The 57671-nt window shown below is 41.3% G+C and carries 47 protein-coding genes and 1 pseudogene (1 of these 48 running past the window's edge); 34 read left to right on the top strand and 14 right to left on the bottom strand.

Going from position 1 to position 57671, the window contains the following annotated elements; all coding sequences use genetic code 11:
• Positions 1–87, top strand: partial view of a general secretion pathway protein GspB gene (locus CSC79_RS06485; protein WP_099295017.1) — the 3' portion only. 966 nt of this gene lie to the left of the window's left edge; only the last 87 of its 1053 coding nucleotides appear in the window; the start codon falls outside the window, past its left edge; the stop codon is at positions 85–87.
• Positions 88–120: 33 nt separating this feature from the next.
• On the opposite strand, the gene CSC79_RS06480 is transcribed toward CSC79_RS06485, so the two are convergent.
• Together CSC79_RS06480 and putA are read right to left on the bottom strand one after the other, a co-directional pair.
• A complete protein-coding gene (locus CSC79_RS06480; protein WP_099295016.1) occupies positions 121–1320 on the bottom strand; it encodes an HD-GYP domain-containing protein in 1200 nt (399 codons plus the stop codon).
• Positions 1321–1424: 104 nt separating this feature from the next.
• A complete protein-coding gene (gene putA / locus CSC79_RS06475; protein ID WP_099295015.1) occupies positions 1425–5228 on the bottom strand; it encodes a bifunctional proline dehydrogenase/L-glutamate gamma-semialdehyde dehydrogenase PutA in 3804 nt (1267 codons plus the stop codon).
• A gap of 170 nt (positions 5229–5398) precedes the next feature.
• Between putA and CSC79_RS06470 the strand changes: the two genes are divergently transcribed.
• Positions 5399–5878 carry a winged helix-turn-helix transcriptional regulator gene (locus tag CSC79_RS06470; protein WP_099295014.1) on the top strand — a complete coding sequence of 160 codons (480 nt, stop codon included), beginning with the start codon at positions 5399–5401 and terminating at the stop codon, positions 5876–5878.
• 38 nt (positions 5879–5916) lie between these two features.
• Here the strand turns inward: CSC79_RS06470 and CSC79_RS06465 are convergent, their stop codons facing one another.
• The gene (locus CSC79_RS06465; RefSeq protein ID WP_099295013.1) at positions 5917–6516 is read right to left on the bottom strand and encodes a TIGR04211 family SH3 domain-containing protein; all 600 of its coding nucleotides are present in this window, start codon (positions 6514–6516) and stop codon (positions 5917–5919) included.
• A gap of 208 nt (positions 6517–6724) precedes the next feature.
• Here CSC79_RS06465 and CSC79_RS06460 point away from each other — a divergent pair, with 208 nt between their 5' ends.
• The 4 genes from CSC79_RS06460 (at position 6725) to CSC79_RS06445 (ending at position 11523) form a co-directional block, all read left to right on the top strand.
• A complete protein-coding gene (locus CSC79_RS06460) occupies positions 6725–8245 on the top strand; it encodes a CYTH domain-containing protein (RefSeq protein WP_099295012.1) in 1521 nt (506 codons plus the stop codon).
• Positions 8246–8277: 32 nt separating this feature from the next.
• Positions 8278–8940 carry an START domain-containing protein gene (locus CSC79_RS06455; RefSeq protein ID WP_099295011.1) on the top strand — a complete coding sequence of 221 codons (663 nt, stop codon included), beginning with the start codon at positions 8278–8280 and terminating at the stop codon, positions 8938–8940.
• 139 nt (positions 8941–9079) lie between these two features.
• A complete protein-coding gene (locus tag CSC79_RS06450) occupies positions 9080–11068 on the top strand; it encodes an alkaline phosphatase family protein (RefSeq protein ID WP_237113973.1) in 1989 nt (662 codons plus the stop codon).
• Positions 11069–11136: 68 nt separating this feature from the next.
• The gene (locus tag CSC79_RS06445; RefSeq protein WP_099295075.1) at positions 11137–11523 is read left to right on the top strand and encodes a diacylglycerol kinase; all 387 of its coding nucleotides are present in this window, start codon (positions 11137–11139) and stop codon (positions 11521–11523) included.
• A 258-nt stretch (positions 11524–11781) separates the two neighbouring features.
• On the opposite strand, the gene metK is transcribed toward CSC79_RS06445, so the two are convergent.
• A complete protein-coding gene (metK, locus tag CSC79_RS06440; RefSeq protein WP_099295010.1) occupies positions 11782–12933 on the bottom strand; it encodes a methionine adenosyltransferase in 1152 nt (383 codons plus the stop codon).
• A gap of 278 nt (positions 12934–13211) precedes the next feature.
• Between metK and tkt the strand changes: the two genes are divergently transcribed.
• Positions 13212–15203, top strand: a complete 1992-nt coding sequence (gene tkt / locus CSC79_RS06435; protein ID WP_099295009.1) for a transketolase — start codon at positions 13212–13214, stop codon at positions 15201–15203.
• 139 nt (positions 15204–15342) lie between these two features.
• Here tkt and CSC79_RS06430 read toward each other — a convergent pair whose 3' ends face one another.
• Both CSC79_RS06430 and CSC79_RS06425 read right to left on the bottom strand, forming a co-directional pair.
• On the bottom strand, positions 15343–16671 hold the full coding sequence (locus tag CSC79_RS06430) for a DUF1501 domain-containing protein (RefSeq protein WP_099295008.1): 1329 nt from the start codon (positions 16669–16671) through the stop codon (positions 15343–15345).
• A 9-nt stretch (positions 16672–16680) separates the two neighbouring features.
• Positions 16681–18645: a DUF1800 family protein gene (locus tag CSC79_RS06425; RefSeq protein WP_099295007.1), complete on the bottom strand. Its 1965-nt coding sequence runs from the start codon at positions 18643–18645 to the stop codon at positions 16681–16683.
• 434 nt (positions 18646–19079) lie between these two features.
• Between CSC79_RS06425 and CSC79_RS06420 the strand changes: the two genes are divergently transcribed.
• The 6 genes and pseudogenes from CSC79_RS06420 (at position 19080) to CSC79_RS06395 (ending at position 23944) form a co-directional block, all read left to right on the top strand.
• Complete coding sequence (locus tag CSC79_RS06420) at positions 19080–19391, top strand: pyrimidine/purine nucleoside phosphorylase (protein WP_099295006.1); 312 nt, start codon at positions 19080–19082, stop codon at positions 19389–19391.
• A gap of 448 nt (positions 19392–19839) precedes the next feature.
• The gene (gene raiA / locus CSC79_RS06415) at positions 19840–20196 is read left to right on the top strand and encodes a ribosome-associated translation inhibitor RaiA (protein WP_099295005.1); all 357 of its coding nucleotides are present in this window, start codon (positions 19840–19842) and stop codon (positions 20194–20196) included.
• Positions 20197–20327: 131 nt separating this feature from the next.
• Entirely contained in the window at positions 20328–21578 is a 1251-nt protein-coding gene (locus CSC79_RS06410; RefSeq protein WP_099295004.1) for a divalent metal cation transporter, read from the top strand.
• A gap of 44 nt (positions 21579–21622) precedes the next feature.
• Positions 21623–22078, top strand: a pseudogene (locus tag CSC79_RS06405) (GNAT family N-acetyltransferase).
• A 414-nt stretch (positions 22079–22492) separates the two neighbouring features.
• Complete coding sequence (locus CSC79_RS06400; protein ID WP_099295003.1) at positions 22493–23359, top strand: alpha/beta hydrolase; 867 nt, start codon at positions 22493–22495, stop codon at positions 23357–23359.
• Positions 23360–23479: 120 nt separating this feature from the next.
• Positions 23480–23944 carry a hypothetical protein gene (locus CSC79_RS06395; RefSeq protein WP_099295002.1) on the top strand — a complete coding sequence of 155 codons (465 nt, stop codon included), beginning with the start codon at positions 23480–23482 and terminating at the stop codon, positions 23942–23944.
• Positions 23945–24026: 82 nt separating this feature from the next.
• Here CSC79_RS06395 and CSC79_RS06390 read toward each other — a convergent pair whose 3' ends face one another.
• The 3 genes from CSC79_RS06390 to CSC79_RS06380 are packed head-to-tail and all read right to left on the bottom strand — an operon-like array spanning position 24027 to position 26356.
• A complete protein-coding gene (locus CSC79_RS06390) occupies positions 24027–25214 on the bottom strand; it encodes a VWA domain-containing protein (protein ID WP_099295001.1) in 1188 nt (395 codons plus the stop codon).
• A 1-nt stretch (position 25215) separates the two neighbouring features.
• Positions 25216–26064, bottom strand: a complete 849-nt coding sequence (locus tag CSC79_RS06385; RefSeq protein ID WP_099295000.1) for a MoxR family ATPase — start codon at positions 26062–26064, stop codon at positions 25216–25218.
• Positions 26065–26116: 52 nt separating this feature from the next.
• On the bottom strand, positions 26117–26356 hold the full coding sequence (locus tag CSC79_RS06380) for a DUF1653 domain-containing protein (RefSeq protein ID WP_099294999.1): 240 nt from the start codon (positions 26354–26356) through the stop codon (positions 26117–26119).
• A gap of 60 nt (positions 26357–26416) precedes the next feature.
• Between CSC79_RS06380 and CSC79_RS06375 the strand changes: the two genes are divergently transcribed.
• From CSC79_RS06375 to rpoS, 11 genes are all read left to right on the top strand, one after another.
• On the top strand, positions 26417–26893 hold the full coding sequence (locus CSC79_RS06375) for a DUF2947 domain-containing protein (protein WP_099294998.1): 477 nt from the start codon (positions 26417–26419) through the stop codon (positions 26891–26893).
• A gap of 63 nt (positions 26894–26956) precedes the next feature.
• The gene (locus CSC79_RS06370; protein ID WP_099294997.1) at positions 26957–27580 is read left to right on the top strand and encodes a hypothetical protein; all 624 of its coding nucleotides are present in this window, start codon (positions 26957–26959) and stop codon (positions 27578–27580) included.
• A gap of 63 nt (positions 27581–27643) precedes the next feature.
• The gene (gene ftsB, locus CSC79_RS06365) at positions 27644–27934 is read left to right on the top strand and encodes a cell division protein FtsB (RefSeq protein WP_099294996.1); all 291 of its coding nucleotides are present in this window, start codon (positions 27644–27646) and stop codon (positions 27932–27934) included.
• Positions 27924–28625, top strand: coding sequence for a 2-C-methyl-D-erythritol 4-phosphate cytidylyltransferase (ispD, locus tag CSC79_RS06360; protein WP_099294995.1), 702 nt, complete (start codon positions 27924–27926; stop codon positions 28623–28625). The genes ftsB and ispD overlap by 11 nt, the downstream gene beginning before the upstream one ends.
• Positions 28622–29104, top strand: a complete 483-nt coding sequence (gene ispF, locus CSC79_RS06355; protein WP_099294994.1) for a 2-C-methyl-D-erythritol 2,4-cyclodiphosphate synthase — start codon at positions 28622–28624, stop codon at positions 29102–29104. The genes ispD and ispF overlap by 4 nt, the downstream gene beginning before the upstream one ends.
• On the top strand, positions 29101–30129 hold the full coding sequence (locus CSC79_RS06350; protein ID WP_099294993.1) for a tRNA pseudouridine(13) synthase TruD: 1029 nt from the start codon (positions 29101–29103) through the stop codon (positions 30127–30129). Before ispF ends, CSC79_RS06350 begins: the two co-directional genes overlap by 4 nt.
• On the top strand, positions 30130–30894 hold the full coding sequence (gene surE, locus CSC79_RS06345) for a 5'/3'-nucleotidase SurE (RefSeq protein ID WP_099294992.1): 765 nt from the start codon (positions 30130–30132) through the stop codon (positions 30892–30894).
• Positions 30884–31522, top strand: coding sequence for a protein-L-isoaspartate(D-aspartate) O-methyltransferase (locus tag CSC79_RS06340; RefSeq protein ID WP_099295074.1), 639 nt, complete (start codon positions 30884–30886; stop codon positions 31520–31522). Before surE ends, CSC79_RS06340 begins: the two co-directional genes overlap by 11 nt.
• Before the next feature lie 9 nt (positions 31523–31531).
• Positions 31532–32110 carry a YqaA family protein gene (locus CSC79_RS06335; RefSeq protein WP_099294991.1) on the top strand — a complete coding sequence of 193 codons (579 nt, stop codon included), beginning with the start codon at positions 31532–31534 and terminating at the stop codon, positions 32108–32110.
• A gap of 41 nt (positions 32111–32151) precedes the next feature.
• Positions 32152–32976 (top strand): peptidoglycan DD-metalloendopeptidase family protein, encoded by an 825-nt coding sequence (locus CSC79_RS06330; protein WP_099294990.1) that lies wholly within the window; start codon positions 32152–32154, stop codon positions 32974–32976.
• A 57-nt stretch (positions 32977–33033) separates the two neighbouring features.
• Positions 33034–34017: an RNA polymerase sigma factor RpoS gene (rpoS, locus tag CSC79_RS06325; protein ID WP_099294989.1), complete on the top strand. Its 984-nt coding sequence runs from the start codon at positions 33034–33036 to the stop codon at positions 34015–34017.
• Between the two features lie 73 nt (positions 34018–34090).
• Here the strand turns inward: rpoS and mutS are convergent, their stop codons facing one another.
• Complete coding sequence (mutS, locus tag CSC79_RS06320) at positions 34091–36661, bottom strand: DNA mismatch repair protein MutS (RefSeq protein ID WP_099294988.1); 2571 nt, start codon at positions 36659–36661, stop codon at positions 34091–34093.
• Between the two features lie 21 nt (positions 36662–36682).
• Between mutS and CSC79_RS06315 the strand changes: the two genes are divergently transcribed.
• Together CSC79_RS06315 and recA are read left to right on the top strand one after the other, a co-directional pair.
• Positions 36683–37171, top strand: coding sequence for a nicotinamide-nucleotide amidohydrolase family protein (locus tag CSC79_RS06315; RefSeq protein ID WP_099294987.1), 489 nt, complete (start codon positions 36683–36685; stop codon positions 37169–37171).
• 68 nt (positions 37172–37239) lie between these two features.
• Positions 37240–38286, top strand: a complete 1047-nt coding sequence (gene recA, locus CSC79_RS06310) for a recombinase RecA (protein WP_099294986.1) — start codon at positions 37240–37242, stop codon at positions 38284–38286.
• 92 nt (positions 38287–38378) lie between these two features.
• Here the strand turns inward: recA and CSC79_RS06305 are convergent, their stop codons facing one another.
• Positions 38379–40508: a TonB-dependent siderophore receptor gene (locus CSC79_RS06305; protein WP_099294985.1), complete on the bottom strand. Its 2130-nt coding sequence runs from the start codon at positions 40506–40508 to the stop codon at positions 38379–38381.
• Between the two features lie 146 nt (positions 40509–40654).
• Complete coding sequence (locus CSC79_RS06300) at positions 40655–41824, bottom strand: DcaP family trimeric outer membrane transporter (RefSeq protein WP_099294984.1); 1170 nt, start codon at positions 41822–41824, stop codon at positions 40655–40657.
• A 290-nt stretch (positions 41825–42114) separates the two neighbouring features.
• Here CSC79_RS06300 and acs point away from each other — a divergent pair, with 290 nt between their 5' ends.
• Together acs and CSC79_RS06290 are read left to right on the top strand one after the other, a co-directional pair.
• The gene (acs, locus tag CSC79_RS06295) at positions 42115–44055 is read left to right on the top strand and encodes an acetate--CoA ligase (protein WP_099294983.1); all 1941 of its coding nucleotides are present in this window, start codon (positions 42115–42117) and stop codon (positions 44053–44055) included.
• A gap of 93 nt (positions 44056–44148) precedes the next feature.
• Complete coding sequence (locus CSC79_RS06290) at positions 44149–44802, top strand: response regulator transcription factor (protein WP_099294982.1); 654 nt, start codon at positions 44149–44151, stop codon at positions 44800–44802.
• 46 nt (positions 44803–44848) lie between these two features.
• Here the strand turns inward: CSC79_RS06290 and purU are convergent, their stop codons facing one another.
• Complete coding sequence (gene purU / locus CSC79_RS06285; protein ID WP_099294981.1) at positions 44849–45679, bottom strand: formyltetrahydrofolate deformylase; 831 nt, start codon at positions 45677–45679, stop codon at positions 44849–44851.
• Between the two features lie 371 nt (positions 45680–46050).
• On the opposite strand from purU, the gene CSC79_RS06280 reads away from it, so the two are divergent.
• Positions 46051–48705: a DUF2339 domain-containing protein gene (locus CSC79_RS06280; RefSeq protein ID WP_099294980.1), complete on the top strand. Its 2655-nt coding sequence runs from the start codon at positions 46051–46053 to the stop codon at positions 48703–48705.
• Positions 48706–48796: 91 nt separating this feature from the next.
• On the opposite strand, the gene CSC79_RS06275 is transcribed toward CSC79_RS06280, so the two are convergent.
• Positions 48797–52237 (bottom strand): PAS-domain containing protein, encoded by a 3441-nt coding sequence (locus CSC79_RS06275; RefSeq protein ID WP_099294979.1) that lies wholly within the window; start codon positions 52235–52237, stop codon positions 48797–48799.
• 384 nt (positions 52238–52621) lie between these two features.
• Here CSC79_RS06275 and CSC79_RS06270 point away from each other — a divergent pair, with 384 nt between their 5' ends.
• The 5 genes from CSC79_RS06270 (at position 52622) to CSC79_RS06250 (ending at position 57551) form a co-directional block, all read left to right on the top strand.
• Positions 52622–52885, top strand: coding sequence for a DUF4212 domain-containing protein (locus CSC79_RS06270; protein WP_004586074.1), 264 nt, complete (start codon positions 52622–52624; stop codon positions 52883–52885).
• Positions 52886–52896: 11 nt separating this feature from the next.
• On the top strand, positions 52897–54621 hold the full coding sequence (locus CSC79_RS06265) for a sodium:solute symporter family protein (protein ID WP_099294978.1): 1725 nt from the start codon (positions 52897–52899) through the stop codon (positions 54619–54621).
• Between the two features lie 103 nt (positions 54622–54724).
• A complete protein-coding gene (locus tag CSC79_RS06260; protein WP_099295073.1) occupies positions 54725–56563 on the top strand; it encodes a DUF294 nucleotidyltransferase-like domain-containing protein in 1839 nt (612 codons plus the stop codon).
• Positions 56564–56587: 24 nt separating this feature from the next.
• A complete protein-coding gene (locus tag CSC79_RS06255; protein ID WP_099294977.1) occupies positions 56588–57223 on the top strand; it encodes a 3'-5' exonuclease in 636 nt (211 codons plus the stop codon).
• Positions 57224–57287: 64 nt separating this feature from the next.
• Entirely contained in the window at positions 57288–57551 is a 264-nt protein-coding gene (locus tag CSC79_RS06250; RefSeq protein WP_143483819.1) for a hypothetical protein, read from the top strand.
• Positions 57552–57671: the final 120 nt, after the last annotated feature.

Genomic DNA, 57671 nt, shown 5'->3' with positions numbered 1-57671 from the left:
GTGTTAGAGATAACCCCAGAACAAAGTGTATTAAGTTTCGATGGCTATCAATTTAGTATTAAAGCGTTGCAAGATTGGCCAGAGTAATTGATTTTTTATAAGTATCCCCCTGCTGTAGTATTACGGCAGGATTGAATGTTTAAAAAATCTGATTAAATCAATATTAAAATCTTTAGGTTTCACGGCTGACTCCAGTGCATCATTAGTACGGCTATGAGCCAAATCAATATCTTCAACGCCTGTGTAGCGTGCATGTTTGGCATGATAAAAGGTTTTAACCTGCGGTTTTAGCGGGCTTGCTGGGTTGCTTTTTGTTACCAATCCGACTTTTTGGCTTGAAAGCTTCACTAAAGTACCAACAGGGTGGATACCAATACATTGGATAAACTTGGTCAATAGCTCGCCATCAAAGCTATCAGGACAGCCATCTTTCAGTATTTTAAAGGCTTTAATGGGCTCCATGCCATCTTTATAAACTCGCTCAGCTGTAAGCGCGTCATATACATCAACAATCGATGCCATACGCACATACTGACTGATTTCATCGGCGTGCTTACCAAACGGGTAGCCACTGCCATCTAGGCGCTCGTGGTGAAAGCCTGCAATATCAACAGCAATGCCTGTTAAACCTGACTCTTCTAGAATTTGCTTACTATAAAGCGCATGATTTTGAATTGTTTTAAATTCTTGCTCACTCAACCTTCCGGGTTTGTGAAGAATCTCATCAGGGATTTGTATTTTACCAATATCGTGTAGCAGGGCGCCTGTCGCTAGTTCTTCTATGAGCTCTTTTTCAAAATTTAAATGCTTGGCAAAAATACTAATTAAAACAGAAACATTAATTGAGTGCTCTAATAGGTAACTGTCTTTTTCTCGCATCCGTGTAATACAGGCCAGCGCATCTTGGTTACGAAAAACCGAATCAATAAAGCCACTTGCAAGCTCTTTAAATGGCGCTACTTCAATTGTTTTTCCTGCTTTAATATCACTAAATGCCTTGCTCTGTAAGTCTTTAGCTTCACAATAAAGTTTTTGAGCTTTGCCCATCTCTTGTTCAACAGAGTGAGTGGTATGCCATGGGTCACGTTGTTTTGGAGTGTCACTAACAATGGGGGCGTCGTTTAGCTCTTTTGGTTGCTCTATGATGGTTTTATCTGGGTCAATCTCGACCTCTAAAATACCCGCTTTTATTAACTTATCGATACCAGCCTGCGTTTTTACCCACCCTTGGTTTTTTATTTTGATATTACCTGACTGCTTCGTTACTTGTTGTACGAACATACCGGGTAGAAGCTGTTTTATAGGAATGGTTTTAAACATTACTTACTCAAAAAAATTTGCATACATTAAAGTTAGCAAACTTTTCATTGTATAAGTAGCAAAAAGGGCGCTAAAAAGCGCCCTTTAATACTTAGTTGTTGATTTTATTCGTCATCTTCAACCAAAGTCATGAGAGATGTGTTACCACCTGAGGCGGTAGTATCAATACTAATCGTCTTTTCTGTGATCAGACGTTTGATCAGCGTATCGTAATACTCTGAGCTTATCACAGGCAAGATTGCGCCTTTGCGTTGTGCAAGCTGCTGGCTAAAGTAGCCCAGACGTGATGAACGTGCTGCAACCACTGCGCCCGCTAAATGTGGATGCGCCAAGATTGCTTGTAGCTGGTTTGGCTTTGCAACTTGGAACACACCTTCAGCGACACCTGTTGAGATAAACTTGTCTTTAAACGCAACAGCTTCATCATAGAATAACTCTGATGCTACTGTGATTACAGTATTACCCGCTGCAAGTGCAGTGATAATAGAGATAGCCCAAAAGTTAAATGATGTACTCTTATCTGCATAACATACTACACAACCGCGTGCTTCAAGGTGTAGTGTGTTTGATTCGCCTGTTGGCCCTGGTAACGTAGTATATTTACGCATGTGCTTTTCAAGGCGGTTTAGCTGGGCACGTGCATCGGCAAGTGTTAATGCTAAATCATCTGCAAGCTCATCGATGATATCAACGGTGGCTACTTTGGCTAATAACTGTCTAACAGCAGAAACACGGTCATTTAGCGGTGTGCCACGCCAAATTTTTTCGTCGCGCATTGAGTTAGTCATTAACTTTTCAACTTGCTCATTTGCACCTGAGTAGTGGTGTAAATCAAGCTCATCGGGCGTTAAGTTGGTCATTTGCACGTTATCAGGTGACGCTTTTTCTTTAACTAAGCGTTGCAGGTAGTTTGGACCACCTGCTTTCGGGCCAGTACCAGATAAACCACGACCACCAAACGGTTGTACGCCTACAATTGCACCAATCATATTACGATTAACGTAAACGTTGCCCGCGCGTGACATTTTAGCAAGGTATTCACAGCGCTCTTCGATACGTGAATGAATCCCCATAGTTAAGCCAAAGCCAGTGTTATTGATTTGGTCAACAACATTGTCAATTTCAGTGCCCTTAAAGCGAATTACATGCACACATGGGCCAAATACTTCACGTTTAAGTACTGATAAATCTTTGATTTCATATAAGCGTGGAGCAAAGAAATAAGCGCCATTTTCAGTATTATCAGGAATTTCACACTCATAGTGCAGTGTGGCATTGCCTTTTAGATACTCAACGTGATCGGTTAGGTTCTTCAATGCTTTTTCATCGATAACAGGACCAATGTCTGTTGAAAGTAGTGCAGGGTCGCCAACATGTAACTCTTTCAGCGCCCCTTTGATCATCTCAATGATGCCATCTGCCACGTCTTCTTGTAAAAATAATACGCGCAGTGCAGAGCAGCGTTGACCGGCACTTTGAAAACCAGAACTAATCACATCATCAACCACTTGCTCAGGCAGTGCAGTTGAATCGACGATCATACAGTTTTGACCACCTGTTTCGGCAATCAACGGTACTTGAATATCATTACGCGCTGCAAGTGTTTGTGAGATGATAGTGCCAGTCTCGGTTGAACCGGTGAACATCACAGCTTGAATACGCTCATCGGGTACAATTGTCTTACCTACTTCACTACCGCGGGCAATCACAGGTTGTACAACATGCTCAGGTAAACCTACTGATAACATTAGTTCAATAGAGCGCAGTGCAATGTAACTAGTTTGTTCAGCTGGTTTTGCGATAACGGTATTACCGGTTACGATTGCAGCAGCTACTTGACCCAAAAAGATAGCAAGTGGGAAGTTCCACGGGCTGATACATAAAATAACACCGCGGGCTTCAAAACGCTCATCTTCACTAAGCTCTTCAGCACGCGCTGCGTAGTAACGACAAAAATCAACAGCTTCGCGTACTTCATCAATGCCATCTTGTGCAACTTTACCAGCTTCTTTAATACAGATTGCTACAAGCTCATCATGGTGGCGTTCTAGAATATCGGCAATACGACGAAGTAAGTTCGCACGCTCTTTTACAGGTGTTTGTGACCATGACTCAAAGGCCGTTTCCGCGTTAGCAAGTAGGCTAAGCATGTCATCACTGTTATGTAATTTAACGTGGCCAATGACTTCTTTATGATTGGCTGGATTTTTAACAGCTAATGAGCCTTCAGGTACGTCACTTTCATTAATGCGATGTTCTTCAAACCACGAATCTAGGTTTTCTTTAAAGGGTGTAATTGCATTGATGTCAGTTAAATCCATACCCTTTGAGTTAGCACGCTCTGCGCCGTATAAATCAATAGGCATCTTAATTTGCGTGTTGTACTTATTACGTAAACCTTGCAGTGTTTCTACAGGATCAGGGAGTAATGCTTCAACAGGTTGCGTGGTATCAACAATCGCATTTACAAACGATGAGTTAGCGCCGTTTTCAAGTAAGCGACGAACCAAGTATGCAAGTAAGTCTTCGTGCTGACCAACAGGTGCATACACGCGACACTGAATTTTCTCTTGCGTTACGATTTGGTCAAACAAAGACTCGCCCATACCGTGCAGGCGTTGGAATTCAAATCCATCATGATCGCCTTTTGCAACTTCTAGAATCGTTGCGGCAGTGTATGCGTTATGAGTGGCAAATTGTGGATACAGCACGTCACGCGCTTCAAGCATTTTAATAGCACAGGCTTTGTATGAAACGTCAGTCGTTGCTTTTCGGGTAAATACAGGGAAATGATCTAAACCATCTTGCTGTGTAGTTTTGATTTCTGTATCCCAGTAAGCGCCTTTAACTAAGCGTACCATTAGTTTGCGGCCAACGCGGGTAGCAAGCTCTGTGAGCCATTCGATAACAAAAATAGCGCGTTTTTGGTATGCCTGAACAGCTAGACCAAAACCATGCCAGCCAGCTAAATCGTCGTCGCTAAATACGGCCTCAATGACATCAAGAGAAATATCCAAGCGATCAGCTTCTTCAGCATCTACTGTAAAGCCAATATCGTAACTTTTAGCGACCAATGCAAGCGCCTTAAGTTTAGGCACAATTTCTTCCATCACACGTTCTTTATGGGTGAATTCATAACGTGGATGAATTGCCGAAAGTTTCACTGAAATACCAGGGCTCTTAATTGGGCCGCGGCCATTTGCAGCTTTACCAATAGAGTGAATCGCATTTAGGTAACTTTGATAATAACGGTCCGCGTCTTTCATTGTACGCGCGCCTTCACCTAACATGTCGTATGAGTATACATAGCCCTTGCGTTCTGTATCTGCTGCACGCTCAATGGCTTCGTCAATGGTGCGACCCATAACGAATTGCTTACCCATGATCTTCATCGCGAAGTTAACTGACTTACGGATTACTGGCTCGCCTAAACGACCAATGGTTTTTTTCAACACACCAAATTGCTGATCTTTGGTTTTGTCGTTGTAGTTAACCATTTTCCCGGTCACTAACAAACCCCAAGACGATGCATTAACAAACAGAGAGTCACTGCTACCTAGGTGTGAGCTCCAATCGCCTTTTGCTAATTTGTCACGGATAAGGGTTTCTTGAGTCGCTTTATCTGGCACACGAAGTAGGGCTTCAGCCAAACACATTAATACCACACCTTCTTCACTCGAAAGTGAGAATTCATTTAAAAGTGCATCAACACCGCTTTGACCATCTTGGTCTTTACGGATATTGTGAACTATTTGACGTGCACGCTCCCATGCACGGCTACGGGCTTTAACACCTACTTCGGCAAGGGGTAAAATATGATCAATAACTGCATTTTCATCAATGCGGTAAAAGTCACGGATCTTTTGTCGAATTGGACACGTTGTAGTCAAATCGCCGTTGAATAACATAAGTAACCTCAAAAGTGTGGAGTCTTGCAGCAAAAAAAGAGTGCTGCTCGATTATCATGTTGTTTAATGCGTGCATTCTAATTAAATTCCAGCAGAATATGCTGGTTAAATTTGCCGATTTACGATAATTTACAGGGCATACGTTAAACTTATCCGCATAAAATTCTGTTATGACAAGTCCCAATAGATTACGCCTGCTTGATCGTATCGATTTAGCAATTTTAGACGTTCTGCAAAAAAACGGCAGAATATCTAATGTGAACCTTGCAAAGCAGGTTAACTTAAGCCCCAGCCCTTGTCTTGACCGAGTAAAACGACTCGAGCAGGAAGGCTATATCGAGGGCTACTTTGCTAAGCTTAACGAAGCAAAACTTAACCAGAGTTTATTAGCGCATGTACAAGTGTCATTAGTAACATCAAATACGGCCGTATTTAAAGTCTTCCGTGAACATATTTTACGAATTACTCAAGTTATCGAGTGCGATATGGTGGCAGGGGGTTACGATTATTTATTAAAAATACGTGTGTCAGATATGGACGAATACCGCCAAGTGTTAGGTGATTTAGTTGATATACCAGGCGTAGGTACACACCATACCTATATGGTTATTGAAAAAATAAAGCAAGACAATGGTCTCAAGCTCGATTAAATAAAAAAGCACCTATTGGTGCTTTTTTATTGTATTGCTTATGCCCATCCGTCGTAACGTTTACGGCGCGACAGCACTATCGTTAAAATAATCCCTAAAAACAATCCTATAAATGCGATAGCTCCCCCGTAAGTAAGTAGCTGACGTTTCTCTTTAGCACCGGCTTGTTGCTTTTGAGTACGTTCTGCATTTAGAGTCGTTTGCAGTTTGGTGATTTGTTCTGACAACATTAGATTTTGATCAGTGAGTGATTGGTTTTGTTCTTGTAGTTGTGGCAGTTCAATCTGGGTTTGACGAAGTTGCTCTTGCATCGACGTCATTTCTTCACTCAAAGTGCGATATTGCTGGTGAATACCAGCTGATTTAGAGACAAACTTAGCCTCTACCCAGCCTTCGCGTTCTTTATCATCAATGACTTTGACGAAGCCGTTTTCTTCAGGTGAAAGTTGCGTAAGCTTTGTTCCCGCATCTACTGATCCGATAATTCGGTAGTTCTTACTCGCACCAGAATGCATAAACGTATAAAGATTATCAACAATATAAGCCGTATTTGTATTGTTTGTTGAATTTGCTTCTTCGCCGTGACTAACAAACGCAACAGCGCTAAGAAGTAAAGCTAATAAGGAATGTTTAAACATTAATCTACCCTGTTAATGTAACCGTGATCGTTACGGCAATTTTTTCGTTCTAAGTATAGAGATAGTATGGATTAAACTCGTTAATAGCAAGGCTGATATTGTAATCACATCACAGTGAATAAATGAAATCTCGCTAAAAAATTTGCATTACCGCTTTGCTTTGTTTATTTTGAGCTCTTATTTATTTTAAAGGTAATCCTCAAGCCTAATGGATACTGAGATAGAACTTAAGTTTTTGGTGTCAGATGCCGTTGTTCCACTGATCCCCGCGTTAATTACTCAATTTGCAAAAACCGTCACAAACAAGCCTTCCCGTAGTTTGCAAAATGCTTACTATGACACTCCTAGTCGAGAGTTAAGAGCACTTGATATTGGTTTTAGAACACGTTGTGCAGATAATCAATGTGAGCAAACAATCAAACTAGCAGGAGAAGTTGTTGGAGGTTTACATCAACGCCCTGAATATAATTTGCCGATTGAAAGTAACCGCCCAGATATCACTGAGTTTGACAGCGGTATTTGGCCTCACGGCATGCAAGTTAACGCAATAGCCGCTAATTTATACCCAATATTCAGTACTAACTTTATCCGTCGCACTTGGTTAATTGAAACCGAAGGTGGAGCAAAAATTGAGGTTGTTTTAGATAAAGGTGAAGTGTCAGCTTCTGGTCGGGTTGAAATTATTTGTGAGCTTGAAATCGAACTGATGGAAGGCAGTCGTGATGAGTTGTTTGCGTTAGCCGATAAACTAGTCGCACAGAGTAATATTCGTCTTGGTTTGTATTCAAAAGCGGCCAGAGGTTATCGCTTAGCGGATGAAAAACCACTTAAACCGAGCAAATCAATCGGTTTTGTTTCACTGCCTAAAAAAGCAACGCAAGAGCAAGCTCTCATTGCAGCAATAGGGTTTGGTATTCGCTTTGTGCAAAAACATGAGCAGTGCTATTTTGACAAGCCTAGCTTAAAAACGCTTAAACGAGTTACTGATGGCATCAGCCTCATTCGCCACACGTTTTGGCTATTTGATGACATTGTAGATAAAAGCACTACAGAGTCATTAAGAGTAGAGCTTAAGTGGTTGTTAAGTGAACTAGCGTGGGTTGAAAACGCTATTCAACTTAAAACATATACATCAAAACGTCATGCCTATTACAAAAAAATTAACAGTGCGCCAGAGCTTACTCAAGTGATCAATGACCTAAAAGAGCTACAGCCAAGTATTGATGACATCAACAAACTCTTTCACAGCGCGCGCTATAATCGGTTACTCCTTAGTTTAACTACCTGGCTTGTAGATAAACAGTGGCGTAAAAGCTGGGGGCAAACCCAGTTTCAAGCCGCGGAACGCTCTGTTGATGAAATAGCAAACCGCTTATTTCATAAAGATTGGCAGGATCTACACCAGTTGTTACCAGAGCAACAAACTCTTACTTGTAAAGACTACTTAAACCTACGTACCCGCCTTGAAAATAGCTTACTCAGTGGCAACTGTTTAGGTGCATTGTATGATAAAGAGGATCGCAGTGAGTTCCGTATTCCATGGCTTGATATTTCTCACGGGATATATGAGTTGTGTACGCTCGATTATTTAAAGCAGCTATGCGCAGGACAAGAAGACGAAGAGCTTGCCAAAATACAACATTGGCTTGAAATGAAATCTGAGTTTTTGGTCAGTGCGATGGAGCAAAGTCGTTTAGCGTCATTTAAGATTTCACCCTACTGGGAATAGCCTTGTACTGATAGCAACACAATGGAGTGTTAATGCACAAAATAGCCGGGTTATTAATCATACTGTGTTGCTTTACAGTTTATTCTGCGCAGCAAACACCATGGCAATTATGGAAAACTCAAGATGGTGTCAGTGTTTCCTTTAAAAAACACTCAAATGGTATTGTTGAAGTGCAAGGCACGTTACAGATAGAAAATAGCACTGCAAGCGACTTCATGGCCCTTCTTAGTGATACTGAGAGAGCCCCAAAGTGGGTCGAAAATGTGAGTCACGTTGAGGTGCTGGCCCGCCCAAGTGACGCAGAAACTATCGTGTATACAAAAATTAACTCGCCGTGGCCTATCAGAGATAGGGATATGGTGAGTTATTCCTGCTACAAACGGCTAAATCCCACGCAAACGTTATTAACGATTAGTGCTTACTCTGGTTTTAAAGAACACGTTGATTCGGTTGTGCGTATCAAGGATTTAAAAGCGACTTGGTTACTCGAAGAAAATAATAGCCCAGAAAAGGTCAGTCTGGCGCTCACCCACACAGTTTATGCAGACCCAGGTGGTGCAATACCCCATTGGTTAAGCAATAATGTAAGTTTAAAAAGTACGCTTAAAACACTACGAGCTTTACGTAGTGAGCTCGCTCAAGAGCAATATCACGCTGCGCCTACTGATATCAAAGAGGGTAATTGCTCTATATAGTGTTACTTCCTTGTTTTTATAAGTTAATCAATTGTATTTATTACACTTTATTACACATTAACACATAATCTAAATTGAATTTGTGTCTTTTATTGGTATAGTTCCTTTTTTAGGGATGTGTATTATAAGGACATAGATAGTGTTTACGGTTACTTCAACGCCCTCTAGCCGTTGGTTTTCATTTGTAACAGAGTGTTGGCGTTTAGCTGCACTTTGGTTTGCAGGTGTATTGCTCTTCATGAGCTTTCGTATTTTCTTCTTAGTATATTTTTATGACCATATTGCAGCACCTTTAGATGCAACAGCTCTATACAATACTTTAAAGACTGGCTTTGCTTTTGACTCAGCTGCGAGTGGGGTGTGTTTTAGTATTCCTTTTTTACTCAACTGCATCTTTCAGCCAATGCGGCTAGGGCACTGGGTTTCAAAAGTTCGTATTTATACTGCGAGAGTATTTTTTAGCGTAATGATCTTATTATGCATTACCAGCGTCACCTATATTTCTGAGTATGGTACACAATTTAACTACTTTATGTTTGAAGGGCTACATGATGATCAGCAGGCCATCGCATTAACCGCAATAAAGCAATACAAGCCATGGGGCAGCCTTATAAGTTTAGTGCTTCTGTTGTTTATTGCGTTTAGATATTGCAAGCATGTTGAGCAAACTAGCCTTAGTTTTTTATCGCGCATTTATACTGTCTGTAAGTGGAAACGCTCACTACTGGTTATTCTGATAACGGTGCTTTTTATCTGCGCTATTCGCGGCTCATTCGAATCTCGTCCTGCTTCGCGTAAATGGTCTGCGGTGACTCCTGATGCGTTTGTAAATAACCTTGTGATTAACCCTTTTCGTAGCTTTGTGTATGCAATAAAAGACTATAACGAATTACAAAATCATGGAATAGATGGCAAAAACCCCTATTTGAGCTCAAATGCTGCACCACTCACTGAGCCATTGCTCGATTATCAGCAACACACAAAAGGAGCGTTTATTGACCCTCCATCACAGGTGTTTTTTATAATCATGGAAAGCTATGATTCGTGGCCTTTGCAGCAAAAGTACGCATCACTTAATGTGACTAATGAATTAAAAAGCTTAGCTAGCAAGGGGATCTATTTAGATAATATGCTACCTGCTGCCAGTAGTACGATGAATTCACTTTCGAGTATTTTGTCTGGTATTCCATTTTCAGGTGTGAACATGAGCCGCATTGGCCCGCAACAACCTGCCAGTAAGCTTTCTTTTATTAATCAAATGGAGCGGCTTGGTTACACCAGTCAGTTTTTTTATGGTGGATTACTCTCATGGCAAAATGTGGGTGAATATGTAGAATCGCAAGGTGTCGATAATATTTATTCCGCGACAGATGCTGGTGGTAAAGGCAGTGCGGGTGTATGGGGGATTGATGATAGCCAACTATTTGAACTCGCAGCGGCTAAAACCAAACAAAAAAGTTTTAATGTAATTTTAAGCGGCAGTTATCACGGTCCTTTCAATTTAGATTTAGCGCAACTTGACTACCCATACGCATCTTATGATGATTACCCCGCAACAATACAATCGCTAGAAGGCGAATTATTAGACCCCTATGTGTTAGGGCATTTATGGTACGCAGATAAAATGCTGGGCGAGTTTGTGCGAAAAATGGAGCTGCGTTATCCTGATGCACTGTTTGTGATAACGGGCGATCATTTTAGTCGTCGTTACCTACATAGCCGACCTAATTTGTTTGAACTAACACACGTGCCAATGGTGATTTATGGGCAAGGTATTACACCTGATTTGTTGTCATCGCAACACGTTGCAAGTCATATGGATATTGCGCCGACCTTACTTAATTTAATCGCACCTAAAAATACAGCGTTTTATAGTATGGGCCAATCATTGTTAAGTATTGACGAAGAGCGCACCGTTTTTGGTTTTCAAACTATTCGTCGCAATGAAAAACTGTGGAAGGGAGATTTAAAGGCGATTTACGAGTATTATAAGGTGAATGAACACGATAAAACTCAGTTAACGTCATTCAGTCCGTCAGGGGTTGAATATATTGATGCTGATACAGAGCAAGCTTATAATCGTTATATGGCTACTGCATGGCACTTGCTTATTCGTGGTATGGAGTGAGTATTTGTTAGCCATACATCACTAATTCAAAGCCGTATTAAAAAGATAATAAAATGAATAAACCTGAAATCAATTTAGTTAATAAACCCAATGGCATTGGTATAGGCCGTATTATAAAAGCCACTCAGTGTTCTATAAAAGGGTTTAAAGCGGCTTTTAAAGAAGAGTCGGCATTTAGAACTGAACTGGCATTAGGTGTCATTTTGTTGCCCTTATCGTTTTGGTTGGCGCAGTCTTTACTGCACTGGGTGATACTCATTGTTAGCTTTTTATTTTTATTGATTGTGGAATTGCTTAATTCCGCTATTGAAGCATTAACGGATAGAGTAGGGGTTGAATATCATGTTTTATCGGGGCGCGCTAAAGATATAGCATCAGCGGCAGTAACCTTGGCTTTAATTGTATTGTTTATAGTGTGGGGTGTCGCTGGATATGAAAAGATACTTACATTATAGGTTAGAAAGTTAGGTAAAACGTCACGGGCTTCGAATAGATCTTAGTACCTAGTCACTTTTAGCTATTATTTTATAATTACTTCTCTTGAGCGCAGCGTCTCTTAATCTCTTTGTGAATAAATTACTTTTAAATTTAATTGCGTGGGGTAGCGCATGCCTAGCAGCGAGTTTACCTCGCGACAAAAACGTAGAACATAATTTCTAGGCATAAAAAAAGCGCCAATTGGCGCTTTTTCTACATTCACACAAAGGCTGGAATTAAAGACCAGCTGCTGCGCGAAGTGCGTCTGCTTTATCTGTGCGTTCCCATGGGAATTCATCACGACCAAAGTGGCCGTAAGCCGCTGTTGGTAGGTAAATTGGACGCTCAAGATCTAACATTTGAATTAAGCCGTAAGGGCGTAAGTCAAAGTGTTCACGAATAAGTTCGATTAAACGACTTTCTTCTAATTTGCTAGTACCAAACGTTTCAACACTGATTGACGTAGGTTCTGCAACACCGATAGCGTAAGAAACCTGTAGCTCACACTTGTCAGCAAGACCAGCGGCAACCACGTTTTTAGCAACATAACGTGCAGCGTACGCAGCTGAACGGTCAACTTTTGATGGATCTTTACCAGAGAAAGCACCACCACCGTGACGTGCCATACCGCCGTAGGTGTCAACAATGATTTTACGACCTGTTAAACCACAGTCACCCATTGGGCCACCGATAACAAAACGGCCAGTTGGGTTGATGAAGAACTTCGTTGCGCTAGTAATTAGCTCTGCAGGTAGTACCGGCTTGATGATAGTTTCCATTACCGCTTCTACTAAGTCATTTTGTGAAATTTCTTCACTGTGCTGAGTCGAAAGAACTACCGCATCGATACCAACAGGCTTACCATTTTCGTATGCAAAGGTTACTTGTGATTTTGCATCAGGACGCAACCAATTAAGCTCGCCGCTTTTACGTACTTGCGCTTGGCGCTGTACTAAACGGTGAGAGTACGTGATTGGTGCAGGCATTAGCACTTCAGTTTCGTTACATGCGTAACCAAACATTAAGCCTTGGTCTCCAGCGCCTTGTTCTTCAGGGCTAGTACGGTCAACACCTTGGTTGATATCAGGTGATTGCTTACCGATTGTATTTAAAATAGCACACGAATCTGCATCAAAACCCATATCTGAATGAGTATAGCCAATTTCACGCACTGTTTTACGTGTGATTTCTTCGATATCAACCCATGCACTCGTGGTGATTTCACCACCGACCATGACCATACCGGTTTTTACGTAAGTTTCACACGCAACACGTGCATGAGAATCTTGCTCTAAGATGGCATCTAGTACCGCGTCAGAGATTTGATCCGCGATTTTATCCGGATGACCTTCAGAAACTGATTCAGAAGTAAATAAATGTTTTGCCATTGTATTTCTGCTCACAAATATTGCGCTTCACAAACGTCGGTAAGAGCGCTAAAAAATTAAGGGACGTATTTTATCTAAAACAAATATATTTTCATAGTAATTTTACGCCTAGACGTCTAAATAAAATTACTAATAACTTTTAGTTCTTAATAAACCTCCATTTTAGTCTAATTTATTAGGGGTTTTAATTGCACACTGCCCCTAGAATAAGTAAGAATGGGTGTTTCTAGTAAAACACACAATCAACCAGCGCAAATACAGTAAAGGTAGGAGAATTCATGCCGTCTCGCAAAGAACTTGCAAATGCTATTCGCGTCTTATCAATGGACGCAGTACAACAGGCCAAATCAGGCCACCCTGGAGCCCCTATGGGCATGGCAGATATCGCAGAAGTACTATGGCGCGATTATCTAAATCATAATCCAACAAATCCAGAGTGGGTAGACAGAGATCGATTTATACTCTCAAACGGCCACGGTTCAATGCTTATTTATTCTCTACTGCATTTAAGTGGTTATGATTTACCAATTGACGAAATTAAGAACTTCCGTCAAATGCATTCAAAAACACCGGGTCATCCAGAATATGGTTATGCACCAGGTATCGAAACCACTACGGGCCCACTTGGTCAAGGGATCACAAATGCCGTCGGTATGGCGATTGCTGAAAAAGCATTAGCGGCTCAGTTTAACCGTGAAGGCCACGACATTGTTGATCACTTCACGTATACGTTCTTGGGCGATGGCTGCCTTATGGAAGGTATTTCTCACGAAGCATGTTCGCTTGCGGGTACTTTAGGCCTTGGCAAGTTAGTGGCATTTTGGGATGACAACGGTATTTCAATCGATGGTGAAGTCGAAGGTTGGTTCAGTGATGATACCCCAGCGCGTTTTAAAGCGTATGGTTGGCATGTAATCAGTGATGTAGATGGCCATGATTCAGACGCTATTCGCACAGCAATCGAAGAAGCACGCAGCATCACAGACAAGCCAACACTCATTTGTTGTAAAACAGTAATTGGTTACGGTTCACCTAATAAATCAGGTAGCCATGACTGTCACGGTGCGCCACTGGGTGAAGACGAAATTAAAGCCGCGCGCGAGTTCCTTGGTTGGACTGGCGACGCATTTGACATTCCAGCTGACATTTACAGCGAGTGGGATGGCAAAGAAAAAGGTAAGCAACTTGAAGCGAGCTGGGATGAAAAGTTTGCCGCATATGCAGCCGCACACCCTGAACTAGCAGCAGAGTTTAAACGTCGTACAAGTGGTGAGTTACCAGCTGATTGGAGCGAGAAATCACAAGCGTACATTGAGCAACTTGATGCAAACCCAGCAAACCCTGCATCACGTAAAGCATCACAAGATGCACTTAATGCATTTGGTCCTCTATTACCAGAGTTTATGGGCGGCTCTGCTGATTTAGCAGGTTCAAACCTAACAATTTGGAAAGGTTCTAAAGGCCTTGAAGCCAATGACGCCAGCGGTAACTACATCTACTACGGTGTGCGTGAGTTTGGTATGTCAGCAATTATGAATGGTATTGCACTACATAAAGGCTTTATCCCTTACGGTGCGACCTTCTTAATGTTTATGGAATACGCGCGTAATGCTGTACGTATGGCTGCGTTGATGAAAGTGCCAAGCATTTTTGTTTATACCCATGATTCAATTGGATTAGGTGAAGATGGCCCAACCCACCAACCAGTAGAGCAAATTGCGAGCATGCGTTTAACGCCTAACCTAGTTAACTGGCGTCCGTGTGACCAAGTTGAGTCTGCAATTGCATGGCAACAAGCCATTGAGCGTAAAGACGGTCCAACGTCATTGATCTTTACTCGCCAAGGGCTTGCTCAACAAACTCGTTCAGCACAGCAAGTAAGCGATGTGAAAAAAGGCGGTTACGTACTTAGCTGTGATGGTGAGCCTGAGCTTATCTTAATCGCAACCGGCTCTGAGGTGCAATTAGCACAAGACTCAGCGGCTGAATTACGCAAGCAAGGTAAAAAGGTACGTGTTGTATCAATGCCTTCAACAGATGTTTTTGATGCACAAGACGCAGCTTACAAAGAAAGCGTACTACCCGCTGCGGTTTCACGCCGCGTAGCAGTAGAAGCGGGTATCGCAGACTACTGGTATAAATACGTTGGCCTAAATGGCGCAGTAGTCGGCATGACGACCTTTGGCGAGTCAGCGCCAGCTAACGAGCTGTTTGAACACTTTGGTTTCACGGTAGAAAATATCGTAAACAAGGCAAACAAACTGTTTTAAGTGCTGAGGTATTAATGGTCAGCTATTAATACCGAATCTGAGAATAGAAAAACCCGCTTAGTATTAAAGACTAAGCGGGTTTTTATTATTTACTCATTAACGCTGGCTAACATAATAAGCTAATTAGTCAGCGTAGGAGTTAAATAAAACCCAGAGTATGTTGGTTAAAGTTGGCTAGATTCGGGAATATATCTACTAGTTCTGAGTCAGGTACACCAAACCACTTGGCTAAAGTGGCAAAGTACTGCTCATTCGCAACGTCGGGTATTAGTCGTCCACCTCGGGTGTCTTTTGGACCGCCTAAATGTTGGGTCAACAAGGAGCCATATAAATCGCCACCGTTTACCGCGCCGCCCATTACAAGATGATTCCCCGCCCAACCATGATCAGTACCATTACCGTTAGAGGTTAATGTTCGGCCAAACTCACTCATGGTAAACAGTGTCACATTGTCTTGTTTATTCAGGTAAGACATTGCGCGATTAAACTCAGCTAACGACTGTGATAACTGGCTGAGCAATGAAGCATGGCTGCGATTTTGGTCACCATGAGTATCAAAGCCACCCATTGACACATAAAATACTTGGCGTTTACACCCAAGTTGAGATTGAATTGATATTGAACGTGCTATCGTTTTAAGCCTACGAGAAAGAGAGCTGTTAGAGAATACACCATCAATAGGATCAGAGTCTTGGAGGGCAATATTCATTGCTGAGGTTTTATCAATGGATGCTTTTACACGCGAGCCATAGGCTTGCGCAATAGGGTTTGTTTGACCTGTTAATACGCGATTAAACAGGTTATTCACATGTTCACTACGCTCTTGTGAGCCGCTTAAAGCATTAATGCGGCTTATGCCATTGCTGCTTAAACTAAAGGGCATGCTGTTGCTGCTGGTTTGCCAGAGGTTCATTCCTGAGAGCGAAATATTGCCGCCAAACTGTTCACTTTGTTGCAGTCGCTCTAATAACCTTGCGCCCCAGCCACTATTTAGTGAGCTTTGCTCTTTGCCATACATCCATGTTGCTCGTTGTTTGTTATGCGAAAAAAGGTGCAGTGGTAGTGGAACAGACTTATTGATAACATCTTGCTGCGTTGTTGGCGCAATTAAGCTGCCAACGCCAGTAACAAAGGCCAGTTGGCGCTCTTCAAATATACTTTGCAATGGCGCTAAAGAATTATGCAAACCAACACCGCCTTCTTGCGCGGTATCTGGCGACAATTGCAAAGGGTTATTAATAGCTAAATTTTGTCGGCTTGCTTCATATAGGCTGCGTGCTTCGCCTGCAATGGGCACCAACATATTTAAAGAGTCATTACCGCCACTTAAATAAACGCACACGAGTGCTTTATATTCGTCATCAGCAAAATTGCTAGCTCCTTGAAAAGCCTGCAACTGTAATTGAGTAAGTGCAGCCATAGACACACCACCCTTTAAGCATAAGTCTAAAAACTTTCTTCTATCCATGACACTCTCCTATTGCTGCAAGCTGTATTCGGCTGAAACCGTAATTAAATACACGATATACGAAAGCCTTAAATGACTTTCACTTGATGAAAAGTAAGCGTCCATATCGTAAATTGCATTGCGCATATTGTGTGACATAGCACCTGCAAAGAATAATGTGTCGTACTTATCGATAACCGCATTTAAGCCAAAGTTAGCCAGTAACTCCAAGTCATCACCCATGTACAAATAGACATAGTTTTCATTGAGTTCATCATAACGTTCTGCAACGCGTCGGCTCATTTCATCAAAATGAGTATTTAGTGTATTGATCACATAAGCATCGTTGGCAATTTGTAATTCTGGTGCAACAAGCATAGAGCCCGATAGCTCTTGAGGTTGATGATCCGGTTGGTAAAAGTTAAAAACAGAGGGGGACTGCAACGGGCCTTGGCCAAACTTTAGGCTTAAATTGCTGGTGTAATAACGATTATTTAGCGACTTAGCCTTGAATACCCGCCACAGTTGCATTTGTTTAAGCAGTGGCTCTCTCACTTTACCAAAATAAGCAAGAGGCGCTGCAAACTGCCGAGCTTCAGGGTCAAGGTAGATTGCTTTTATTACAGCACTCAAGTCACCTTTAACACCTTGGCCATTATCATTAAAAATTTTAGCAACCCGCTCAATGTAACTGGGGGACGGGTTTGATGTAATTAACTTTAAAATTAATTGTTTACTTATAAATGGCGCTATATTTGGGTGTGCAAAGATTGTATCGAGCGCTATTTTTAGTGAGGTTTCTGCATCAGTATTAGCAGGAATAACCACATCACTGATTAAATGTTTCTCAGCTGTTGAATGATACGCCTCAAATGGGCTCATAAGAATTGAGTGGTTATTACTCGGGCGTCCCCAAAACTCACTGGCGCCAAATGTCCAGCCAGTGAATACTTTAGCAAACCCTTCAATATCAGCTTGGGTATAAGCAGGGACCGGTTGGCCATTTATATCTTTTTTTACTAAACCATTTAGCGATAACTCTTCTAAACCTATGCTAAATAACTGTAGCAGCTCCCTCGCATAGTTTTCGTCTGGGCGAATGTTACGCTCTTCATCGGCTTTTTCATTGCCTAAATGATCCAAATATTTACCCATGATAGGGGAGCGAGATATAGTTTCAAGAATGTCACGGTAATTGCCAAATGCATTTTCTAGTAACATATCGTAGTAGCTCACCATGCCTTTAGGCTCATTTGCCAATGAGTTATTAAAGTCAGACACCACAAAAATTTGACTCATAGCATAGGCAACTCGCTGCCTGAGTTGATCAGGAGCGTTAATACTGCCTTTCCACCAGGCATCAATACGATTTATTTGCCGTGGATAATCTCTGTTTGGATAGTTTTCTAAATAATCGACATGGTAGGTAATGGGCAGCTGCATTTGTGAGTCTATCCATTCTTCAGCGCTTAACCCCTGCGCCGATAAAATCTCTTCGTACGTTGGCCCTAAACTGGCCTGATGTAAAAGCCGAGCAGCGTGCGAACTGTCCATGGTAGCTTTTGCAGTAAAACCAAATTCAAACTCACTTTGTGCGCCATGTTCATCCGTTACTCTAAGCAAAAAGCGATACGCTTCATCATAACCACTGAGGGGGGAGGGAATAGTCAGTGTTAACACCTCATTGTCTGAGGTTTCAATTGGCTGCCCTGCAAGTTGTTGCCAATTATAAGTGAGTGTATCGCCATCTGAATCACTTGCGCTGGCGTTTAAAGTGAGGGTTTGACCGTGGCTCACACTATCAGGAGGGGAGAGGCTAATAACCGGAGCGGTGTTTTCGGTGGTCGTATCGTCATCTGAAGTATCCCCGCTAGCAGGAGGGGTTGTTGGAGTATCTGATACAGGTGTTTCCTTACTTGTGTTTGCTTCATTGCCACCGCCGCATGCAACTAAAAAACAACTTGTAAGGATAGCTAGTGCTATTCGCTTACTCATTTCAATGCCCTAATGTAAATAAATTTTTAATAATTTAGCATTGTAAATTTAATGTTGCGTAGTTGTTTTGTGTGAATTTTATTCACGTTTCTGGTCATACCTGAACAAGTAAGTGGGTACTACTGATCCACACAATAAAGTTAGTGCACTCAATATGAACGGCAGGTTAATTTTTTGTATTTGAAAGTTTAAATTTATGAGGGTTTAAAGTTTGCTTAGTAGAGAATATACGAAGATTATTTGTAGGAACATACGATGATTTATTATTTATAAAATAAGCCTAAGGCCAAATCTATTTGATGTTGGTGAGAGGTTTACCAAAAAAGTAAAATGGGTTTTACGTGAGCATTTTTCACATCTTGTTCCTTGCAAGGCTTATGAGTATCAGGCACTGTGGTCATTAATAAATTATAAAACAATAAACAGGAGTGAGGATGTCTCAGTTTGATAATGTAAGTGTTGTTAAAACAGCAAACGTGTATTTTGAAGGTAAAGTGTCAAGCCGTACAGTGATTTTTGCAGATGGCAGCACCAAAACATTAGGCTTTATGCAAGCGGGTGAATTTGAGTTTGCTACTAGTAAAAAAGAGCTAATGGAACTTAACGGTGGTCAGTGGGAAGTTTTGCTCCCGGGTGAGACCGAGTGGAAAACTATGTCAGCAGGTGAGTCATTTAATGTTGATGCGAACGTTACTTTCCAAGTAAAAGTGGCTGATTTTGCTGATTACTGTTGTTCGTACACTTAGGGTCTGTTTACCTTTCAAGGTTAAATCTGCAGCAGTCTGTTTGGTATTTAGGCAAGGCCGCGCCTATGTGGTGTGGTTATTTCCCATAAATAGGCGATAACGCAGCATCAATGCCAAACAGACGCTGCCCTTCGGGTTCTGCCTAGGGGCGATTTACTCTATGTTGCTCGGCTTTGACTTAGCCCACTAGGTTACAAACCTCGCGCCGCGATTAAACCGCCCCTAGCTTGAACAAATTTAATCCGCAAAGATAAACAGACCCTAATATACAAAAATAAGTATACCGCTGAAAGCCCTGCACCACGCGGGGTTTTGCATATTTAATGCTCGCCAATTGATCTTAATCAGCTTTACTAACAAATAAATGTCATATTTCTGTGTTTTGCGCTTGTGTAAATCTAAATAGCCCCCAATACTAGAGTTGAGGTAACAAAAAAAAGGATACCCTATGAAAATTAATCTTTCTGGTCACCATGTTGACGTTACTGACTCTATTAGAGAACACATCAACGAAAAGTTTTCAAAAATTGCGAGCCATTTTCCATCTCTGATCGCACTAGATATCATTCTTTCAAAAGAGCATCATAAGCTCCAAGCAGAAATTAGCACTATTTACGAAGGCGCGCGTATGTCGGTAAAAGGTGAGAACGAAGTTCTATACCCAGCTATTGCAAGCGCAGCTAAAAAACTCGATGCGGCACTAAAGCATCGTAAAGGACAAATCAAAGCGAACCTACACGAAAAACCAGTGAGCACCACACCTGAGATTGCTCACGAAAAAGTTCAAGAAATGGACTTGCGTTAATATTTAAGGCGCTAGGTTCTAGGTAACTAGGATCTAGCGAACCGTTTAATCTTCTACTTACTTTCTCACTTTCAATCCTCTGTAAAACGTTGTAACTTGCTTATTAATAAAAATAAAATGTAAGCATGGATATGCATTCAACAACATCAACTTGGCAAACTCGTCTAAACGCATTAGGCCCTGGCATATTAATGGCAACCGCGGCAATTGGTGGCTCTCACCTTGTTGCATCAACACAAGCTGGCGCTATTTTTGGCTGGCAGCTTTTTTGGCTCATAGTGGTGGTGAACGTACTAAAATATCCGTTTTTCCGCTTTGGTATTGAATACACGCTCGCCACTAAAAAAAGCTTAGTTGAAGGCTACCAAAGTAAAGGCCCGTGGTTTTTTTACAGCTTTATTGGTTTGAATATTATAGCCGCCATAGTGAATACCGCTGGCGTGTTATTACTCACAGCAAGCCTACTGCACTATGCATTGCCTGTTAGTATCTCTGTAACCTTATTGTGCTGGTTAATATTAGCCGTGTGTTTAGTTATTTTATTGCTAGGCCATTTTAAAGCGCTTGATAACGTTGCTAAAGCGATTATGGGCTTACTCACCTTAGCTACCGTAACAGCGCTTGTTATTGCAGTTAGCAGCGGTGCTATTAATCATGGAACAGTGACGCCTGTTGATTATATTGGCCCGTCGCCGTACGAGCTTGCTATGCTGGGGTTTATGGTGGCGCTAATGGGCTGGATGCCCGCACCGATTGAAATTTCAGCACTCAGCTCATTGTGGCTAAAAGAAAAGCAAAGCCAACAAACGGTAACACGTGTGCAGGGCTTGTTTGACTTTAATGTTGGTTATTGGCTAACCGCTGCGTTAGCGCTGGTGTTTTTCTCGCTGGGCGTGTTAGTGCAATACGGGCAAAACAATGAAATTGCATTAGGCGGCGTAGCATTTGCTAAACAACTGATTGATATGTACGCCTTCACAATTGGTGAGTGGGCAAGGCCCTTGGTATCGGTTATCGCGTTTTTATGTATGTTTGGCACTACTTTAACCGTGCTCGACGGTTATGCTCGAACCCTTAATGAATCGCACAAACTGCTTGGCTTTAAGCAAAGCAAACACAGCTTAAATATCTGGCTAATATTGCAATCACTCGCTGGCATGGCGGTGATCTTGTTTTTTAAATCAGCCCTCGGCCCCATGCTTACCTTTGCCATGACTCTTGCGTTTGTCACCACCCCCATTTTTGCATGGCTAAACTTTAGCCTAGTGCGCTCGGAGCCCAGTATTCAACATTCTAAATTGGTGCGAACATTGAGTTGGATTGGTTTGGTTTATCTGATTGGTTTTGCACTGGCGTTTTTGGTTTGGAAATTAGCCGCTTAAAAAGTAATAAATAAAACCGGAATACAACGAGTAAAGAGGAATAAATGAACATTAAAACTGGCGAACTTGCACATCCAGATGTTATTGCATTATTGTAAAGCCACCATAATGATATGCTACAGCATTCACCAGTAGAAAGCGTGCACGCTCTTGATGTGAGTAAGCTCGCAGCGCTGGAAATAACGTTCTATAGTTTATGGATTGATAATAATTTAGCAGGGGTTGGGGCATTAAAAGCGCTCAATACGACTCATGGCGAGATTAAATCTATGCGCACATCATCTGCTCATTTACGCCAAGGTATAGCCGCTAAATTACTTACCCACATTATTGAACAAGCAACACAGCACGGATATAAAACACTAAGCCTAGAAACAGGCACCGCCGATGCGTTTTTGCCCGCACAAAGGCTATATACTCGCTTTGGTTTTAAAGAATGTGAGCCGTTTGGTGATTATGTTTTAGACCCCTACAGCCTGTTTATGAGTAAAGTACTTTAAGCTAAAGCAAGAAGTACCTACTGCCACTTGTTTAAAATATTTGAATCAATAGGGTCAAATTTTGACTTTAAACATCAAAAGCCTTTTAAAGAAATGACTCACGAAAGTGGATGCATTTACTTCATTCGGTGGCAACTGTCTTGCCTTGTTCAGAATATAGAAAAGCTGCAAACAGGCTGCATTAAAAAAGGGGGAAGTCCTTTTCAGCCGAAATATGCCACTTAGTCACCTATAACCACCTTTAAAACATCCACTAAAACAATCGCAAATCCTCTTTTCTATTTTATGTAAGATAGCGATAACAGATTGAACCAAAATAGGAACTCGGCTATGGTTGATTCATCAATAAAAAAATAAATTTAAAACGAGTTAATCTACAGGCTTGTTAAGCCTCACGCAGAGAATGGAGTCTAAATGAGATCAATACTATGTTTATTTTCAATTTTAATTAGCTTTGGTGCACTAGGTACAGAGCAGGAGTTACAAGCAACAAAGTCTGGGTTATATGACGTTGGCGGGTTTAAGTTGTATCTTGAGTGCTACGAAAATGACAAGCCTCAATTAATACTTGAGCAGGGCTTCGGTCTTTCTGGTTCAGATGGTATTTGGTTAAAGAATATTGAAAAACTAAAAAGTGAATTCAGTATTTGTTTATATGATCGAGCTGGCCTTGGCAAAAGTGAAAGCGGTCCAGTACCATTTACAGTAAATGATATCTCCAGAAGACTACGCAACTTATTACAAGCTGCAGATGTTAAAGCTCCTTATTATTTTGCAGGCCATTCATACGCATCATACGTCATAAATTCATTCAATAACCTATATCCGCAAGAAGTGATGGGGGCTGTGCTAATCGATCCACCTCCTTTAGGCTACTTCTATATTATGGGTACAAGGTGGCCTGAAAGCTTTAAAACGGATAATGAAAAATTGGAGCGTTTTTATAATTTTGAGCAAAGTGTTTATGATCCAATGTTTGAAAGCGTTCCTGAAAACGTAGATCATATGAAAAGCTACACAATCTTATCTAATGCAGCGAATTTCGGTGATAAACCTATTATAGTTTTACGCTCTAAACAGACTGGAAAGCGCTATGATCCTCCTTTTGTACCTGAGGAAGTCGCAAAGCCAATGGACTCCCTATATGCTAATGCAGAGACTTACTTCAAAAGTTTATCTACAAATAGCCGAATTATCTATTCGGAGTCAGAAAAACACTTCTTGCATATTTATGACAGTGACTTGGTTGTAAAAAGCATTAAAGAACTTGTTAGCAAGTGAGGCTTAACAAGGTGATAAAGCGAATGGGCGTTTTAAATTTGGCTAAGCGTTCATTCTCACTTATTTTAGCCAACTTCAACTAGTTGCTTAACGTGGTGTTAAGCAGACAAAGAGAGTTCAGTGAAAAAATTAACTTTCATATTCATATCGCTTATTTTATCTTTTTCAAGTTCTGCAATTAACAACTTCACGGCAGATCAGTTAATCGAAAAAGCAATGGCATTTGTAGCAGCCAAAAATGCTCGGCAACAACCAAATACAACCACTAAAGAAATAGATCATTATATATCGTTACTATCTGATAACTTCATCGATGAACATGTTAAATTCAATTTTACGTATACTGATAAATCGAAACTCCGTTCAGATATGATTGGTAAGCTAAAAGATGAAGTTATAAATAGCGATATTGAGATAAACGAAATTATGGTAGGGGCTAATGTTGTTTTTATAAAAATGACTGAAATGGGTAAAGTTAAGCCAGTACACTTAGATAAAACCATTGAATATAGTAAAACTAATATTGTCTCATTAGAGTTTAACGAGTCAGGTTTAGTAAAGCATATTCGCCGACACCACGGTTAAAAAATGAGATCATGGCTTGCCTTTTACCTCTTTTTTGGGTGTTCTAAATAGATACGGAGCTGTGGTTAATTCACGCTTTAACTCAGCTCAATTCCCTGATCGCATTACTAATGCCATCCAAGCTCAGCGGGTACATGCGGTTATCCATTAGCTGCTTTATAAAATCAATTGATTGATAGTAACGCCAGTGTTCAACCGGTTGTGGGTTGAGCCACGCGACTTTATCAAAGTGGTTGGTGATGCGGTTTAACCAAGCACTGCCGGGCTCTTCGTTGTAGTGCTCTACAGAGCCGCCGGGGTAGGCGATTTCATAGGGGCCCATGGTGGCGTCGCCAACAAAGATCACTTTATAGTCACTGGTGAATTTGTTGATTAGCGTCATGGTGTCGATAACGTTTGAATGGCGGCGTTGGTTATCCTGCCAAACATGCTCGTATAAACAGTTATGAAAGTAATAAAACTCTAAGTGTTTAAATTCGCTGTGGGCGGCACTAAACAGCTCTTCGCAGGTGTGAATGTAATCATCCATTGAGCCGCCAATATCAAACAGCATTAACACTTTAACTGCGTTGTGGCGCTCTGGTGCCATTTTTACATCCAGCATGCCGCCTTGTTTGGCAGTCGCGCGAATGGTTTCGTTTAAATCAAGGGTGTCGCTTGCGCCAGTGCGGGCAAATTTACGTAGTTTTTTAAGGGCGAGTTTAATGGTGCGCGAGCCAATTTCACGATCAGAGTCTAAGTTACGGTATTCGCGTTTATCCCACACTTTGACAGCGCGGCGGTTGCGGTTGCCGTCTTGACCTATGCGCACGCCCTCGGGGTTATAACCATAAGCGCCAAAGGGTGATGTACCACCCGTGCCAACCCATTTATTCCCGCCAGCATGGCGTTTTTGTTGTTCTTCTAGGCGCTCTTTGAGGGTTTTCATTAGCTCATCAAGGCCGCCCATGGCGTTGAGTTGTGCTTTTTCTTCATCACTTAAATGCTTTTCAAACTCTTTGCGCAGCCAGTCATTGGGCAAGTCATGTTGCTGCTTTAAGCTTTCGAGTAAGTCGAGGTCGGCAACGCCACTAAAGTAATCAGCAAAGGCTTTATCAAAACGGTCAAAGTGGGTTTCGTCTTTAACCATAATGGTACGGGCTAAATAGTAAAAACCGTCAATGTCGGCAAATACCGCACCTTTTTTTAGTGCATTGATTAAATCAAGCAGCTCACGCATGCTGACCGGTAAGCGGTATTCACGCAATTTGAAGAAAAACGCAATCAACATTTTAACGGCGGCTCATAAAGGCAAGTTTTTCGATTAGGCTGATGTCTTGCTCGTTCTTTAAAAGCGCACCAAACATTGGCATTAGGCCACCTTTTTGGCTTTTGTCGTGCAAGGTTTTCGCATCGATATCCTCAGCCATTAAAAGTTTAAGCCAATCGAGTAGTTCGCTGGTAGATGGCTTTTTCTTAATGCCGTTGACTTCACGTAAACCAAAAAACACTTCCAGTGCTTGGCGCACTAAATCTTGTTTTACATCGGGGTGATGGACATCAACAATCTGCTGCATTTCGTCGCTCGATGGAAAATCAATATAATGGAAAAAGCAGCGGCGCAAAAATGCATCTGGCAGTTCTTTTTCGTTATTTGAGGTGATGATCACAATAGGGCGCTGTTTAGCAACAACGCGCTCGCCAGTTTCATAAACATGAAACTCCATTTTATCTAGCTCAAGCAATAGGTCGTTTGGGAATTCGATGTCGGCTTTGTCTATTTCATCAATCAATAATACCGGGCGTTTATTATTCTGCTCGCCGTAGGTAAAGGCTTGCCAAAGTTTACCTTTAACAATGTAATTGCCGATGTCGTGCACACGCTCATCACCAAGCTGGCTATCACGCAGGCGTGATACCGCGTCATACTCGTATAAGCCTTGCTGTGCTTTGGTGGTCGATTTGATATGCCATTGTATAAGTGTGGTATCTAAACTTTTAGCCAGCTCTTCGGCCAACATGGTTTTACCTGTGCCGGGTTCGCCTTTTATTAGCAAAGGTTTTTCAAGCAAAATAGCCGCATTAACCGCTTGTTTTAACGAATTGCTTGCGATGTAGTTATCTGTAGAATTAAATTGCACGGTAATACCTTATCTGGTCTGAGCAGTAACGATTATAAACATGATGCCATAACTATTCGGCATCGCCAAGATAAGCAAAGCGTGGGATAGTTTTACCGTCTTTTTCTACCGTTTCTAAAAACATGCTTAGTGGCCGTGCCCACATGCCATGCTCACCATATAATGCTTGGTATATAACGAGTGGTTCTTGCGTTTCGCTGTGAGTTGCTACATAAAACACTTTGTATTTAGGGCCTTTGTAGTGTTGGTATATGCCTGATTTGAGGGGAAGTGCTTTTATTGCTGTAGTCATGTTTTGATCTCTTGTATAATTTGCGCTTGCACTTTTAATGCTAACTAATTTGCCAATATTATGAACTATATACCGTTAGATGATTACAAAAAAGCGTGGGTTTTTCGCCACCAAGACGCCCCCGTATCAGAGCAAGACCTTGCTTTAATAAAACCCATGAGCCATGAACGTGCGGCTGTTCTTTGGAGCACTATGGTGAGCCGAGAGCATGATCACCCAGATTTTTTTGATAAAACTGATTGGTGCGGCAAAGAAGAGACTTTCACTGAAACCGTTCGTTGGGAAGATGCATGGGAAGAGGGTGAAGCATTACCACCTGAAGAAATTTTAGCTCACCTCGACTGGCAAGCAAATACCACGGTGTACTTTTGTATGGCGCGAGATAACATCATTGAAACTAGTTTTGATGTATTCAAACGTAATTGGCAAAACTTTATGTTTTTAGCTGATGGTAGTTTGTTGTTAGGCAAGAAGCGTGATGCGGTCGTGCAATTTTTAGAAACTGGTGACGCAAAGCTAGGCAATAAGCCCGCGTAGGCGCTTAAAAAGCAGTCAATACTGTGCTATAAAATAAACACCTAGGAGTATTGAGTAGAAGCGTTGACTGCGAGTAACCCCGACCAACAAGTTGATATTTGGCAATCTGACGCGCAGCGTGTGCTCTATGCCCAACTGTGTAATGCCTTTTATGCGAGGGAGATTGCGCGCTTAGTGACGGAACCAAATGAGCAACGGTTGCGTGCAATTTTGAAAAGCTTACCTTATTACATAGAACGCGCGGCTACGCGTGTGGTAAATGGTGAGGCACCTTTTGTACTCGATCCGCAAAATGGTAGTTGGCTTGATAAGCAAAAAGCTAAGCCCCCTTCCCAAGATGACCTTGCAGATTTTTACTCTCTCAATAGCAAGTTAGGCCTTATTGTGCCGTTATTAGTTATTAACGATAATCTGTCACGGGTTGCAATAGACAGCATCGACCAAGTAAGCGACAATAAACTTCATTGTAATGAACATGGTTGGTTTGATTACCAAGGTAAGCCTCTCGATGGGCAAGTAGGGCTGTTATTAAAACCTTCAAAAGCAACAATGACGGCAGCTTGTTGCGGCCACCAGTGGCGTTTTTCTAAACGTAGTACACCGCGTATTTTGTCACTGAGAGAAATGCTGCTTGCGAGTAATATTAATTGGCGAAACTTAAAACGCCCCGTGTTCATTAAAAAGTGACCAGTAGCCTTATTTATGTGCATTTAATTTTATACTGGAAGAGCAACATTCAAGGAGTATTTCATGCGACTGTTTCAATTATTATTACTGTGTTTGGCACTATTTGTTCAGTATAAGTTGTGGTTTGGCCACAATGGTGTGCAAGATTACAGTCGCTTAAAAACTGCTGTAAACTCTCATCAAGAAACCAATGCCAATTTAATTAAGCGCAATAAAGTACTTAAGGCCGATATCGAAGATTTAAAGCTTGGCCAAGAAGGTGTAGAAGAACGCGCTCGTAACGAATTAGGAATGATAAAACCAGGTGAAACGTTTATACGTGTTCTACCTGGTCAACAATATAATGACCAATAAATATTCAATAGCTGCTGTAGTACCCGCCGCAGGGGTTGGTAGTCGTATGCAACATACTGCGCCAAAACAATATATAACGTTAGCGGGTAAAACTATTTTAGAGCACACGCTAACAAAGCTTGCTGAGATTTCACTGCTGACTCATATTGTGGTTGCTGTAAGTGATGATGATCCATTTTATGCGCAATTACCGTCCATAGATAGCAGAGTTATACGTGCCAGCGGTGGTAAAGAGCGTGCTGATTCAGTTTTAAGTGGTTTGTTAGCACTTGCTGACTCGCCGCCTGACTGGGTACTTGTGCATGATGCCGCAAGACCCTTAGTTGATATTGGCGATATAACTAATTTAATTGAGCAGTGTGTGCATGCGGATGAGGGCGGTATTCTTGCCGCTAAAGTAAAAGACACCATTAAACGTGGTCACACTCATAGCGAACAAACAGTGCCGCGAGATGATTTATGGCAAGCATTAACTCCCCAGCTTTTCAAGTACACCGATTTAACGGAAGCCTTAACAGGTGCATTGGCACAGCACGTTGCCATTACCGATGAGGCGTCAGCCATTGAGTGGGCCGAGAAACCAGTTAAATTGGTTGCAGGGCGTAGCGATAATATAAAAATAACCACGCCAGAAGACTTAGACTTAGCGCACTTTTTACTTCAAAAACAACACAGCGAGAACGCATCATGATTAGAATTGGCCATGGCTTTGATGTTCATAAGTTTGGCGGCGAAGGCCCATTAACAATTTGTGGGGAAAAGATTGATTATCCTCAAGGGTTTTTAGCCCATTCCGATGGTGATGTTGCTATTCATGCATTATGTGATGCCATTTTAGGTTCGCTTGCAATGGGTGATATTGGCAAGCACTTTCCGGATACGGCCAGTGAATATGAAAATATCGATAGCCGAATTCTATTACGTCATGTAGTTGATTTGGCTAAACAGCAAGGCTATGTACTTGGTAATGCTGATGTAACGATTGTTGCTCAAGCACCTAAAATGCTGCCACATATTCAAGCTATGCGTAAAAACCTAGCGGCAGATTTAAACGCCGATATTAGCCAAGTGAATGTCAAAGCAACCACCACCGAAAAGCTAGGTTTTGAAGGGCGTAAAGAAGGTATTTCAAGCCATGCGGTCGTGATCATGAGTAAAGCAGCACAATGAGTGGTTTAAATTACTTATACGGGAAACCGTTATCTCAGGCTGATTTTAAAACCACCGCCGAAGATTTTATGGTGGATGAAGACTTAGGTATTGAATTTACTGGCAGTGGTGAACACGTGTGTTTGCAAGTCGTAAAAAAAGGCGAAAACACACAATATGTGGCTAAGTTATTGGCGCAAAAAGCGGGCATTTCACCGCGCGATGTAAGCTATGCTGGTATGAAAGACCGCCACGGCGTATGCAGCCAATGGTTTAGTGTGCCAGTGCCAATTAAAAAAGAAATCGATTTTACCGAGCTTAACAGTGAATCTGTGTTTATTGTTTCGCAGCAGCGCCATAACCGTAAATTGCGAACGGGTTGCCACAAAGGCAATAAATTTACCATTACACTGCGTAATGTCACGCAGCCACTTGATATTTTATGCCGAATTAACGCTGTGCGTGCAGGCGTTCCCAATTACTTTGGTGAGCAACGCTTTGGGCACGATGGTCATAACCTTGATATGGCAAAACGCATGTTTGCCGGCGAACGAATTCGCGATAAAAAACTGCGGGGGTTAATCATTTCTGCAGCACGCTCCTATGTGTTTAACCAAATTGTTAATTTGCGAGTTGCTGAGCACGGTTTAGCTAAAACAATGCACCGTGAGGTGTTTATGCTCAGTGGCAGCAATGCGTTTTTTGAAGATGCAATCAGCGATGAAAATATAGCACGACTTGCCTCTGGCGATATTATGATGTCGGCACCGATGGTAGGAAAAAGCGAAAAAGGCTTAACAGAACAAGAAAAAACATGGCTAGAACCTTACCAAGAGTGGTGTGACGGGCTCGGTGAATTAGGGCTTAAGAATGAGCGCAGAATGCTGCGTTTAATCCCGCAGGATTTAGCCGTTGAAACTATTGACGATAGCACTGTTAAGCTAAGTTTTGGATTACCCAAAGGGACGTTTGCTACAGCGTTACTTCGTGAGCTGGTGGATTACACTGATGCAAGTCCTCGGGTACATAAAGAAAAGGATGCTTAAATGAAAATATTATTGAGTAATGATGATGGCGTTAACGCCAAAGGGATTGCAGTTCTTTATCAAGCCTTATCACAAATTGCTGAGGTGACCTTAGTAGCACCGGATCGTAATTGCAGTGGGGCAAGTAACTCACTTACTTTAATGAACCCATTACGTGCAACAACGCTTGAAAATGGATTTATTTCAGTCAATGGTACGCCCACTGACTGTGTGCATTTAGGTGTTAACGAACTACTAAGTGAAAAACCAGATCTGGTTGTTGCGGGTATCAACCATGGGGCTAATTTAGGTGATGATACCTTGTACTCTGGTACAGTGGCGGCGGCGACAGAAGGGCGGCATTTAGGGTTACCTGCGGTAGCTGTATCGTTATGCTCTAAAGAAGGGGGTCATTTTGAAACTGCTGCTGCAGTGGCAGTGGGTATTATTAAAGAGTTGGCTTCTCACCCATTGCCAAAAGATCAAATCATCAATATTAATGTCCCTGATATGCCTTTGAGCGAACTAAAAGGCGTACAAGTGACCCGTTTAGGATCTCGCCATAAAGCAGAAACCATGACGAGACAGCAGGACCCATGGGGACGTGATATTTATTGGTACGGCACGTTGGGTGCTGAAAGTGACGCAGGTTCAGGCACCGATTTTTATGCAATCAATAATGGGTATGCGTCTGTTACTCCTTTGAGTGTTGATATGACAGCGAAAGAAAGCTTACAAGCCGTAGGTGACTGGCTGAAAACGATGGAGATCAATGGTGCTGTCTAACTATTCTCGCAGCGCACAGGCTTTAGCTGATTTACTGGCCCGTGAAGGCGTGGAAGATAAGCAGGTGCTTAATGCAATTGCTACAATACCGCGCCATATGTTTATTGATGACGTGCTTAAACACAAAGCCTATCAAAATACAGCGTTACCGATTGGTCAGGGGCAAACGATTTCACAACCCTACATTGTTGCGCGAATGACGGAGCTACTGCGATTGGCAGGAGTTCGTGATAAAGTACTGGAAATTGGGACGGGGTCAGGCTATCAAACTGCTGTACTAGCTAAAACGTTCACCACAGTGTGTTCTGTTGAACGTATAAAAGCATTACAGTGGCAAGCTAAACGTCGTTTACATAATCTCGATTTATATAACGTTACGATGAAGCATGGTGATGGCTGGCAAGGCTGGCAGTCTCAAGCGCCATTTGAGGGGATTATTGTCACTGCTGCGGCATCTGAGGTTCCTCAAGCATTACTTGACCAGCTCGCTGATGGTGGGGTAATGATTGCCCCAATTGGTAATAAAGAACAACAACTTGTTATGGTTGTTAGAAAAGATAACAAATTTACTCAACACGTAATTGCACCAGTTAGATTCGTTCCACTTGTCCCTGGTGATATTGAATAGGAAACCACTTTGAAATTGTTTACTAAGTTATACGATATGGCTTTAGTGTGGGCGAAACACCGTCATGCTGAGCGTTATTTAGCGGGCATGAGTTTTGCTGAGTCTGTTTTTTTCCCAGTTCCACCTGATGTTATGTTAGCGCCTATGGCGCTTGCACAGCCCAGTAAAGCGTGGCGTTTTGCCAGTTTCACTACTATCGCTTCAGTTATTGGTGGCGTGTTAGGTTACTTACTTGGATTTTGGCTATTTGAACCTGTGGTTGAACCCTTTATTGCTCAAATGGGGTGGCAGGATAAGTTTAATGTTGCATTAGAGTGGTTTAAAAATTATGGAGTATGGGTCGTATTTATTGCAGGTTTTTCACCTATACCCTATAAAGTGTTTACTGTAGGGGCAGGACTTTTACACATGGCATTTTTACCATTTTTGCTTGCATCAGCCGTCGGCAGAGGAGCGCGTTTCTTTTTAGTGGCAGCACTGATGAAATGGGGCGGAGTGAAAATGGAACAGAAATTACGTCAATATGTTGAAGCACTTGGCTGGGGATTAGTCGCTTTAGTGGTTGTCGCTTACTTTTTATTGCGTTAACCGTCAAAAGAGACAGTTTGAAGGATTGAGGGCAAAACACTGTGAATAAATACTTTATAGGCTATGTTGTTTTATTTATGAGTGTTTTGCTCAGCGGTTGTTCTTCGCGGCAAGCACCAGCGCCAGTGAGTAGTTTAGATACGAGCGTTGCGCCTTACACGGGCAGAATTAATATAGTTGGCGATAAATACACAGTAAAAAAAGGAGACACTCTTTATTCTATTGCCTTTAGCGCACAACAAGATTTTCGGACCCTTGCAAAAAACAACGATATTCCAACTCCTTACATTATTCACCCAGGCCAAACAATAAACCTAAAAAAGGTACATATTAAAAATAAAAAGCGTAAAAAATATACGAAGTCGAGTAAAAAGTCTACAAAAGAAATACAAAAAAATAACAAAAAATTAAAGAAAGAGCTTGATCAGCCAAAACAACGAGAGTATGTTCAAAAACAAGGTAGTAAAAAAGTTAGCAATTCTAGTAGCTTGAACCCTAAAAAGGTACGCTGGTCTTGGCCTGCAAAAGGCAAAGTAACACAACGTTTTTCTACAAGGGAGAATGGCTATAAAGGACTACAAATAGCTAACAAAAAAGGTACATCTGTTTTCGCTGCAGCACAAGGGACCGTTGTTTATGCAGGAAGTGCACTTCGTGGTTACGGTAGTTTAATCATTTTGAAACATAATGATGATTACCTAAGTGCTTACGCACATAATTCGAAGTTGTTAGTAAAAGAAAAACAGCATGTAAAAGCAGGGCAAAAAATAGCAGAGATTGGCAGCTCTGATTCTGATGTTACGGCATTACGTTTTGAAATCCGTTATAGAGGAAAGGCCGTTAATCCCCAAAAATATTTGCCTTAGCTATCGGGTATAGACATCAGTGATTAAATAATCACTTATTTGCTTGAGGGTACGCTAATGGGTAACACAGCAAACGCAAAAAAAACGAAATCCGCAGTTGACGATAAATTTGATGATGTAACGGTAAAAGAGGCAACAGAATCGTTATTAGAAGAAGTTGATAAAGAAGACGATATATTCGCGAAAGAGGAAGTAACCAAAAACTTAGATGCCACTCAATTATATTTAGGTGAAATTGGTTTTTCTCCCTTGTTGAGTGCTGAAGAAGAAGTGTTTTTTGCCCGCAAAGCGTTAAAAGGCTGTGAAGCTTCTCGCAAACGCATGATTGAAAGTAATTTACGATTAGTCGTAAAAATTGCCCGCCGTTATAATAATCGTGGCCTCGCATTACTTGATTTAATTGAAGAAGGTAATCTAGGTTTAATCCGTGCTGTTGAAAAATTTGATCCTGAGCGTGGCTTTAGATTCTCAACATACGCCACGTGGTGGATACGCCAGACTATTGAACGCGCTATTATGAATCAAACACGCACGATTCGCCTTCCTATCCACGTTGTTAAAGAATTAAATGTATATTTACGCACCGCGCGTGAATTAACTCAAAAGCTTGATCACGAGCCAACCGCAGAAGAAATTGCAGAATGCTTAGATAGACCGGTTGAAGACGTAACTAAAATGCTACGTTTAAATGAAAAGATCACATCGGTTGATACACCTATTGGCGGCGAAAATGATAAAGCACTACTCGATATTATTGCCGATGAGAAAGGTTTTAGCCCAGAAGGTGAAGTTCAGAATAACGACATCAATAAGCATATTGTAGATTGGTTAGGTGAGCTAAATCCTAAACAACGTGAAGTATTAGCACGTCGTTTTGGGTTGTTAGGCTATGAGCCATCAACACTTGAAGATGTTGGCCGTGAAATTGGTTTAACACGTGAGCGTGTAAGACAAATTCAGGTAGAAGCATTACGCCGATTAAAAGATATTTTACAGCATGAAGGCTTAAGTACAGACAGTTTATTTGACCAGTTTTCGTAGCGTTTAAAAAACGATACTCATAGCAAGATTTTATAGCTGAAGAGGTTACTCTTCAGCTTTTTTTGTTTAATTTTTAAAGCAGCGCTTTTAATTTATACAGTAGGTCTTGAGCTTGGCGTGGGCTTAAGTTATCTAAATCAACATCAGCCAGTTGCGTTTCAACCTCACTTGGCTCACTTTCAAACAATGATGCTTGCTGCGCACTTAAATCAGCGGTAACAGGTTGATGGTTTTCAAGCATTTTTAGCTTTTGCTTTGCTTGTTTAATAACAGCTTTAGGTACACCGGCCAGCGCTGCTACTTGTAAACCAAAACTTTTGCTTGCAGCTCCATCTAGTACGGTGTGCATAAACGCAATTGTATCATTGTGTTCAATCGCATCTAGGTGAACGTTCACCAGACCTGCTTGTTGCTCAGCCAGTTCTGTTAATTCAAAGTAATGTGTTGCGAACAATGTTTTAGCTGCAATTTTTGATGCTAGGTGATCAGCTGTTGCGTACGCGAGTGAAAGACCATCGTAAGTACTTGTGCCACGGCCTATTTCATCCATTAATACCAATGATTGTGCGGTTGCATTATTTAAAATGGTTGCCGTTTCGGTCATCTCAACCATAAAGGTTGAGCGGCCTGAGGCCAGATCGTCGCTTGCACCTATGCGGGTGAATATACGGTCAATGTTACCAATGTTTGCGCTGTCTGCGGGTACAAAAGAGCCAATGTGAGCCATTAGTACGATTAATGCTGTTTGGCGCATATAGGTTGATTTACCACCCATATTTGGCCCTGTGATGATCAACATTTTACGTTGGGCATTCAGTTCAACAGGATTAGCAATAAATGGGTCTTTCATCACTTGTTCAACCACCGGGTGACGGCCTTGCTTGATGCTGATATCGTCATTATCACAAAGCTGTGGCTTTGCATAATTAAGCGCAATAGCACGCTCAGCAAGGTTATTGAGTACATCTAAATCTGCCAATGCACCAGCCATCATTTGTAGTTGCTCTATATGTGGAGCAATGAATTCAAACAGTTGCTCGTATAGTTGCTTTTCCAGCGCAAGTGCTTTTGATTGGCTGCCGAGTACTTTGTCTTCATGTTCTTTTAGCTCAGGAATTATATAGCGTTCATTGTTTTTAAGCGTTTGACGACGAATATAATCTGCTGGCACTAAATGCGAGTTAGCTCGGCTTACTTCTATAAAAAAGCCATGTACTTTGTTATAGCCAATTTTGAGGGTACTAATACCTGTGCGTTCACGTTCGCGCTGTTCTAATTGCTCAAGTACATCAGTGGCACCTTGGCTCAATGCGCGCCATTCGTCTAGTTCGCTGTTGTAGCCTGGGGCAATTACGCCACCATCACGAATAAGCACCGGTGGATTATCAATAACAGCACGTTCTAATAAATCTTGCAGTTCAGGCAAGGCTGGAGAGTCGGCAATAATGCGTGCAATGCGAGGGTCGCTAGCGTCACTTAGCAATTCATGTAATGGGCTTAATGCTTGTAACGCACCGCGAAGGCGAGTTAAATCGCGTGGTCTTGCTGTCCATAATGCTAAACGAGCTATAACACGTTCTATATCGCCTATTTGTTTAAGCGACTCGTGTAATTCACCACATAACTGTGCATCAATAATTGCACTTATTGCGTTGAGGCGCGCATTGAGCTCTGGTTTTGAGCGAACAGGTGTATGAATACGGCGTTTTAATAAACGTGACCCCATCGCTGTTGCCGTTTTATCAAGCACCTGGGCAAGGGTATTCTCATAGCCGCCAGATAAGTTGACTGTCAGCTCTAAGTTTTTACGGGTGGCAGCATCAAGAATAACAGCGTGCTCATTATGCTCAAGGGTGATTGCACGAATATGGGGAAGAGCAATCCGTTGCGTGTCTTTAACGTATTGCATTAAGCAGCCCGCTGCAACGAGTGCTGATTTGGCTTTATCAACCCCAAAACCAACGAGGTCTTTAGTACCAAATTGGTCACACAGTAAATGTTGCGCGGTATCTAAATCGAACTCCCACTCAGGACGACGACGAATACCTTTAATGTGTTCAATTAAGTGCAAATTTGCAAAGTCTTCGCTATACAGTAATTCGGCTGGTGCTAAGCGTTGTAATGTAGAGCTAAAAGCTTCATCGGTATTGACCTCGACAATGTTAAAACGACCAGAGTTGATGTCTAAATAAGCGATGCCGTAAACACTTTTCTTATTTTGCCATACACTGGTTAGTAAATTATCTTGGCGTTCTTGTAATAGTGCTTCGTCAGAAATGGTGCCGGGTGTAACAATACGGACCACTTTACGTTCTACAGGGCCTTTACTGGTTGCCGGGTCACCAACTTGCTCACAAATAGCGACCGATTCGCCCATTTGCACCAATCGCGCAAGATAGTTCTCAACAGCATGATAAGGCACACCCGCCATTGGAATTGGGTCGCCCCCAGCTTTTCCGCGGTGTGTTTGTGAAATATCTAATAACTGTGCGGCTCGTTTTGCGTCATCGAAAAACAATTCATAAAAATCACCCATTCGGTAAAACAATAAAATATCACGATGTTCAGATTTTATTTTTAGATACTGCTGCATCATCGGAGTTTGTTGACTTATTGTGTGTGGTGCATAAAGATCAAACGACATGTATTTACCCAAAGGCTGAATATGGAGTTACATCAAGAGATTAAAACACTTGCTGCGCAATTAGGTGTTATTTTAACGGATAAATGCTTATGGATCACTACCGCTGAATCATGCACGGGTGGTGGGGTGAGTTATGCACTGACAGACACCCCTGGTAGCTCTGCCTATCTTGACCGTGCATTTGTCACTTACAGCAATCAAGCTAAGCACGATTTACTGGACGTAAGTTTGCAGACATTATCTGACTTTGGTGCGGTGAGTGAGCAAGTCGTTTTGGAAATGGCTGAAGGAGCTTGTAGGACAACACATGCTGATATTGCGATCGCTATTTCGGGGGTTGCTGGGCCAGGTGGTGGTAGTGTGGATAAACCTGTTGGTTTAGTTTGGTTTTGTATCAAAATTGCCGATAAACAGTATTCAAGCAAGCAAGTTTTTACTGGGGATAGAGCCCGTGTTAGAGCACAAGCTATTGTTTATGCATTAAAAAGTGTTATTGATAAGATAAATTAATAAAATTAACTTGATACTGTGATTTCATACAGTATACTTGTCTGCATTAGCCGGATTTGGAGAACGAAATGAACGATAACAAACAAAAAGCGTTAGATGCTGCTTTATCACAAATTGAGCGTCAATTTGGTAAAGGCTCAATTATGAAATTGGGTGATAATAAGGCACTAGACATTGAAGCTGTATCAACAGGTTCGCTAGGTATCGATATCGCATTAGGCATAGGTGGTTTACCTATGGGTCGTATTGTTGAGGTGTATGGTCCTGAATCATCAGGTAAAACGACTTTAACGCTTCAAGTTATCGCTCAAGCGCAAAAAGAAGGTAAAACGTGTGCATTCGTTGATGCTGAGCATGCACTTGACCCTGTATATGCGCAAAAACTGGGTGTGAACATTGATGACCTTTTAGTATCGCAACCAGATACGGGTGAGCAAGCGCTAGAAATTTGTGACATGTTAGTACGCTCAAGTGCTGTTGATGTTGTGATTGTCGATTCTGTTGCAGCATTAACACCAAAAGCTGAGATTGAAGGCGACATGGGCGACTCGCACATGGGTTTACAAGCACGTTTAATGTCTCAAGCATTACGTAAGTTAACTGGTAACATCAAGCGTTCAAATACACTTTGTATTTTCATTAACCAAATTCGTATGAAAATAGGTGTCATGTTTGGTAACCCAGAAACAACAACCGGTGGTAACGCACTTAAATTCTACGCATCAGTGCGTTTAGATATTCGTCGTATTGGCTCAGTCAAAGAAGGCGATGAAGTTGTTGGTAATGAAACCCGCGTAAAAGTGGTTAAAAATAAGGTAGCACCTCCATTCAAACAAGCTGAATTTATCATCATGTATGGTGAAGGTATTTCTAAGCATGGCGAGCTAATCGATTTGGGTGTTAAACACAAAATTGTTGAAAAAGCTGGTGCATGGTACAGCTACAATGGCAGCAAAGTGGGCCAAGGTAAGTCTAACTCAATTAAGTTTTTAAAAGAAAATACTGAAATTGCAGATGAGATTGAAGGTAAACTGCGCGAACTGTTACTTCTTAAGGCTGAAATTAAACCAGAAGATGGTGAAGATGCAGGCTTAATTGCAGAAGACGAGTTATAAAGAGTAAGCGCGATTTGACCCGCACTTAACAATAAAAAGCCGCTAAACTTAATTGTTTAGCGGCTTTTTGTTTTTTACTTTAGCAATTTAGCTTATAGCTGCCAATTAACTGAGATTGAGTAGTTGCGTGGTGCACCGTAATAACCCTGTGCCCAATACAGGCTGTGAATGTATTTCTCGTTAGTTACATTATTCAGGTTAAATGAAACACCAACATTATCAGTAATATCATAAGTTGCCATCAGGTTTAATATACCAAATGCATCTTGCTTGGTAACGGGTGTTACTCCAAGCGCAGTTGCTGGTTGAATACGCTTGGTATCATCTTGCCAGCGATAATTAAGACCCGCGGTTAAACCATCAACTTCAGGAACCTTGTAAGCAACAGCAAGTTTATATTGCGTTTCTGGGGTGTAATTTTTAACTAACTCATCACCCTCAATATTAATATTACTAAAGCTGAAGCTAGTACTCAGTGTGTCGCTAACTTTACCGCTTAACTCAACTTCAAAGCCGTCACTGTTTATGCCTTCTGCGCCATAATAGCGGGTATCGTCTGGTGCTGAACCTGGGATCGCAACTGCTAGGCCAACTTGCTTCGCGTCAAAATAAGCGAGTGTAACAAACAAATCGTTATCTAAAAGCTGGGCTTTTAAACCAATTTCACGGCTTTCACCTGTGATTGGATCTAAGTAATCGCCAGTGGTGTCTCGTTCAGTTTGTGGCACAAACGTTTCTGTATAGCTTGCGTAAGCTGAGAAGTTTTCGTTAATATCATAGACAGTTCCAATATATGGAATGGTTTTGTCGCTGTCTTTATCTTTAGTTGTACCATATGATTCACCTTCAGACTGCCAGTTCACTTGGCTAACACCTGCTAATAAACTCAATGAATCATTAGCACGAATACGTGTCGATACATAGGCTGAGCGTTGTCTGTTAGTGACATCAGCGCCAGTTAAACCATCCTTTAATGTAGGCACTGGTGCAATACCATCCCAACCACTAAGCTCTGGCATTGCAGGAAAGCCATTACCAGTTGTGTTGTCGTAAAGCGATTTGTCATAGTTATCCATATCTGCTTGGTTTACACCAAACGATAAATCGTGCTCCATGCCAAATAGGTTAAATTTACCAGCGGCGTATAAATCAAAAATATCGTGTTTATCTTTATGATCATACTCACTCGCATAACCTGTTAAGCCAAGGCCTGTTTCTCTGTCGGGTGTACCATAAACGTAAAACAATTCAGAGTCCTGCTCATTGACTAAATGCGCATAGCTTGCTTTTAAAAGCCAAGTATTAGCAATGCTTTGCTCAACAGCAACAAACACTTGTTCTGTGGAGTTATTCCAATATGACCAATCAGAAGCCGTGCTTGTTGATGCGTCAAAATTTGTTGCAGACCCATCAGTATAGTAAAGCGGTAAAGCTCCCCAAAGAGGGCTGTCGGCGTCTTTTTGTTGATTTACATAGTTAACGGATAGCACCGTACTAGCAGTTAATTGACCTTCGTAGGCAAAATAATAAATAGTTTTATCTTGCTCGTAACGGTCTAAATATGAATCTGTTTTTTGTTTAGTGAAAGCAACACGTACCGCGTGGTCATCAGTAAGTGCAGTCGATGCATCCAGCTCTACTCGTTTGTTATCCCATGAGCCGTACGATGCAGAGGCACTTACTTTTGTTTGATAAGTTGGCTTTTTTAGTACCATATTTACAGTGGCAGAGGGGTTACCTGCACCTGTCATTAAACCGTTAGCGCCACGAACAACCTCTACGCTTTCAAAAATAGAAGTATCAAGGGTACCTTGAATTGCACCGCTCTCTTGCGGCGTACCCATGCCATTGGTTTGAAAGTTAGTAATTTCAAAACCACGGGCTTTAAAGTAAGTGCGATCTGTTTCTATTTGTTCAACAGTTACACCCGGTGTGGTTTCTAAAACAGCATTAATATCATCAAGTGAAAAGTCATCCATCAATGCCCGCGAAATAACAGAAATTGACTGCGGGGTTTCTTTAATTGTTAGGCCCAGCTTGGTAGCAGATTGCGCATCTTCGGTTATGTAATTTTTATGGTGTTGCCCATAGACCGCTATTTTTTCAAGAGATTTATCTGAATCATCAGTATTATTTTGAGTCGAGGCTTGGGCTAATCCACCCAGGGCAACAGAGGTGAAAATAGCAAGTTTCGATAACCGTAAAAATTGCGGAGCAGACATATTACATTCCATAAAGTTCAAATTAATGCGTAATTTAATCTAAATAATAATAGTTTGCAATTGCATTTATTGGTTTTTGTTTTATTTAGCAAAATAAAAGCGACCATAGGTCGCTTTAGGATAGGACTAGGAAAGAATTGGTAAATTTAAAATGCGTACTTAACAGAAAACTGTAAGCGCTTCATATCTCCGTCGCTTCCACTTTCTACTTCACGCTCAGCATGTTTGAATTCAGCCCCGAAGGTAAGTTTTTTAATCGGTGAATAAAGTAAGTTTGCGCTATAACTTTGGCTTGCTTTTGTTGGGTTGCCAGAAACAACTAATAAATCTTTGTTATTATCAGCCGAGAAAAAAGAATATAAGAACGTTGAGCGCCACTGACTGTTCCAGTGTTGTTGGTAAGCAATAAAACCAGAGGTTGAATCAATGGCATCTAAGTCGTTGTTACCATCGAGAACAGCGCCATGTGCTGCGTTTAAGCCAACATAACGGCCTAACCCTTGCCCCTGGGTTAGCATAAATTTAAGGTTGTTTTTACCCATGTTAACTTTACCTGATGCGCTAATACCAAACGAAGTTTCATCAGCATCAATACCATTTTGTTTATAAGTTAATTGGCGAGCAAGGCCTGTTACTACAAATTGGCCCCAATCAGCGTTCATTGTGTAGCGTGCAGTAAAGTCGGGTAGAGAGGCATCATCCGTAGCAACACGTGCGCCGCCCACGTCAGTTATTGTGCTTTCTGGGTTTTCAATTGAGAATGAAAAATTACCTGATGTATACCGCGCTTGAGCTTGGCGCACAAACACTGTGCCTTCAGCTGGGCCTACAAAGTCAAGTGTTTCAGGCAAAGCCCCCACGTTTTGAAAGTTTGACCACGCTTGACCAAACAACCAGCCGTCGTAGGTGATAAACGCTTGGCGAATACGAGGTGCATATGAGTTACTGACTCGCTCATTGCCGCCTGGGGCTGAGGCGATAAAGTCGATCTCAATTTTAGTTTTTATTTCTTTGCCGTTATCAAGCTTGGTCCCAGTACCAAAAAAGAAGCGAGATTGACGGGCATGCATATCAAATACTGCATCACTGTCAACACCTGAGCCTACGGGAGTTGTGCCAGGTACATAAAAATCACGACCAATACTTCCACCGGCAGGTACGCCGTCTGAATAATCACTCCACATCGCATCAAGTTTGACATAGCCACCGTAGCTGACATTTGTGTCGCCTAATTTTGCAGCGTGTGCGCCAGTACTAAGCGCACTCAAAACAGCAGCCGCAGTGAGCGATTTAAGTAAAATAGTTTTTGTTGCCATGATTTATTTCCTATTCGGTTTAGTTGTTATACTTTTAAGTCACTTTTGATGATGTACGCTTTTTACTCAATTACCTATTGGTCTATTAGACTAAGGTGGCACGCAGGTAGACTTGATAAAACAGGGGAGTTAACCTTCATTACGGTGAATATCAAAGCCATAGCTGTTATATACAGTGCGATGGCTAAATTATAAAAATAGTATTACAACTAAGGTCTAATACTTTCATTGACGCTGCTGGGTAATCCTTGGAGTAGGCCTTTGGCAAGTAATTAAAAATGGAGACGACTATGTCACAAAGTATCTATCCAGTTCCTGCAAATATCAAGAATGCAGCCTTAGTTGATAACGATAAATATAACACACTTTACAAGCAATCTATTGATGATCCTGAAGGTTTTTGGTCAGAACACGGCAAACGACTTGATTGGTCTACTCCTTATACTAAGGTAAAAAATACCTCTTTTGATAAAGGCCACATCAGTATTAAATGGTACGAAGATGGTGAGTTAAATGCTTCATACAACTGTATTGACCGCCACCTTGCGACAAAAGCGGACAAAACTGCATTAATTTGGGAAGGCGACAACCCAGAACATTGCGAGCATATTAGCTATCAGAAACTGCATGATGAAGTGGCAAAGTTTGCTAATGGTCTTAAAAAATTAGGCGTTAAAAAAGGTGATCGGATAGCTATTTATATGCCGATGTCACCGCAAGCCGTTTATGCAATGCAAGCATGTGCTCGATTAGGCGCTATTCACTCAGTTGTGTTTGGTGGTTTTTCACCTTCAGCTATTGCCGACAGAATTAAAGATTCAGGCGCTAAAATAGTGATCACTTCTGATGAAGGTCGTCGTGCTGGAAATACAGTGCCGCTTAAAGCAAATGTAGATGAAGCCGTTGCCCAAGAGTCTGTAACAACCATTGAACATGTTGTTGTACATCAACTAACCGGAGGTGAAGTTGATTGGAATGAGCACGATGTGTGGTGGCATGATTTAGTTGCAGATGTACCTGCTGAATGTGCACCAGAACCAATGAATGCAGAAGACCCGCTATTTATTCTTTATACGTCAGGCTCTACAGGCCAACCTAAAGGTGTAGTACACACCACAGGTGGCTATTTAGTTTATTCGTCAATGACTCATGAATATGTATTTGATCTAAAAGAAGACGATGTATTTTGGTGTAGCGCTGATGTAGGTTGGATCACAGGTCACAGCTACATTGCTTATGGCCCACTCGTTAATGGCTGTACACAAGTTTTATTTGAAGGCGTGCCAACTTATCCAACTGCAGGTCGAATGGGTGAAGTGGTTGACAAGCATAGCGTTACCATTCTTTATACTGCACCTACAGCAATTCGCGCACTGATGGCTAAAGGTGATGAGCCTACATCGACCTCTAAACGCGATAGTCTACGTGTTTTAGGTTCAGTCGGTGAGCCGATAAATCCTGAAGCATGGACATGGTATTACGAGCAAATTGGTAACGAAAAGTGCCCTATAGTGGATACATGGTGGCAAACTGAAACCGGTGGCATTATGATCACGCCTTTACCTGGCGCAACAGACATGAAGCCGGGCTCAGCAACGCGTCCTTTCTTTGGTATTGCACCGGCATTATTTGATGCAGAAGGAAATACATTAGAAGGCGCAGTTGACGGTAATTTAGTTATCTTGGATAGCTGGCCTTCACAAGCTCGCACAGTTTATGGCGACCATGAACGTTTTGAACAAACTTATTTCTCAGCTTATCCAGGTGTATATTTTACAGGTGATGGCTGTCGCCGCGATGAAGACGGCTATTATTGGATTACGGGTCGTGTAGACGATGTACTTAATGTATCAGGGCATCGATTAGGTACCGCTGAAATAGAAAGCGCATTGGTTGCTCATGAAGCAGTGGCAGAAGCCGCTGTAGTTGGTTTCCCGCATGACATTAAAGGCCAAGGTATTTATGTTTACATTACACCAAATGAAGGTGTAACTGTAAGTGATGAACTGACTAAAGAAGTACGTAATTGGGTGCGCAAAGAACTTAGCCCAATAGCCTCGCCAGATATGATTCAATGGTCACCGGGTTTACCTAAAACACGTTCAGGAAAGATTATGCGTCGTATTTTACGCAAGATCGCTGCCAATGAGCACCAACAGCTTGGTGATACCTCGACACTTGCTGATCCGAGTGTAGTTGATGAACTTATCGAGAATAGATTAAATCGTTAAATATGCGTTAAAAACTTGATTAGAAGTTGATTCTAAACGTAGTATATCGGCTGTCATCTAATTGATGACAGCCGAATTTATTAGGAGTGAACCATGAGTCAGTTTTTAATAGCGGACGACCACCCGTTATTTCGTGAAGCACTAAAAGGGGCATTAAGTACTAAGTTTGCTGATTTAGAAGTATTTGAATCTGACGACTTTGATACAACATTGCAAGTGCTTAACGAGCAAGAAGATTTAGATATCTTATTACTAGACCTACACATGCCAGGTAATGGCGACTTATACGGCCTAATTCGTATCCGAGAAGATTATCCAAGCTTACCTATCGCTGTGGTGTCGGGGAGCGAAGATATTAATATCGTATCAAAGGTAATGAGCTATGGTGCAATGGGCTTTATACCTAAGTCATCGTCGTCAGAAGACATTGCTGGCGCAATCAATCAAATTCTTGATGGTGATATATGGTTACCACTTGACCTCAAAGATAAAGTGGCAACAATCGAAGGTGAAGATAAAGAAATTGCGGCACAAGTAGCATCGCTTACCCCGCAGCAATATAAAGTTTTACAATATCTCCACGAAGGATTACTTAATAAGCAAATTGCTTATGAGTTACATATTTCTGAAGCAACCGTAAAAGCTCACATTACTGCAATTTTTAGAAAGTTAGGCGTTTACAATCGTACTCAAGCTGTACTTATTGCAGCAAAATTACAACTAGAACCTATTGAGTCGGCATCTTAACTTAAATAATAAAGAGGCAAATAGCCTCTTCATTTAGCTTATTAATTTAGCTAAACACCACCGTTTTATTACCATTTATAAACAGCTTATGCTCAGACGCTAATTGGAGTGCTTTGCAGAAAACTGTTTTTTCTACATCTTTACCCATTTTCGCCATTATTTCTGCGGTATTTGCATGATTTACATGTGTTACGTCTTGCATAATAATAGGACCTTCATCGAGTTCATTATTAACAAAGTGCGCTGTTGCACCAATGATCTTTACCCCTCGTTCAAATGCTTGGTGATAGGGTTTGGCGCCAATAAATGCTGGTAAAAAGGAATGATGAATATTAATAATTTTACCGTCAAAGCGGCCAACAAATTCAGGGCTTAAAATTCGCATGTATTTAGCCAGGCCAATAATATCTGGTTTGTAACTAGCAATTAAGTCGCCCACTTGTTGATCATGCTCTAAACGGCTTAAACCTTCATGGCTGACAACATGAAACGGCACATTGAAACCTTTTGCCAGCGGTGCTAAATCAGCGTAATTAGCTATTACAGCAAGCACCTCAATATTTAATGCTTGCTCAAATTGCTTGAGTAACACGCCCCCAAGGCAATGTGCCTCTTTGGTGGCAAGTAACACCACTTTTGTTTTTTCATCGTTGTGTAAAGTAACCTTTGCCCCATTAGGTAAAATAGATTCAAGTTGCTCAATAAAGTCTTCGCTAGGCTGTCCGGTCAACTCTGTACGCATAAAAAAGCGATGAGCGTCTTTGTCTACAAATTCATTATTGCGGGTAATATTTAAATTATGTTCGTGGCACAGCCCGGTGATTTTAGCTATTAAACCTACATCATCGGCACATTGCGTTGTTAGTATCATGTTCATTAGTCCTCATTCCAATCCCGTGATAATCAGCCCCATTATTTGTTAATTAGCCTGCAATGCAAGAGCTTTATTGAGTAATTGACGATTACTCATGTGTGTTGTGGAGATGCACAAGCCGATAATGTGTTTTTATATAAAAATGTCGTTATTCAGCATGTCAGATATTGCATTGAGAGCGGATGCTGGAAAGCATAATACTTATTTAAGTTAATTGCTTATATAAATTAATAAGGAGTACATAATCGCCGGCTTTTAGGGATTTTTTTGCTAGAGTGAAATAACTACTTTAAATCGTTTATTATTTTTATCTGTTTATAATTATTAAAGTTTACGATATAAAGGAAGGCATAGACTTAGTCAGGGATTGAAGAATGGATGGTGTGTTAGTACTAATCGTCTTATTCGCATTAGTGGTAATTGCTGGTGCAATAGCAGGATTAATTGCGTTAACCAAAGTAAGCACGTTGCAGCATGATGTTGCGTCTTTAAAAAAACAATTAAATGAGATAGTCAAAAAAACCTCAATTCAAGAGTCACAATACGTTGTAAGAGATTTTACTGAACACCAAAAAGATGTCAGTAATAATGAAGAAAATCACTCAGATTCACCTCGTGTTGAGCAAGCTAACCCTATTAATGTAGTTGCCTCAAATCCTACTCTTGCAAACCAAACTAGTGCTGCCTATTCACTCGCTAAAAAACGCTCTTCTTCCCGTGTCGATGCTTTTATCAAAAAGTTTAAAGTCGAGTTTCAACAAAACTGGATGACATGGATTGGTGGTATCGCGCTGGCCTTTGGTGGGATATTTTTAGCAAAATATAGCTTAGATGCGGGTTTATTATCGCCAAGTTTACGGCTCACTTTTGGTGGCTTATTTGGTGTAGCGTTAATTGCAGGTGCTGAATATCTTCATCGAAAAGGCATTGTTTTTGAAGGCTTTAATAACTATATCCCGGCTGCTTTAGCAGGAGGCGGGTTTATTAGTTGTTTTGCATTAACGCTGCTTGCTTACTCAAGTTATGCGATGCTAAGCCCCACGACTGCTTTTGTGATGCTAGCAGTTATTGCACTGGCTGCAAGCTCAATGGCACTGCGCTTAGGGCCATTGTTAGCGGTATTAGGGATTGTGGGGGCGTATAGCGTACCAATTTGGGTTAATACTGGCAGCGGTAACTTAATGGCGTTGTTGATGTACATTGGCTTTGTTACTTTGGCTGCGGTGTTAGTGGCGCAAAGGGTAAAACGTCCATGGTTGTGGTATCTACTTTGGATAGGGCATATTGGCTGGTATTGGGTGGCATTAAGTGTGATTAACGCACATCAATATTGGATTGTCGGTGTTTTTGCACTGTTATCTATTATTGGCCTGATTGCAATGATGCGTTTAGGTATTACTTTGCGTTTGCTGGAGTACCGCCCACATAGTTTAAAACGTTTATTAAAATTACAGCCGGATCACCCATTATTGTTAGCGATTGTGGTGCCGTTATTATTCACAATCGTCATCTCTATGGCGAGTGTACAATGGCAAATTGTGATGGTGTGTCTAATCGTCATGCTGCTATTTTTGGTGCTGCAAAATAGCCGTTGGGATCTATGGCAAGGTTTAGCGTTGCTAATTGCTGTTTTACTGGTTGTAACTCAGCATAATTATACTATTGGTGGTAACGACCATTTATTTATATTTAAAAATATCTATGGGCTTGGTTTATTACTCGGTATAGGTTTTTGTGTGTACGGGCTGTTTTTTGGTGCGCGTTATTATAAACGCTTAAGCTTTCATTTAGTGGCTGCCTTTAGTCTGTTTGTATTAATAGCAACACTTTACACTTTAACCTCAGAGCAAGACTTAGCGGTAGCGTATTCACTATGGACAGTATTATTATTGCTTGGCAGTGGCGTTTTGATCAAATGTGCGCAAAATGCCCATACCCAATGGCAGCAGTTTAGTTATTGGGTTGGTGCTAATGCTAATGTCACCTTGTGTTTAACCATGTTATTGGCTGATAGTGGCCTCACGCTTGCGTTGGCTATTCAGGTATTGGTGATCAGCTACTTAGTAAAGCGCAAAAACGTACCTATGCCACATTGGCCTATTAAAGCCTTAGTGGCTGGCGTTTTAGCTCGTTTAACGTTTGCACCCTGGATGGAGAGTTATACAGATTTAACGCTTCTTTCAATGCATTGGAGCATAGTGGTTTACCCCATTGCTGTTGGGCTATTTTGGTTTGCTGCAAAGCTATGGCAAAAAACCGATATGAAAATTTGGCTCGAAGGGGCTGCACTGCATTGTTTAGCTTTATTTATCACCACTGAAACAAGCTATCAATTAGTTGGGCATTATCCACAACTTGGCTCTTTAAGTTTTTATGAGCAAGTATTACTTAGTTGTAATTGGCTAACATTAGGTTGTGTTTATTTATATCGCGCGCAAAGTGCAGGGCAGTTGGGTAAGCTATACACAATAGCAGGTTTAATATTATCGGCTTTAGCTGGACTACTGCTGTTAAACACTACACTTAACGAAAATCCATTACTAACATCCTTGTATGTAGGTGAAACTCCTGTGTTTAACTGGGTAATATTGATGTGGTTAATTCCAAGTGCCTTAGCGCTGTGGTTGGCTAAATTAGTTAAATCGATTAATACCCAACTTAGTAAAATAACATTGGCAGTAGCGGGCGTTTTAGCTGCATTAGCAATTACCGCACTTATTCGCCAGTATTGGCAAGGTGCCTATATCTACTTAGGTAAAACAACCAGTGATGCTGAATTATATAGCTATTCGATTATTTGGTTATTGCTCGGCGCGCTGGTGGTCATTTCAGGGCATTTAAAGCAACAACTGCTGTTACAAAAAATTGGGCTTGGTATTCTTGGTGCAGTAATAGTTAAAGTGTTTTTAATTGATATGGCAAGCCTCACGGGTTTACTCAAAGCCATATCATTTATTGGCTTAGGCTTATCGCTGGTGGGCTTGAGCTGGCTTTTTCAAAAGCTTAGGAGTAAAGCGCAAGTTAGCTGATTTTAATAAACAGTACACCTAGCAAAATTGCTAGGTGTACTTATGTTGTTTAGCACGAGTCTGTTTAATTTATTGCCTAGTACCTAGCACATCACGTACTGTGATTAAGCAGTGCTTTTAATTTCCCTGGCTTTATCGGTTTGGATAAGTAATGAATATCAGCGGCTTTAGTCGCTTGCTTTAGTTCATCATCACGCACAGCGGTAATCAAAATAGCGGGTACAGGGCTTTGCCAAATTTCACGCAAGGTTTTAATAAGCGTTATGCCATCACATTCATGGCCAAGTTGATAATCCATTAGAATGACGTCAGGTGCACTGTGGAGCTTAGCGTATTCCATCACCGTTTCAACATGGTCAAAGAGCTGATAATTTGCTTGCCATTTTTGTAATAAACTCGCCATGGCATTGAGATTCTCAGGGTCATCATCTACAGCAATAACATTCATTGCGGCGCGATTTTCAAACAAGCTGTTAGTCGCCTTTTTTTGCTGTACAAATTGATTGTCGCCATAAGGAACTTCAATACTAAAGCGACTGCCTTTTTTGACCGTTGAGTGCACTTCTAATCGCAAGCTTAGTAAATCTACCATGCGTTTTACAACACCTAAACCGAGTCCGACACCTTTGTTATCGCCGGCTTCAATGCGGTAAAAATCGTTGAAGATTTTTGCTTGTTCACTATCACTAATTCCGGGGCCTGTATCCCAAACCTCAATACGTAGGTGGTGTTTACGTTTACGGCATGCAACGAGTACTTTGCCGCTTTCAGTGTATTTAACAGCATTAGATACTAGATTTTGAATTATGCGGCGCAAGTAAGTAATGTCGCTATGAACAATTTGACCCTGCGAGCGAACATGTAATTTAAGGCCTTTTTCACTGGATAAAATAGCGTATTCATTACGCAGCGGCGCTAATATATCGTCAATATTAAAATGGCGTGGTGAAGGTGTCATCGCACCTTGTTCCAGCTTCGCAATTTCAAGAAGGGCTGACATAAGGTGCACGGTTGAATCGAGACTCGCACCCAGCTTTTCAAAGTTATTGATATTATTGTCAGCTAACGATTTTTCATCAATGGCTGCTAAGTATAACCGCGCGGCATTGAGTGGCTGTAAAATGTCATGGCTGGCTAAAGCCAAAAAGCGTGTCTTACTATCATTTGCTTGTTCTGCCTCTCTCTTGGCTAAAGTGAGTGCTTGCTCTGTTTGAACGCGGCTGTCGATTTGTGCTTCGAGATCTTTATTAATAGTACGTATCTCTTGCGTACGGGCCTCAATGCGGTTTTCAAGGTCCATATTTACTTCTTCAAGCGCATTTTGAGTGGCAATGTGCGTGGTGATGTCTGAAAAACTGGTAACAAACCCACCATCTGGCAGTGGGTTGCCTGTCATTTCGTATACTTGGCCATTGCGGCGATGACGGATGAAGTGATGTGAAGTGCCATTTTTTAAATGCTGTACGCGCTTTTCTACTTGTCGATCTATTTCACCTGGGCCACACTCTCCGCGCTCTGCATTGTAACGAATAATGTCTTCAATTGGTTGACCAACCTCTAAAAAGTCGGCTGGGTAATCAAACATTTCAGCGTATCGTTTATTCCACGCAACGAGGTTGAGGTCTTTATCAACCACAGAAATACCATGGCTCAAGTTTTCTAATGAAGTAAATAATAAGTTTTGATTAAACTGCAGTGCTTGTGTGGTTTCATCAAAAAAGTTAACCACTTCTTCAAACGCCATTCGTTTACCTGAAGCAACAGTATGAACAAGCGCTTGAGCTGAAGACGCTCCTAACACACCTGTGAGGGCACGTTCACAATATGCAATGAATTCAGGGGAAGGGTGAGCGTTGTTATCGCCAAGTGGATTTGTGAGCGAGAATTGAGCCATTACTTGCTGACTGCGTTGTACACCTAAAAAAGTTTGTAGCAGCACTTTAAAATCATAAACAGTGGCTTGAACGTTTTTATTTAAGCGCCTAGCAAGGACAGCTTGCTCTTTTGGGTTAACAAATGCAGCTGCTTGAATTTTGTCAATTAAACGCTCATCTGCACCTAATGAAAAGCTAATGTAACAGCCTATATTTGCAAACAAAGCAATCAGTGTTCCACGCGTGATTAACGTTTGCTGAAGCTCTGTGTCAAGGGTGTTTCCGGCATCTAAAATTGGCAGCATTAAAAATAACACCCAACAACTAAAGCCCGCTAAAAGACCTGCGTACACACCATAAGCATGACCTTTTCGCCAATATAATCCCCCGACAATCGCAGGCAGCAATTGCGTAACAAGTGAGAAGGCAACTAACCCCATGCTCGCGAGTGCTTTTCCATGGCCAAACCATTGCTGATAAAAATATGACAGAATTAAAATACCAGCAATAGTAAAGCGTCTAACTAGTAAAATCTGCGATTTATAACTGCTGGTGATCAGGTTGCGTTTAAATTTACGACGCAACATTAACGGTAGTACTACATCGTTTGAGATCATCGTGCTGAGGGTCAGAGTTGCTACGACGATCATCGCAGTGGCTGCGGAAATACCACCAATAAACACGAATGTAGTAAGGGGGATGTTTTCATGCATTAAAGGCAGCGCGAGTACAAAGCTGTCAGGTGAAAATCCGTTACCAATGTTAGGGTGAATGGCCGCAGTTGCTATCGGTAAAATCATTGCTGCGGTCAGTAGTAAATAAAGTGGGAATGCCCAACGCGCTGTGAATAAGTGCCGTTTATCTTGATTATCGACCACGGTGACATGAAATTGTCTTGGTAAACATATAATGGCTGCCGCAGCCATTAATGATTGACCAATAAAATTAAAGCCAAAAAAATTAAAACTATTCCAATGTGACCAAAGCGATTCACTGATTAATACTTCACGCTCTTCGGGTAAATTCAATAAGGTGTATACCGCCAAACCAGCCACAGCGACTAGTGCGAGTAATTTTATTAACGATTCAAAGGCAACTGCTAGCATAAGGCCTGATCGGTATTCAGTGACATCGACTTTTCGAGTGCCAAAAAATATGGCGAACATGGTCATAACAAGTGTTGCGGACAAAGCGACCATAGAGCCTGATATCTTGTTGTCGCTTTGAAGCAGCAAAAAGCTACTACTGAGGGCTTTTAACTGTAATGCGATGTAAGGAATGGTTGCGAGTAAGGCTATAACTGTGACCATGATCGCGGTAGTTTGGCGTTTGCCGTAGCGTGCGGAGATAAAATCAGCAATGGTGGTGATGTTTTGTTTTTTACTGACTAGCACCAGCTTTCTTAAAAAGCCTTGGCCAAATATAAATAATAATGCGGGCCCCAATAGAATAGGTAAATAACTCCAGCTGCTGGTTGCTGCAGTGCCAACAGAGCCGTAATAGGTCCACGAAGTACAATAAATCCCCAATGAAAACGAGTATACAAAAGGGTGGTGGCTAATCCGTTTTGATAGTGGAGTCGTTTTGTCTCCCCAGTTAGCTAACCAAAATAATACGCCTATGTAGGCTAAAGCAACAAATATCAGTGCGGCAGTCATGACTTAATACGATTTTTATTATGTTAGTTCATACCATACCAGAAGTTGTCAGTCATTTGCGTCGTCAATTTGGAATGGTGATTTAACAATATTTTCAAGGTGTTGATAATTATATAGTTATTTTAATTTTGTGTTTTTATTAGACTAATGTCGAAGATCAGCATAAAAGCGTATTTTTTTTAGTCATTATGGAGCTGGAAATAATTAAGTTTATGATATTAAAGATTTTTAACTTAAATTTAACAGGTTGCGTTTTACAGTTTACGTAAACGTTAACTTGATGTTACGACTATGGTCTCAAATCAATCTTGTTAAGGCATTGCTAAGTTTAATAACGAAAATAAAAAACACATCACTTTTAACGATGTTGAAGAGGAAATAAAAATGGCTTTTAAAGATGAAGAACAAGCAAAAGCTTACTGGGCGGAAAACATTTCGCTGCTATTTAAATTATTAGCAGTGTGGTTTGTTGTGTCGTTTGGTTTTGGCATTTTACTGGTAGATGTACTTAATGAAGTACGTTTTTTTGGGTTTAAACTCGGCTTCTGGTTCTCCCAGCAAGGCGCTATTTATACCTTTGTGGCTTTGATTTTTGTTTACGTTTTCAAAATGAATACGTTGGATAAAAAATACGGCGTAGACGAATAGGAGCTTAAGTAATGGATGTTCAAACACTCACGTTTTTAATTGTTGGTTTAAGCTTCGCGCTTTATATCGGCATTGCAATTTGGGCCCGAGCTGGCTCAACAAATGAGTTTTATGTCGCTGGTGGTGGTGTACCGCCGCTTGCAAATGGTATGGCAACCGCTGCTGACTGGATGAGTGCGGCGTCATTTATCTCAATGGCCGGAATTATCTCGTTCGCAGGTTATGACGGTGGCGTATACCTAATGGGCTGGACGGGTGGTTATGTACTGCTTGCTATGTGCCTTGCACCTTATCTACGTAAATTTGGTAAATTTACAGTACCTGACTTTATTGGCGACCGTTACTACTCTCGCACAGCGCGTTTGGTGGCAATATTTTGTGCTATTTTCATTTGCTTTACTTATATTGCAGGGCAAATGCGTGGCGTAGGCGTTGTATTCTCTCGTTTCTTAGAAGTTGAAATTGAAACGGGTGTATACATTGGTATGGTTATCGTATTTTTCTATGCTGTTTTAGGTGGCATGAAAGGTATTACATACACTCAGGTAGCACAATACTGCGTACTTGTATTCGCTTATTTAGTGCCAGCAATTTTCATCTCAATGATGATGACAGGTCACTTTTTCCCACAAACTGGCTTTGGTGCTACGTTAAGTGATGGCTCTGGCATGTATGTGTTGGATAAATTAGATGGCTTGAGTTCTGAGCTTGGTTTTGCCCAATACACCGAAGGCTCTAAGAGTATGATTGATGTATTTGCAATCACTGGTGCCTTGATGGTGGGTACAGCGGGTTTACCACACGTTATTGTACGTTTCTTCACGGTTCCTCGTGTTAAAGATACACGTATTTCTGCAGCGTGGACATTAGTATTCATTGCGATTGTTTACACCACTGCACCTGCAGTTGCGTCATTTGCTCGCGTAAACATGATTGATACCATTAATGGTAAAGATGGCAGTGGTACCGAGTACGCACAAGCACCTGCTTGGATTAAAAATTGGGAAAGAACAGGACTTATTACCTTTAATGATAAAAATGGTGATGGCAAAATGTTCTATACCGCAGGCAAAATTGATGATCCAAATAGCGCTAATGAAGTCAAAGTTGACCGCGATATTATGGTGTTGGCAAACCCAGAGATTGCTAACTTACCAGCGTGGGTTATCGCATTAGTTGCAGCGGGTGGTATAGCCGCAGCGCTTTCAACAACCGCGGGTTTATTATTGGTTATCTCGACCTCTGTGTCGCATGATTTACTCAAACGAACTCTAAAACCAGACATCAGTGATAAACAAGAGTTATTGGCAGCGAGGTTAGCTGCGATGGTAGCGATTGTTATCTCGGCATACTTTGGTATAAACCCGCCCGGCTTTGTGGCGTCGGTGGTGGCATTTGCATTCGGTTTAGCGGCTGCGAGTTTCTTCCCGGCGATCATTATGGGTATTTTCTCAAAATCGATGAATAAAGAGGGAGCAATTGCCGGCATGGTAACAGGTATAACCTTTACTGCTGCTTACATTATCTTCTTTAAATTTGTTAGCCCTGAACTAAATAGTCCTGAACATTGGTTCTTAGGTATTTCACCTGAAGGTATTGGTTTGATTGGTATGATTGTTAACTTTGGTGTTGCTGCAATTGTAATGAAACTAACCGGTGAAACACCTGTTGAAATCCAAGAAATGGTTGAAGGGATACGTAACCCTAAAGGGTCTAGTGAAGCCCACGCTCACTAAATAATATGTTAGTAATATATTTCAAAGCCCGACTTTTGTCGGGCTTTTTATTTTTAACAGATAGCAGTACAGTATTTATACACTTATTTATGTGAGTACAGTTATGAATAATGAGCAGCAGGAAGTCGCCCAATTTGTTATAGCCCAAACACCGTTTAGTCAGATTGATAGCAGTGCCACTGATTATTTTGCCGCTCACTTAGATAGTATTTATTTAACCCGTGAAAATCAGACTCAGTGGTTGCAGTCAGCATCACCGAAATTGTTTCTGATTCGCTCAGGTTTATATGATTTAGTGGATGCTAAAGGTGACGTTATCACGCGTTTAGCGCAGGGAGATTATTTTGGATTCCCATCTTTATTAACCGGAGAGGCAATACAAAATCGTTTAGAAACGCAAAAAGAGGGCATTGTGTATATGCTCAATCAAGATGCCTTTGATTTTTTGCGCCGCGAATATAAACCGTTCGAGCAATACTTTGTGCGGGCACATGCTAATCGATTACTTTCATCACATTATAAAAGTCAGAACGAAAGTTGGTCGGAGCGTAAGATCTCTGAATTAATGTCTCGTAAAGCGGTTACTTTAGCCCCTGATGCCAGTATTCGCCAAACGGCAAAGAAAATGAAAAAATATGGCGTTTCCTCAATCATGATCACTGAGTTTGAGAGATTAGTGGGGGTGGTAACAGATCGTGATTTACGTAATCGTGTACTTGCAGACGAGGTTGATCCTAAAGAGGCGATCAACTCAATAATGAGTAAAAAACCTAAATACATCTTTGAGAATAATCGGGTTTTTTCAGCGCTGCATTTAATGCTTAAACATAATATTCATCACTTACCGGTACTCGATGAACACCACAAAGCATTAGGTATGATCACCAGTACAGATTTGCTCAGACAACAAAAAAGTGACCCTGTACAATTAATTGGCCGTATTTATAAAGCGCATAGCATTGTTGATCTAAAGCGCTATGCTGCTGAAATACCTGAATTATTGCGTGGTTTTTCACACAACATCGATGATATATCATTGATAGGTAAGCTACTTAGCGGCTTAACTGACGCATTAACATCACGATTAATTCATCTATTTCAAGAAGACAATGGTGCAGCTCCCACTAGTTTTAGTTTTATCTGTTTTGGCTCGCAAGCGCGTGAGGAGCAAACACTGCATTCAGATCAAGACAATGGATTACTATTACCTGATGATTTAAGTGAAGCTCATCAAGATTATTTCCGTCGTATGGGTGAGTTTGTTTGTGAGCAGCTCGTTGAATGCGGTATCCGACGTTGTCCAGGTAATATAATGGCCAGCAGTGAGCTGTGTAGAATGAGTATTTCAGATTGGTGTGAACGTTTTTTTAAGTGGATAAAAAGCCCAACGCCAGAGGCAATGCTTAACTGTAAAATATTTTTTGATTTACGATTTATTGAAGGTTCAAACTCACTTTATACCAGTTTTTGTGAACAGCTTACGCGCATTTCGCGTGACGAGTTATTTTATGCGGCCATGGCCAGCGATATTAAATCGACGCCAGTGCCTATAGGTTTGTTTAATCAGTTTAAGTTAGAAAAAGATGCCAAACAGCATAAGTACATAGATTTAAAAAAACGGGGTGTAGTCATCATCAATGACATTGTACGTTTGTATGCGCTTAAAGCTGGTGTTCGCCGGGCAAATACACAAGAGCGCCTCGATGCGTTATTGAAGTACCCTCAGCTTAATAATCAAGATGTATATAACTTAAAGGATTGTTGGCGATTTTTAACTCAGTTACGGTTAAGAACACAGATTAACGAAGAGGGTTTACCCAGTAATTGCATTAACCCTGATAAGTTAAATTCACTAGAACGCCATCAACTAAAAGAGGCATTTTATTTAATCAAACAAGCTCAACAAGCCGCAGCCTTTAAATTTGCGCGAGGCAGTTTGTAATGGTTCATAACTTAGGTGCTAAACGTGGTTAAACGGTGGTTAAGCGAATACATATCACGACAAAGGTTGCTCGCTAAAAGTGTGTTCAGTCAGCGTTATCTTGTCATTGACTTAGAGCTAACAGGGCTAGACGCAAAGCAGCATGAAATCGTCTCTGTAGCATGGGTGCTGGTGGATCAGCAGTGTATAAAGTTAAGTAAAGCAGAGCACTACATTAATAAAGAAGTTAAACAACTTGAGCAAAGCCCGATTTTTCATGGAATTGCCCAACAAGAGGTCGCTCAGGGGCAAAGCTTGAGTGACATTTTAAACAAGCTCAGTAGGCACTTTGATGACGCCATTTTAGTGTTTCATAATGCAACTTTAGATTGGAGTTTTTTAAAGTGTGCTTTCAAAGCACATGGTATTAGTGCTAAACCGAAATTAATTGTTGATACCTTCCAAATTGAAAAAAAGCGCCTACTACAACAGGGGCAAGAAATAGCATTAGATGACTTAACGCTTTCAGCATGCAGAGCACGCTATGGGCTACCTTATTACGCTAACCATCACGCATTAACGGATGCGACTGCTACAGCTGAATTGTTATTGGCACAGTGTCATCATATTAGTTGTGCAAATGAACTAAAGCTGGCTGATATAGTAAAAGTTGCACTTTAAAGCAGTTAAATCGAATGTTATTTGATAACCTAACATACTGAAATTTAGTAATTCAATTGGTTTTATGATGAAAAATACTTTACTGCCTTCATTAGTTGGCGTGTCAGCCAGTTTAGTTGTTGTGTGGTGGCTACACGGGTTCTTACTCGCTGACAGTTGTTTAGACAATAGTGGTACGTTTAACTATGAAACTAACTTGTGTACTGGGGAGAATAACCAATTAATCGAGCTTGCGACCTCTTCAACGATGCTTGTTACCTATTGCATTGTGATTATGGTTGTATCACTACTAACGGCCAGTTTAATTAGAAAGATTTTTAGAATATAGGTACGCCCTAGTTAGCGAAATTAGTTTCGTTAAAAGGAAGGATTAAACATTTATTTAACTTTGCCTCTTATATTCAATTGCAAGGTCGATTACCAAAATCTGGGCCATCAAGAAGGAGGG

Source organism: Pseudoalteromonas sp. 3D05, assembly GCF_002723455.1.
In the GTDB taxonomy this organism is placed as follows: domain Bacteria; phylum Pseudomonadota; class Gammaproteobacteria; order Enterobacterales; family Alteromonadaceae; genus Pseudoalteromonas.
Note: the sequence above shows the minus strand (reverse complement) of the source record. Positions and strands in the feature narration are given on the sequence as shown.

What these genes read in the sequence shown, in the direction of transcription:
- putA (WP_099295015.1), bottom strand. Translation starts at nt 5,228, where the DNA reads ATGTTATTCAACGGCGATTTGACTACAACGTGTCCAATTCGACAAAAG.
- CSC79_RS06480 (WP_099295016.1), bottom strand. Translation starts at nt 1,320, where the DNA reads ATGTTTAAAACCATTCCTATAAAACAGCTTCTACCCGGTATGTTCGTA.
- acs (WP_099294983.1), top strand. Translation starts at nt 42,115, where the DNA reads ATGTCACAAAGTATCTATCCAGTTCCTGCAAATATCAAGAATGCAGCC.
- CSC79_RS06465 (WP_099295013.1), bottom strand. Translation starts at nt 6,516, where the DNA reads ATGTTTAAACATTCCTTATTAGCTTTACTTCTTAGCGCTGTTGCGTTT.
- ispF (WP_099294994.1), top strand. Translation starts at nt 28,622, where the DNA reads ATGATTAGAATTGGCCATGGCTTTGATGTTCATAAGTTTGGCGGCGAA.
- CSC79_RS06280 (WP_099294980.1), top strand. Translation starts at nt 46,051, where the DNA reads ATGGATGGTGTGTTAGTACTAATCGTCTTATTCGCATTAGTGGTAATT.
- CSC79_RS06455 (WP_099295011.1), top strand. Translation starts at nt 8,278, where the DNA reads ATGCACAAAATAGCCGGGTTATTAATCATACTGTGTTGCTTTACAGTT.
- CSC79_RS06400 (WP_099295003.1), top strand. Translation starts at nt 22,493, where the DNA reads ATGAGATCAATACTATGTTTATTTTCAATTTTAATTAGCTTTGGTGCA.
- CSC79_RS06375 (WP_099294998.1), top strand. Translation starts at nt 26,417, where the DNA reads ATGAACTATATACCGTTAGATGATTACAAAAAAGCGTGGGTTTTTCGC.
- rpoS (WP_099294989.1), top strand. Translation starts at nt 33,034, where the DNA reads ATGGGTAACACAGCAAACGCAAAAAAAACGAAATCCGCAGTTGACGAT.
- CSC79_RS06275 (WP_099294979.1), bottom strand. Translation starts at nt 52,237, where the DNA reads ATGACTGCCGCACTGATATTTGTTGCTTTAGCCTACATAGGCGTATTA.
- CSC79_RS06250 (WP_143483819.1), top strand. Translation starts at nt 57,288, where the DNA reads ATGATGAAAAATACTTTACTGCCTTCATTAGTTGGCGTGTCAGCCAGT.
- recA (WP_099294986.1), top strand. Translation starts at nt 37,240, where the DNA reads ATGAACGATAACAAACAAAAAGCGTTAGATGCTGCTTTATCACAAATT.
- purU (WP_099294981.1), bottom strand. Translation starts at nt 45,679, where the DNA reads ATGAACATGATACTAACAACGCAATGTGCCGATGATGTAGGTTTAATA.
- ftsB (WP_099294996.1), top strand. Translation starts at nt 27,644, where the DNA reads ATGCGACTGTTTCAATTATTATTACTGTGTTTGGCACTATTTGTTCAG.
- CSC79_RS06425 (WP_099295007.1), bottom strand. Translation starts at nt 18,645, where the DNA reads ATGAGTAAGCGAATAGCACTAGCTATCCTTACAAGTTGTTTTTTAGTT.
- CSC79_RS06315 (WP_099294987.1), top strand. Translation starts at nt 36,683, where the DNA reads ATGGAGTTACATCAAGAGATTAAAACACTTGCTGCGCAATTAGGTGTT.
- CSC79_RS06410 (WP_099295004.1), top strand. Translation starts at nt 20,328, where the DNA reads ATGCATTCAACAACATCAACTTGGCAAACTCGTCTAAACGCATTAGGC.
- CSC79_RS06460 (WP_099295012.1), top strand. Translation starts at nt 6,725, where the DNA reads ATGGATACTGAGATAGAACTTAAGTTTTTGGTGTCAGATGCCGTTGTT.
- ispD (WP_099294995.1), top strand. Translation starts at nt 27,924, where the DNA reads ATGACCAATAAATATTCAATAGCTGCTGTAGTACCCGCCGCAGGGGTT.
- CSC79_RS06470 (WP_099295014.1), top strand. Translation starts at nt 5,399, where the DNA reads ATGACAAGTCCCAATAGATTACGCCTGCTTGATCGTATCGATTTAGCA.
- CSC79_RS06380 (WP_099294999.1), bottom strand. Translation starts at nt 26,356, where the DNA reads ATGACTACAGCAATAAAAGCACTTCCCCTCAAATCAGGCATATACCAA.
- raiA (WP_099295005.1), top strand. Translation starts at nt 19,840, where the DNA reads ATGAAAATTAATCTTTCTGGTCACCATGTTGACGTTACTGACTCTATT.
- CSC79_RS06350 (WP_099294993.1), top strand. Translation starts at nt 29,101, where the DNA reads ATGAGTGGTTTAAATTACTTATACGGGAAACCGTTATCTCAGGCTGAT.
- CSC79_RS06290 (WP_099294982.1), top strand. Translation starts at nt 44,149, where the DNA reads ATGAGTCAGTTTTTAATAGCGGACGACCACCCGTTATTTCGTGAAGCA.
- CSC79_RS06430 (WP_099295008.1), bottom strand. Translation starts at nt 16,671, where the DNA reads ATGGATAGAAGAAAGTTTTTAGACTTATGCTTAAAGGGTGGTGTGTCT.
- CSC79_RS06420 (WP_099295006.1), top strand. Translation starts at nt 19,080, where the DNA reads ATGTCTCAGTTTGATAATGTAAGTGTTGTTAAAACAGCAAACGTGTAT.
- CSC79_RS06265 (WP_099294978.1), top strand. Translation starts at nt 52,897, where the DNA reads ATGGATGTTCAAACACTCACGTTTTTAATTGTTGGTTTAAGCTTCGCG.
- CSC79_RS06260 (WP_099295073.1), top strand. Translation starts at nt 54,725, where the DNA reads ATGAATAATGAGCAGCAGGAAGTCGCCCAATTTGTTATAGCCCAAACA.
- metK (WP_099295010.1), bottom strand. Translation starts at nt 12,933, where the DNA reads ATGGCAAAACATTTATTTACTTCTGAATCAGTTTCTGAAGGTCATCCG.
- mutS (WP_099294988.1), bottom strand. Translation starts at nt 36,661, where the DNA reads ATGTCGTTTGATCTTTATGCACCACACACAATAAGTCAACAAACTCCG.
- CSC79_RS06300 (WP_099294984.1), bottom strand. Translation starts at nt 41,824, where the DNA reads ATGGCAACAAAAACTATTTTACTTAAATCGCTCACTGCGGCTGCTGTT.
- surE (WP_099294992.1), top strand. Translation starts at nt 30,130, where the DNA reads ATGAAAATATTATTGAGTAATGATGATGGCGTTAACGCCAAAGGGATT.
- CSC79_RS06270 (WP_004586074.1), top strand. Translation starts at nt 52,622, where the DNA reads ATGGCTTTTAAAGATGAAGAACAAGCAAAAGCTTACTGGGCGGAAAAC.
- tkt (WP_099295009.1), top strand. Translation starts at nt 13,212, where the DNA reads ATGCCGTCTCGCAAAGAACTTGCAAATGCTATTCGCGTCTTATCAATG.
- CSC79_RS06305 (WP_099294985.1), bottom strand. Translation starts at nt 40,508, where the DNA reads ATGTCTGCTCCGCAATTTTTACGGTTATCGAAACTTGCTATTTTCACC.
- CSC79_RS06390 (WP_099295001.1), bottom strand. Translation starts at nt 25,214, where the DNA reads ATGTTGATTGCGTTTTTCTTCAAATTGCGTGAATACCGCTTACCGGTC.